The sequence below is a fragment of the Brevibacillus sp. AG genome, assembly GCF_028369215.1.
GTDB classification, from domain to species: Bacteria; Bacillota; Bacilli; order Brevibacillales; family Brevibacillaceae; genus Brevibacillus; species Brevibacillus porteri.
The window spans coordinates 1-55891 of record NZ_JAQMYO010000013.1; the positions used below are offsets into that span (position 1 = coordinate 1).

Here is a 55891-nt window from a genome sequence, read left to right on the forward strand (position 1 = left end):
AATCCTCATGCATCTGAGAAGCTTGAAAAAAACCAAAAAAGACGTATCCTTGCACGACCCAATCGGAACGGACAAAGAAGGCAACGAAATCACTTTGATCGACGTCCTTGGCACAGAAACCGACGAAGTGGTCGACGCTGTGCAGCTCAAGCTGGAGTCCAATAAAATTTACCAGCACATACACATCCTCGATGAGCGCGAAAAAGAAGTGATAATCGGCAGGTTTGGGCTGGATCAGGACAAAGAAAAGACACAGCGCGAAATTGCGCGTGAGCTGGGCATTTCTCGTTCGTATGTATCCCGTATCGAAAAGCGAGCGTTAATGAAGTTGTTTAATGAGTTTTATCGGACGAAACAGCCGCAGAATCGGTAGTTTTTTCGCAGCGGAGGACGCTATTTTGATGGAGGCATTTCGTAGTTCGTTCTCTGCAAAGAAATGACATTTCATTACAAAAGTTTATTCCAGTAAAATACAGACAAGTGAATGGGATGAAGCCACTCGGATGCCGGGTGGCTTTTCTATTTGTTTGCTGTATCGTTTCGGCGAGTATACGGCAGAAGATGTCACCCGTTTTGTAGAGCTAGGAAAATTAACACCCGAACAATATGAAGGGATTACCGGTGAAAAATATGATGCATCGGTAGTAGAACAGCAGGAAAAGGTGCAATTAGCGTCTTGTAGTGACTTTGGCAGCGGGCGGTGGGGTATGTATCTTGTTCCTGTGCAGTATGAATGGAAACGTCTCACACGAGCAGAAGCGGAGGCGATCACGGTGGCTGGGATGCAAATTGTCTCCGTCTTTCAGCGGGGAACAAACGATGCTGCTGGTGGAGCAATCAATGGCAGAAGGGACGGAAAAGCAGCAGCTTTCCAAATCCTTTAGTTACTTTCTATGAGGTCGTTTAATCCGAGACAAAGAAACTACACTTTTGAGTACTCCAAATAAAGCAAAGAAAACGATTGATAATGAAAGGATTAAATTACCAAAAAGGATGGTTGTCGGATATTCAAACGGATTCTTGATATAAACTTTGTAATCGATCAAATCCCAAAGAACAATACTTGAAACATCTTGCTGAATAAAAGGAAATGGCGCTCCAATAAGCACATGATTCAGTTGCTTAACATCAGTAATGGTAACTGGAAAAATAAGCGGAGTGAAAGCGACTAAAAGGAAACTTGTAATGAACGTGTATAAGACAAACTTTTTACTCATTTTTATCATCCTCATAATGTTGAATACCAGTAATTTATAATGAAATCATTGTGAATAGTTACTTTGTTACGGCCACAAAAATCATCTCTGCTAACACGAAAACTTGAAAAGCGGCCACACCAAATAGAATAAAGGCCATCTTACGGTTTTTCTTCCGTTCAAATGTTCCTAAAGAAGCCATGAAAACGGCAAGGCATAGCATCGTTACTATTCGTAACAAAGCCACATGTGTAAAAAAGTTCACTACTGCCATGGAAAGGGCAACTACTGAAAAGATATTGAACCAAAGAGGTCTATTTTTCATGAAGGATCACCAGTATTTTCCTTTTTGCAACAATTTTAACAGATGATTTGATTGTATGCACTACATCGAATGCCATCAGTCTGTTGTTTGATAGTCAATGTTTACTAAACACAAGATTATTAAAATGGTACCAGAAATTGTAACAAGAAAAACTCCCTAATAATCAGGGAGTGGTGATAACGCAACCAATGTGTTTAGTATGATGGTTCTTGGAGAAGGTCACATTACATAACGGGTTCTGGGCACCACCAACCGCACCCATGACGCATGCAAATCCAGATACAGCCTCCAGCTTGAGCTGGATAATAAGATGAATGTTGTACCAACTGACCTTTTACTTTCTTGTATTTCTTAGAATTAGATTTCTTCTTTTTCATGGGATATTTCCTCCTTTATGATGATCTAAAATAAGGTATTAACATAATTTTCCTTTTGACTGTACGAGTGTTCTCAAGTGACGAAAATGGACGCAAAAACAGGTATTAGGAAGGTCGCCACAGATAATATCGACAGTATAGATATCAACACGATGAGACACCATCCTGTTTTATAGGAGGTGCCTCATTGTATTATTTGGTATATTCCATGACCTCAAAGGATTGGATTTTACTGAATACTACATAATCTTTTCTAGCGGTAAATGGCCCCTTGTTAAAGTCCTTATCGAACATATAAGTTTCTTTTCCACGTCCGTCTGCACGGCCATTATACCAGTCGATAAAGTCTTGAACTTCGGATGTAGTTAATTCAAACTCTTTCTCGAGTCCACTGATCATCTTGATAACAAGAAGTGCGTTATCACCGGATGGCTGAGGATCTGGATCTGGCATCTCAGCATCTCAGCATCTCAGCATTTCCTTGCATGAATTCAACTTCACTAATTACGGTATGAGTATTGCCATGCTCATTATTGGCAGTAATATTGAAGCGATACGCTTTATAGGGCTTGGAGTTATCAAATGTAAATTCTCTTTTCTCACCAAGTTTCCATCCTGTTATATTCGTTTTTATGTCAAGGGTAATCCAGTTCGTACCATTCCATCCTTCAAACGTCCAAGTGGTAGGAGCTTCTAAATGTCTATATGTCATGTCAGAGGCTAATTTTATCGTATACTTTCCAACTACTGTTTCAGTTGGAAACTCATACCCCAAATAATATGGGAAATGACTAATATTGGCCGGATGCCAAGCGGTTTTTTCATCATCGTCGAAGGCTTTATATGCATCATTTTCTGCATTCCAAATGTTATTCGCACTTGCGATGCCTGTAGGTGATGTGTTACTCGTCATCGTGGGAATTAAATCAACTGAGTTTTGATCTTCTGCATGACCAATGCTTTGACCAGAAAATAGAATAGAAAACATGAGTGCCAAACTAAAAATTTGCTTACGATACCTTTTTACTAAAAACATCAAGAACCTCCCTGAATTGTATTTAGTTCGTTCAAGAAATACAAAACCCGTCCCTGTTTTTATAGGAGACGGGTTATTCTTATTTCTGATAGCTACTTTGTGTGTGTAAGGGATACCTCAAAGGCATCTAAAATCTCTAGAAAATGCGAGGCTTCTCTAAACACATGGTCAGCGAGCAATGGGGGGATTATGCTCTTAATTTTGCATTCCTCAATCAGATCACGAGCTGTTTTTTTGAAGTCACGCAATTGACGGACGGATACGCGATTTTGATCGACAAATTGATTCAGTAGCGGTTTCGTTTGAGACTGGGGGCGCATGGAATCTAGATCCTGAGCTTGGAACAATAATTGATCAAAATCATGACTAAACTCTCTAGCCTGATCCACTAGCTTTCTTTCGGAAGGATCGAGCAAATGGTTAATAAATTTGGCATGGTCAGCCATGATTCGGAGGAAGAAGACATTTTCATTAATCACCGCATCTGGTAAGGGATCAAGGTTTCCTGTATTCAGTTGTTCTAATCGATTCCGAAAATAGGCAGCCTCCCTACTTGTGTGATCGACCAACAGCGGAAAGTTGTTACCACCAATTTTGCAACGAATAATGAGTCCGAGTACTTTGCGTTTAAAAGCCCAAATATACGAAACGGCATTGTGAACCATCTGATTAAAGTCATAGATTCGTTGGGGGTCTACGTCAGAAGAAAAGGCCAGGGCTTGGCTTTCAATTTCTTCAAAAATGCTGTAAAAGCGATTCGCTTCTTCAATCAATTTTGTGTCTTCGCAGTTAAAGCCTAATTTGAGAAACAGGGAGTGTTCTTTCATGATGCGAGACCAAAAACGTATTTCCTCTAACGAGCGTTCAACAAAAACATCTGTCATATCGTACCTCCGCATAAGGATGTGGGTGGATCATAGCCCATTTTCCACTTTTGATCACACATGATGTATGTCTATGCGTTTACCCAGTTTCGTGAATGGGCATGAGCACAGAATCCACATCCGAACCAAGCCCATTTCTCCATACGATTGTTTCGGGCGTTTTCTCGCTTGTCCCATAAAAAAAACTCCCAATAACGGGAGTTTTCCAAGTTAATAACGACGCATCGAATGCATTTGCGTTCTGTGGTGATGGGCCCGCATGCGATGGAAGTGTTCTCTTTCTCTAAAGGTATGATGACGCATGCGATCATGGCGATGTTCAAAAGCTAAAGAGCGATAACGTTCTGCTTGCCTCATGTGGTGATGCATTCGCTGTCTATGATGCTCAATCGGATCCATGACACTTCCCCCTTAACGGTTGGTACTTTATAGGATATGAGGACAGCTTCCTGCTTGCTTATGCATGAGTGGATATCGCAAAGAAGGAATGAAAAAGAGGCGTAAAGCCTTTAGCTTTCGCCCTGTTCTGAAAAAGGTTAATCTTCTACTCGATGTATACGGCTCTTTCAATCGCCTGCTCTTCATTCGGAGCGAGTGATTGAAAAATAAAGCGGGCATGATCGCCCAGAAGTGTGTGACGGATTGACCTTGACTCGCAAATAAACATTAATGGTAAAATACTTGTAGGAGGAGCAGCAGTAAGGGGGGAGAATATGAAGAGACCAATCATAGATATACCAAAGACAGGCAGCGAATGGTTATGGGATGTAGTTGGTTGTTTATTTTTCGTGGGATCACTACTCTTTTTAGTCTTTGTCTGGAATCAGCTTCCTGACGAGGTGCCTGCCCATTACAATGCTCTGGGGGAAGTAGATCGCTGGGGCTCAAAATGGGAACTGCTTCTTTTACCTGGGATTGGCGTCTTTATCATTTTCCTCATGCAGGTACTCGAAAAACATCCGGAGCTCCATAACTATCCAGCACGCTTCACTGAATCGAATGCCGATCAGTTTTATTTGCACAGTCGAAAAATCGTGAACCAAATAAAAAATAGCTGCTTAATTATTTTTTCCGTAATCTTGTTGGAGTCGGTTTCCATTGCTCTAGGATGGGGAGGCGGCTTTGGGAAGTGGTTTCTGCCGATCACCATCATTGGGATGATCGTTCTGCTTGTGATAGGAATCGTGAAACAAAAGAAGATTCAATGAGAAGAATGAGCGAGAGGTCCTTCTAACGGGAAGGTCCTCTCCTTTGTTTTTTGCAACGAAAATCATGAGGACATATGTCCTTCCCTATCCACCTTGCGATCCTTTTTAATTAGGAACAGATCAGTGTGAGGTGAGAGGATGAAAGGAATTATTTTTGCTATATTGGGCGGTGTTTTCATTACCTTGCAAGGTGTAGCGAATTCAAGAATCAGTCAAGATATTGGTACTTGGCAAACCGCGACACTTACGCAGTTAACGGGCTTCCTCACGGCTTTTTTACTCCTGTTGATTTTTCGAGATGGAAAATGGCAGGCATACAGGCGAGTGAAACCGTTATATTTGACAGGTGGGGCATTCGCCGCGTTTATCATTTTTAGCAACGTTACGGCTATCCACCATATCGGGGTAACCATGACGATTTCAGCCCTCTTGATTGCGCAGCTTAGCCTGACTTTTCTCATTGACAGTAATGGGTGGTTCGGTGTTGATAAACAAAAGATGAGGCTACCGCATTTTATCGGGATCGGGATGATGATTCTGGGGGTACTGATACTGAGGGCCTGATGACGAGAGGGTGAAACAGAGGAATGAAGGAAATCGAAAATCGTGAGCTTTTGCAAGATTATCTCCATGCCCATCAGTTAGCGTCTGTTTTTCATGAGCCTTTTCTGCCGCATTTGTCCTTGTATCAATTTGATCAAGGGGAGCTCATTTGTGCTCAAGGCGAATCAGCCTGTCATCTGTACGTTTTGGTGCAGGGAAAAGTAAAGATTTTTACGACTTCCCCCGAAGGGAAAACCCTGATCCTTTCCTTTAAAAAACCGCTTGAAGTGATCGGAGATATTGAGTATGTAAGGGGAATTCCTTATCTAAATTCGGTGGAAGCGGCCTCGACTGTTCTGATGATCGGAATTCAATATCGCTGGTTGAAAAAATACGGAACAGACTACGCTCCACTCCTGCAATTTTTACTGCAAATCATTACGCATAAATTTTGTGTAAAGTCCAACTCATTAAGTATCAACCTTCTGTACCCAGTAGAAGTACGTTTCGCTCGTTATTTGTTGTCCGTTTCGATAGAAGAGTGGAATCCTGCCAACAAAGAACAGATCAGTACGAGCAATCTCTTGGATGCAGCGAATATGATTGGAACGAGCTACAGACATTTGAATCGGGTCATCCAGCAGTTCTGCAAGGAGGGACTGATTGAGCGTGCCAATGGATTCCTTCTGATCAAGGATCGGGAAGGTTTAGCTAAACTGGCGAGCGAGACTCCGAACGAATAATGAGACAGGAGTGTCAAAATCATGGTAGTCGGGCTATTCTTCGCGTTACTGGCTGGCTTGTTGGTCAGCCTGCAAAATATTTTCAACAGGAAAGTAAGTGAACAGGCAGGAACATGGTCTACGACGACACTTGTGCTTGGGATGGGATTTCTGTCTTCTTTGACGATGGGTCTCCTTTTCGAAGGAACTCAGTTGTTTTCACTTCCATCTATGCAGCCGTGGTACTGGTTCAGTGGCATGATCGGCGTTGGGGTGGTCTTTTGTCTGGTGCAAGGGATGAGACTGCTTGGCCCAACGTATGCCATCTCCATCGTTCTCACTGCCCAGCTTGGCTTCGCTTTATGGTCGGATTCAATCGGCTGGTTAGGGCTGGTTCAAGTGCCGATTACTTTTACGCAATTGTTAGGGGTTCTGGTCATTGTCGGAGGTGTGATCGTATTTAAACTAGGCGGCGAATGGCAACAGAATTGCTCAATTAGTAAGAAGTAATTTTTTTGTTGACTTAATTTTAAACGTCATGATAAAATAAAAAATTTTAAATTCAATATTTGTGCTATAATGGATTTAGATTGCTTTGAAGGAGGTGGACGTATGTTTCAAGTTGGAGACAAGGTTTTTTATCCGATGCACGGGGCAGGCGTAATCGAGGCGATGGAGGAGAAAGAATTTCTGGGTGAAAAACACCTCTATTATGTGCTCAACATGCTGCTGAAAGAGTTAAACATCATGGTCCCGGTTGAAAAGATGTCCGCTCTTGGTATTCGAAAGGTGGTCGAAGCCGACATTCTGAAGAATGTTTTGGCCGCCATGCGAGAGGGGCAACGCGACACCACCTTGAATGCAGCGCAGCGCTACAAGCTTCATACAGAGAAAATGAAGAGTGGCGATATTTACGAGCAATCTGAGGTCATTCGTGATTTGGTTGGTATGAGTAAAGAAAAAGTATTGGGAACGAGTGACAAAGTGATGCTGGATAATGCGCAGCAGCTCCTCATTAGTGAGATTGAACTGGTAAAAGACGTAAATACGGATCAGGCAACAGAGATGCTAAAGCAAGCTGTATGCCCAGAAGAAATGTCTGAGATTGTGCCATAAATTTTGTTCATATGAGGTAAGCAAGGGGAGTGATTGTTACTACAATCGCCCCCTTTTTTGTATGTCCATTACAGCAACAAGCCAGAATCTAGAGAAAATTCTTGGCGACTGGCAAACTGGTGGTATCCAGCCCGTAAAAAGGCTTTAGCCATTGGCGTGTTTTTGACATCGGTATCTGCGCGGATGTATGTTTCTCCTGCTTGTACAAGAACGTCAGTGGTCTGCTTCAGCAATCGATCAATATAGCCGTGTCCTCTCTGCTCGGGGACAACACCGATGTATCCAATTGTAGCAAAGGTGGGGCTAACCGTAGGCATCAAGAAACCAATGAGCTCATTTTTTTCTGTATAGGCGAGCTGCCACCATTCCGGTTCGTATTTCATTTGTTGCAAATCTTGGAACATTTCCTGTGCTTGGGCTTGAGGGCCTTTTTCCAAGCGCTCCTCTGTAATTTGTTGATCATGGGTGAATTGCGAGACGCGCATGATGGCATCCACAAATGCAGCCTCACCAACCTCAGGAAGACTGCGGTACACGATCAGATCATGCGTTCCTTCTGACGGTAAAGCAGTTGTCTCAATCGGTGCATGCCATTCGAAGCGGTTTGTTTCCCGGCTAATTCGAAAACCGAGTGCTTCCAGAACATTTCTTCGCTCTTGGTGATCCGTTTGCCATTGGGGAGAGGAGGAAGGTGAATCCAGAATATAGCCAATTTTCTCCGAAAGATTCCCTGCCATGAGTGTGAAGACTTCGCGTAAGAAATGAGCTCCGAGCGAAGGACATTCTGCTTCTTTCCATGGAAGCTCCCACAATACCAAATCGGTTGCTTGTTTACTGCCAGGCAATGTCCAGAAGGCAAGACGACCAGCGATCTTACCCTGTACCTCCAGAACGAAGCACCAGTCCTGACGCATGGCTCCTTGTGTGAACATTTTGTCGAGGTAAAGAGCGATATCATCCCGAACGGACGCAGGGTGATCCGGGAAGGCAAGAAATGCAGGTAAATCTTCTGGGTGGATACGGCGAACAGTGATCATGCAAGTCATCTCTCCTTTGTAACTACCTAAAGTAAGTTCGTTAGTTACAAAAGAATTTTACCAAAATGTTCTGTGAATCGTCAATCGTGGTCTATGTAGGAAAAGAGGAAGGGTAGGGAGCAAACTGCCCGCTCCCTCGTTTGCTCCCATGTTATTCAATCAATACGCCCCGCGACCTGCCTATGATGCGGATGGCGCGATTCCATAGCAAGTGGAGCTTTTTTCTCTGCAGGGGTCGTACATACAGATCAGGGCTTTTCAAATAGGAACGCATGGGGATAACACGAAAGCATATACGCCCTTGACTTACATACCGTTGTGAAAACGTTGGGATGACTGAAATTTGCTCGAGTGAAATCTGATTCCTCTCATCCTTTTCGACAGTAAATCGCAGGATTGCTCCGCACAGAGATTGATCAAACGAGAGCATTTTCTCTGATGTGAAATTTCCCAAAGAATACGCGACTAGCGTTTGTCTCTTTGTTCCGTGAGCAGTCGTGATACTCGGGGTGACAACAGGCTGTAGAACATGTGGATGAGCCCCGAGGATGACATCAGCACCGTTGTCGAGCAGGCTTTGTACGAGCTGTCGCTGGCGAGTCGTCGGTGTATAGCGGAATTCAATCCCAAAGTGAAGGGAGATGATCACAACATCGACGAGAGGACGGACTTTTCTCAGGTCGGATAATATCGTGTCAAGATGAAGTAGTCGGACAATCCATGGCGTATGAGCGGGGATCACCTGCTTGTTTGTCCCGTAGGTGTAAGCAAGCATAGCAATGCGAATGCCGTTTACCTCCTTGATCAGGTAGGTATTTGCCTCCTCAGGGCTTCGATAGGTTCCGGTATGAGCAAGCTTGTATCGATCCAAAACATCAAGGGTTCGGCATAGTCCGGTTACTCCGCCATCCAGACAGTGGTTATTCACTGTAGTCAATACGTCAAAGCCAGATGATTTCAAGTCCCGCGCCAATTCATCTGGACAGTTGAAGCGAGGGTAACCGGTTCGTGCCGAACCGATTTGATAGGGCTGTGTTTTCCCGGAAAAGGTGGTTTCTAAATTGCCAATCGTGAGATCTGCCGCTGAGAGAATCGGTGTCACGGAATGAAACATATCCGTAAAAGAGAATTGATCTGTACCAGGCAGTCTGGCAGTTGCCACCTGCTCTTTCCACATTAGGATGTCGCCTACAGCGGCGATGGTGGCCTTCTTTTTCATGCGCTTCACCTCCCCTCCCACTCTATTCCAGAAGTCGTCCGTCTGATTTGGATAGTAGCGGAACGTTTTCATAGATAATGGTCTATACAGGCTGTCTATGCCGTTCATACAATAGGTAAGCTGATCGAGAGAAGAACGAGGCAAAGGGGTGATACCCGTGAAAAAGAAGAGAAGAGCTGCTGTACCGGTAAAGACACTGATTCTCGACAAGCCGGTTATCGCTGTGACGGGAAGTGCAGGAAAGACCACGACAAAGGAAATGATCTATACCATCCTGAATCTTCGCATGCCCACATATAAATCGATGCACAACAAGAACTTCCTGGGAAATACAAGAGCGCATACCAAAAGAATTCGGGACGAGCACAAGGCCGCAGTGCTTGAGTATGGTATTTATCGAAGTGGTCATTTGCGACAGCATTGCAAAATCATACAGCCGTCGATGGGAGTCATTACGAATATTGGCACGGCTCATATCGGAAATTTTGGCGGTGATGCCAGGCAGCTGGCATTAGCAAAAACGGAGTTAATTCGTCATATGAAACCCACAGGAACCATTTTTCTGAATGGGGACTGTCCCTATTCTCGCCAGTTTATTCAACAGCCTTATCTGGGTTCGTTCACGGGAAAAATCATAACATTTGGCAAGGAGCAGGAGGCGGACTATAAGGCGGGGCGAACGAAAATAGAGGGCAATGGGTTTCGATTCGAATGTTCATTGCGTGGAGAAAAGGAGTCATTTTTTGTCCCTATTCCTGGCGAGCATAATTTATACAATGCATTGGCTGCTATCGCAGTCGCCCATACGATGGGGATTCCCGTCGATGATATTCGTCGCGGATTAAGTCAGTTTCGCGGACAGCGAAAACGCCTAACCAGCTATCGACTTGCGAATAACATTCAGGTGCTGGATGATACCTACAGCTCGAATCCAGATGCGGCAAAGGCAGCGATTGATGTGTTAAGCCAGGTAGGGCATACCACAAAGATCGCGGTGCTCGCCAGTATGCTGGAAATGGGCAAATACGACGTGAAAGGTCATGAGGATGTCGGGAAATATTTGAGTCAAAAAAATGTAGACTACTTATATACGCTGGGAAGAAGTGCTAGGAATATTGCCAGAGCAGCGATTCTATCCGGTTTTCCGGCAAATCGGGTCAGGCATTGCTTGAGTAAGGCAGGATTGCATCGTTGTCTATCAAAACAACTGAAGCCAAATACAGCCTTCCTCGTAAAAGGATCGAATCGGTTGAAAATGGGAGAGACTGTACAATTTTTGTGCAGAGTAACAGCCAATCGGAGCAATCAGCAAGGATGAAAGAGTGAGGACGTCAGCGGGGGGCTGACAAGGGATTACTATACAGGCTATTGCGGAAAAAATAGGTGAATGACGGCGGGCAAACGCACATACCATCTGTGCGTTTGATGCATTTCCTATAGGGAGACTAGTAGGAGGTGACACGTCATGTCATATCAATTTCCCCCTGGCGGACGAGAAGGTTCCCCAGGCTCTCCAGGCTCCCCCGGTTCACCGGGAGGTTTCCCCCCTCCGCCATCAGGTCCTCCACCGAGCAGGACGCCAAGTGCACCGGGAGCAAGAGGCTATGGGGGAACACGCCGGATTGATGCTGGCGGATTCTATCCCTGTTTATATCGTTACACATACGTTTGGCTGCGAAATGGTCGCTCTTTCTGGTTTTACCCCGTCCATGTCAGTCGTCACTCTGTAACTGGATACCGCTGGACAGGATATCGATGGGAGTATTACGGGACAGACTTGAATCGAATCGCTTATTTTACCTGCTAACTTCATTTACGAGCAAAAAGGCCAATCCCTAGGAGGATGGCCTTTTTATTTTGAAGGACTTATTTTATGGAGAGTGAGAAATCCTTGTGATCATGAATATCTCCTTTTTCCACATGGACCTTCACTGTATAATCTCCGGCTGTCGGGAACTGTACGTTGCCTTCATACTGGCCAGCCGCAGTTTCCGTTGCATCGACGAAGCTGTGCTTCTCGTCATTTCCCAGCCAGAACTCGAATTTGACTGTCGCTTTGTCCAAAGCTTTGTTGTCCTTCATCAGATGAACAGTGAGAGCAGCAGGTGATGCTACTTGAATATTGTCGGCTGGGGAGAAATGATAATCAACTGTTTCACCATTCGCGTGACCTGCCGCCCCATGATCGTGTGCCTGACCTGCGTCAGCTTGCGGCGCAGATGGCGTCACCCCAGGCGTCTCACCAGCCTTGCTGTTTACGGTAAATGGGGTCTTCTGCATATTGTGGAAATCACGTGCCGTTACATGGTAGTAGACAAAATAAGAACCTGGCTCGCTAATGGTTTGTTGGGCCGTGTAAACACCGTCTCCTTGCAGCGAAGCTGGGATCGTTTCATGCTTTTCTTGCCCATCTTTCCACCATTCGAACTTCACTTCCTTGGCATCATCCACGGGTTGGCCATCTTGTGTAACTGTAACGGAGAAGGTAACGGTGTCGCTCGCTACTAGCTCCTTTGGTTCCAATGTAAAGGCAGCCTCGACGGGAGATCCGGGTAGCAAGGCTTGTTGCTCGTTCTCTTTTCCACAAGCGGCTAAAAGGAGCATGAGCATGGATAAGAGCAGAATCGTTGTACGTTTCATGTTGGATTACCCTTCCTTCTTCAATTTCAACAGTTCCTGATAAATTTGTTCGGGATCGAAATCGTCACCCATGCCGAATTTTTGAATAACGGCATTGTTATCATCCACGAGATACGTACTCGATGTATGAGAGATGAATCCATCATCCATCTTACTGGCAAAAAAGCCAAGCGAATTTGTAACCGTTTTGATCGTTTCGTCATCACCCCGAAGCAGGGTCCAGCCTTGGTCTTGAATGCCCAACTGCTTGGCATAGTAGCGCATGACCTCAGGGGTGTCGTTTTGCGGATCAATCGTGATGGTCAAAAATTCAACGTCTTGCCCCATCAAATTTGCTTCTAGCAAGCGCTTTTGCAGCTGAACCATTTTTACCGTTGTCGTGGGACAAATATCCGGGCAACGGGTATAAATCAACTCCACCAAGCGAAACGTTTTCTTTTGTGGTGCTAGCGAATAGGATTGTCCATCGATGGTTTGCAGAGTCACATCAGGTAATTTCGCCTGGGCGTTTTTGGGCCCAAACCAAACCCAAGAAGCGACAAGAGCCACAAGGACAAGGACGGGTAACAACAAGAGCAACCGTCGGATTCGGATAGCGGTAGCAGGGGCGATATTCACGTGTGGGTGGCGCCTCCTTTCTGATTCTTTTTGGCTATGGCGTCATGAGGCCGTCCTCTTCCTGATTCTTTTCTTTTCGATACCAGGTAGAGAAGATGTAAGCCAGGACGACTCCGTACGTCAGCTCCTGCATGAGCTTCATCACAATTCCGCCCAGCCGTTGATCCTCCAGAGGGAGCAGTGGAACGGCAAACATCGATTTGTCGATCGGCGTGGAAAAGAATGGCGCGCAGAGCATGGAAGGACCGTCTACATATGTCGCATACAACGGTGTGGCTGAAAAAATAATCAGTGCACATGCAGGCGTAATCAAAACACCGTTAGCAAAGATGTAAGCAAGCTTTTGCAGTTCCGACAGGCGGTGAATTTCCGGTATCGGTGCGACAACAGGCATCCACATCAATATCGCAGTCACCAGCAGCAGTAAATGAATCAAATTATGTAGGGCTAGGTTGTTCATTGCCAAGTCTAAAATAACAGGCATATGGTAAAACGAGAACAGGGCATTGAACATGAGAATAGCAGGTATCGGGAGACTCGCTATTCGCATGAAAAGCTTGAGCCCCCGGCGATAGAACAGGCCGCGGATCAACCATGACGGGGTCCCTGCCAAGAGCAGCAAGGGCATTACGAGATAGAGTAACGATTGCTGCAGCATGTGGGCGCTAAATAAAAAATGCCCAGCTACGTTCAAAGGACTCCCCATACTAAAGTAAAAACCAAGTAAGCCGAGAGTGAAAAAAGTCTGTTGCTTTCGTGTAACAGGTGTGGAATCTTGAAAAGTTTGGCGTAGTGGTCCGGTCAGTGAAAAATAAGCCAGACCGATCAAAAAGGTCAGAAGAATCAGCTCTGGATTCCATGTAGCCCGAAAGCCAAAGGTTTCAGTGAAATAAGTGAGGGTCATTCGATTACCTCCGTTTTCAAGGATTATCCCCAGTACTCATTATAGGCAAATAACTGGAAAAGCCTAATGACTCGTTCGGGCTATTTCTTCCAAGGGAACAGAAATCTTCACATATTTGTCACGTATGTCCAATATGAAAAGAGCCTCCCGCAAAGAATCGAGGGAGGCTACCAAATGTTATGATTTTTTCTGTTCTTCCAACCATGTTTTCCATTCGCTTGCTTCGCGACCACCGACGAGTCGAGCTACTTCCTTGCCGCCTTTGTAATGAACGAGGGTCGGGGTGAATTCGATGTTGTATTCACCATAGCTGGCGTTAAACTCTAGCAAATTGAGCTTTTTCATATCGATGTCCAAGCTTTTCACGATCGGTACAAGGACGGGGGTAGTTGCTTTACAATGCTCACAAACCGGGCTGTAAAAGTAAACAAACGCGTCCTCCTGATTATTGAGCTTACCTTTGAGCTCATTAGGCATAATGAGATTATCGTACAGCGGGTCACTCAATTGTTCGAGAGTAGCGGGGTGCAAATTGGCTTTACCGTAAGGGTTTCCTTCCGCAAGCTGACGGTTCGAAATGTCAGCATACACGATCGCACCGATCAGGAGCGCAGCCACAAGGATGGATAGAAAGATGACTTTCTTCATGAATCATTTCTCCTTTGCATTTTTCATAACGATGACAAGCAGGATGCTGATCAAGGTGAAGGCAATGAGAGCAAGGAACGGAATAGTGATAAAGCCTAGCCAGTTAATATAGTCCGTGTTGCATGGCACAATGCCGCAAGCGCTACCCAGATCTTGCAGGGCAGGTATTTTTTGAATCGAGTAATGAAACAGCGATGTGAGTCCTCCTATGATGGAGAGAATCAAGGCGTACGAAGCGATCTTGTCATCTTTCTTCGCGGAGGCTACCCCGAGTAAGATGACGAGCGGGTACATCAAGATTCGCTGGTACCAGCACAGGTCACATGGTATGTACTTTAATACCTCTGAAAAAAACAAACTACCTCCTGTTGCGATCAGGGACACTCCCCAAGCGGCAAACATGGCTTGTTCCACGATTTGCTGACGTTTCATATAAACACCTCGTCCATATCTTAACATATTACAAATCGAAAGTAGATTATAAAAAGTAATAATTTGTTGAACGAATGGGCTTGTCTCTCGAATCATACTGGATGCACTACCCGATGCGCTTGCAGCAGGTAGGAGCACCAGTGCGAAAGCTCCCAGTTTTCCCTAGCACGATCAGTAGACCCGTACTTGTGGAGAGGATTGCCTATCCCGAATCGGTACGAAAATGGATTGAAGAGAAGGCCATTCGACGAGCATGACGCCTCGCCAATATCCTGCGCCACCATCAATGCCGACCATATTGTCTCTGCGCCAAGGACCGCTGCCTGAGTATTGAGGTAATCCTGGAACAGGGGTATGGCCAAAGACGATAGGGAGTTCTCCATCATAATAAAGGTAAAAAGGCTCGCGAATCCATAGTAAATCTTGTGGGTTTTGTTCCTGCAAGGGGATGCCGGGTCGAATGCCTGCGTGTACCAAAAGTGCGGCTGGAGTTCCGGTTCGCGGATCGGCTGGCAGCTCTATATACAAAGGAAGAGACGACAAGGCTGGCAAAATTGTTGGATAGTGAGAAAGAATAAATTGCCGCGCTTCTTCTTGTTCCTGCAAAGAAGGCATCCGGTTAAGAAAAGCTCGCCGCAGCGGGTGATTCCCTAAGAAAGAACGTATGGTGGCATCGCCGCCATTGTAGCGCAGGTATAGCTCCGGATTGCCGTTGCCGGACAGCCAATCCTCGAGCATTTGCTCGTGGTTCCCTTTTATGAGATAGATTTGGTTCGGATACGCCTGCCGAAGAGCGAGTAGATCGAGCAATACTTCCTTTGATTCAGGTCCTCGATCGACCATGTCCCCCAATACGTATAGACGATCACCAGCTTGGGGAGAGAAGGAAACGTCCCGCAGCGCCTTTTGAAAAGCTTGATTCTGACCATGTATGTCCGAGACCAAATAAGTAGCCAAACAAGATCACCCTCCTCGAGTACCCGTTATGCCTTTTAGTAGGATATGTTTGTGTAAAGGGGAGGGTGAAAGGTGTGTCTCTTTCTCGATGGAACAGATGGGTGCACATATTTTGTGAACGGGAATAGAGATACAGAATGAGTCAAATACCCATACGGTGGGAGGATCAAACGACGATGGCTACTTCCTATCGCGACTATACATCGCCAAATACTCAGTTTACGTACGATATGAGAAATAATCTGTTTTTTAAAAAGGACGATCAGAACTTCATCGATTCCCTGGGAATCGCACAGTTAAATACATTAGGTAACAGTTCGTTGCTGGATATTTTCCTGACAACCGGAAATGTTGTCGAGCCACACATCCATCAAAATGCATCGGAGCTGGTGTATTGCATCGCTGGTGAGGCCATTGTGTCCCTAATCAATCCTTTTACCAATCAATTGCTCAACTATAATATTAAACCGAGACAAGTTGCCAATATCCCGCTGGGCTGGTGGCACTATGAAATGGCCTTGACTGACGATACGCACTTACTGGCTATTTTTGATGCGCCAACTCCTGAGGTGATCTTTGGCTCCGATATTTTGCGGTTGACTCCAGCAAGTGTGTGGGCACATACGTATTGTTTAGATGAAGCAAAGGTAAAAGAAACATTTGCGCCTCTTACCAAAATAGTCGTGATTGGCCCGCCGGTAGGATGTCAGCAGCAGGGGCAGTTGCCAGATAGAGCTGCCTCAAGCCAGTACCCGTACTATGGCTACTCGAGTCAGTTGCCAGACAGTTACGGTTATTACGATGCCAACTATGTGCAGCAGGGTGGGTATGGACAGCACCCAGTCTATCAACAGCCGACCGGTTATCCACAATATGGCACGAATCCCTACCATACCGGATATACGCCACAACCCGTTTATCCATCCTATTGAATGGTAAGACAGATAGTGCCTTGATGGGCAGGTCTCCCAAATTCGGCATTCTTCTATTACAATCAGGAGAAGAACATTTTCAAAGATGAAGGGGAGAACCATGATGGATCATCTGGCACATTGGTTGCGGACATCTTCCTTTACCGTTGTATACACCGGAGCAGGCATGTCGACAGAGAGTGGCTTGCCTGATTTTCGTTCACAGTCTGGGCTGTGGCGCGGCAAAGATCCGATGCAACTCGCGAGTACACGCGCAATGATGGAGAATCGGGAAGCGTTTGTGGAATTTTATCAGATGCGCATTCAAGGTCTACTGTCTTGCAAGCCACACACCGGACACGAGTGCTTAGCTGAATGGGAGCGGCGTGGATTGGTTCATGGGGTCATTACACAAAATGTAGATGGCTTTCATCAAGAGGCGGGAAGCTTGGCTGTAGCCGAACTCCATGGCTCCCTTGCGAAAATCCGCTGTCTTGCCTGCGGGACCGAGTATGCCAATACACGTTATCTGGAGGATCAAGGGACGATTTGCGCATGCGGAGGATTTTTGCGTCCGGGTGTTGTCCTGTTTGGCGAATCTTTGCCGCAATCACAAGTCGATCAGGCCATCTCGTGGACGGAACAAGCCGATTTGTTCATCGTATTAGGTTCTTCGCTTACGGTGAGTCCTGCCAATTGGTTTCCGCAGCATGCAAAAGAAAGAGGAGCCAAGCTGGTCATTGTCAATCAGGAACCAACCCCATTGGATGCGTGGGCAGATGAGGTCATCCAAAATGAACGGATTGGCAGCGTGCTGCAAAGAGTAGGACAGTCGTTAGGAGAGTAAAAGCAGGTGTGCTCAATGAAAAGAGTACGCCTCTTCTGTTTGGGCTCGTTGACATGCCTGATTGCTGGTGACGCTTCCTATTTTATTTTTGTACATGTGTCATTATTACTTTATATTCAATATTTTACCATTAATGAGATGGTATTCCAATATTTGTGCAATCCATTGAATCACCCTAGAGCTTGCGCGAAAAACATGATACCATCGAGTGTAAGATTCATATGGCTTCTCGATACGCAAATAGAAAAGTACAGGTGACGTTCATGCAAATATTATCAGTAGAAAACCTCTCCAAAGGCTATGGAGAAAAAGTATTGTTTGATAACATTTCCTTTCATATTGCCGAGCAAGAGCGCATTGGTCTGATCGGTGTAAATGGTACGGGAAAATCCTCGCTCTTGAAAATCGTGGCGGGCTTGGATACAGCGGATAGCGGGAAAATTATTCATGCGAATCATTTCCATGTGGAGTATTTGCCGCAAAATCCCGATTTCGACGAAAACTCCTCCGTACTGGAACAAGTATTTTACGGCGATTCTCCACTCATTCAGCTTTTGCGTGATTATGAAACAGCGCTAGAGGCTGTTCAAGAGTCGCCTGACGACGAGAAAAAGCAGGCGCGATTGTTTGCTGTTCAAAACGGGATGGATGCGGCTGATGCGTGGGAGAGCAATACACAAGCCAAAATGATCCTGACCAAGCTTGGCCTGCACAATTTCTCGCAAAAGGTAGGAGAGCTCTCTGGTGGACAAAAAAAGCGGGTAGCAATGGCACGAGCTTTGATCCAACCAGCAGACCTGCTCATTTTGGATGAGCCTACGAACCATATTGACAATGAGACAGTCGAGTGGCTGGAAGAGTATTTGTCACGCTACAAGGGTGCTTTGCTGCTCGTCACCCATGATCGCTACTTCTTGGATCGCGTGACGAACCGCACGTTTGAACTGGATCGCGGCAAGCTGTACAGCTATGAAGGCAACTACGCGATGTTCTTAGAGAAAAAGGCAGAGCGTGAAGAAAATGAAGCGGCCGTAGAAAGCAAGCGGCAAAATCTGCTTCGCCGCGAGCTGGCATGGCTGCGTCGTGGAGCAAAAGCGCGAACGACCAAACAAAAGGCGCGTGTGCAACGGGCTGAGGAGTTACGAGATAAAGCCGTAGATGGACCTGCCGCCAAGATGGAAATGGCACTCGGGGCCAGTCGTCTCGGCAAAAAGGTGATCGAGCTTACAAATATCAATAAAGCGTACGGTGAGCGAAAACTGATCAACGATTTCAGCTATATTGTCCTGCCGGGTGATCGTGTGGGAATTATCGGGCCAAACGGAAGTGGAAAAACGACACTTTTGAACATGCTCGCAGGAAGAATTCAACCGGATAGTGGTTCATTGGAAATCGGGACGACCGTTAAAATCGCCTACTACACGCAGGATAGCGTCGAGATGGACGAAAAGCTGCGCGTCATCGAATATGTAAAGGAAGCAGCAGAGGTCATTCAGACGAGCAATGGCGAGTCGATCACGGCTTCGCAAATGCTGGAGCGATTCCTGTTTTCGCCGCATATGCAATGGACACCGATTTCCCGCCTGTCTGGTGGAGAACGTCGTCGTCTCTACCTGCTCCGTACACTGATGGGAGAGCCGAATGTGCTATTTTTAGATGAGCCTACGAATGATTTGGATATTCAAACGCTCAGTATTTTGGAGGACTATCTCGAGCAATTCCCAGGCGCAGTCATTACGGTATCGCATGACCGCTATTTCCTCGATCGTACAGTTGACCATTTGTTTGCTTTTGAGGGGCAAGGAAACATTCGTCAGTACTACGGCAACTATTCCGAGTACCTGGAAGATAGACGTCAGGAAAAAGCAACACAGGTGCAAGAAGCGGATCAGCAGGCAGAAAAGGCGCAAAGCAACAGCGGGGCTAATCGCGGCAACAACCGCACGCGCAAGCTGTCCTACAAGGATCAGAAGGAATGGGATGCGATTGAAGGAAAGATCGCGGCTTTGGAAGAGCGCAGCGTCAAGCTAAAACAAGAGATTGCAGCGTCTGGCAGCGATTACGGCAAAATCGAAAAGCTCTATGCTGAAGAACAGCAAGTGGCGGCAGAGCTGGAAGCAACCATTGAGCGTTGGGCGGAATTATCTGCATTGGTAGAGGAATTGGAGCAAGGGAAATAATTAGTGGCGTAGCCAGTAATTGAGGGCTGGGAATGCGACGCTTCCACCTGTAGACTAGAGTAGATTACTAGAGTAGAGGAGTCGCTGTCGTTGCCTGCCTATAAGTTAGACCCGGAATGGGTGATGTCTTACCTAGAGCTACAAGAACAACAGCTCTCTTCCGAAGTGCATCCAGAGGATAAAGAAGTGATCATGAACAAGATCAGGGAAATGACGTTATCGATCATGTACAAGCAAGCAAGAAGATATCTTATATTCTTGGAAGCGGATGAAACGGAAGCAGAAAGAACGAAAAAGACTCATCTTATGTAAAGAAGACCCGCCCTTGGTTTAAGAGAGGCGGGTCTTTGCATGTTTATTTATTGCTGTCTGATTCGAACGGGCGTACCAATGGGCACGATTTTTGCCAGAGCATTCACGTCCTCATTGTACATGCGAATACAGCCGTGAGATACATACTTGCCGATTGAGGAAGGATCGTTCGTGCCGTGAATGCCGTAGTGTGGCTTACTTAGTCCCATCCAGATGGTTCCGAATACACTCAGAGGACCTCCCGGATAGGAATTCGGATAGGGGACTTTGTTGATGATGGTAAAATCCCCTCGTGGCGTCGATGTGGCAATTTTGCCCAAGGCAACAGGATAAGAACGGATGAGTCGGTTCCCATCGAACAGATCGAGACGTAGCCTCGCAATCGAGATACGGATGTTGTAGGACGGCAGCTTCTTCACCTCCCCCATAAACGATACGAAATGCCGCTCTTACTATGTTATGAAAACCGACGATACCGGTCCCTTTCCTCTCATGATTAATGTAGTTTGAAATCTAACGAAAACGTATCCGGATAGCGAAGGCCGTCACGATAGAACAAGGTTCGCACCCAGACGTACATCCGTAAAGGAATGGAAGGAAAGACGATGGCCAGCTTACCTTCTTCCAAGACAGGCAAATCGAGCGGGGATTGAATTTCATAAGGGACTCCTTCTTGATCAAGCAACGTTTTGTAATGTTGGGCCTCGCTCCAGCTAACAGGATAATAAAATGATTTTTCCATCCAATTCCAACACCTTTCCAGGTTTCACTGCTTTCCATTGTATGTAAAACATTTGAGATAAAAAAAGAAACAAACGCCACAGACATTGAAAAATAGGCAGTCCAATTGAGGTTTCAAAAGTGTCGTCTGGGCAAAAAACGTCATGATTTTCCCAGGAAATGCGTGTAAAGTGGAAGTAGCACAAACTGGAGGGACTTGGGAATGAAGCAGACGCACTTGCACTTTAACATGCAAATAGGCAGAAAAAAGCCAGTGAGTGTAAACAACACAGAAACGGCCTGTCCTTTTTGTGATCGAAACAGTCTCACAGACGTTTTGGAGCAGCGGGGCTCCATGATTTGGCTCATGAACAAATTCCCTGTTCTGGAGGAGACACATCAGACTGTTTTGATTGAGACGGATGAATGCCAAGGGGATTGGTCTGTCTATTCCAAAGAGCATGTACGAGCATTGCTGGCATTCGGGGTAGAGAAGTGGCTGGAAATGGAGCAAAGCAACTCTTATCGTTCCGTTCTGTTTTTCAAAAACCACGGCCCGTATTCCGGAGGGAGCATCCGTCATCCGCACATGCAGATCGTCGGATTAAATGACTATAACTATCTGGATCAGGTAAAAGACAGTGATTTTAATGGCATGACAATCGATCAAGAGGCAGGGATTGAATGCAATCTGTCTACGCATCCCCGTGCAGGTTTTTTTGAATACAACGTCATTCTATCGGACTTTGATCGATTGCCGAAAATGGCAGACTACTTACAAATTTTAGCACATTGGATACTGACTCATGTCAATCCGCGCAACCAAAGCTACAATTTTTTCTTCTACCATTGGGGAGAAAAGCTGATCGCCAAAGTGGTTCCCCGGTTTGTTACCTCGCCTCTTTACGTAGGCTATTCTATTCCGCAGGTCGCCAATAATTTGGAAGAAACCATTGCTGAAATACAGAGACGTTACTTCTAACAGTAGAAAGGGTGCTTCGCTTTGACGTATACGATCACGGCAAGAAAAACACTCACCATAGAGGAACTGGCACACATTAAAGAACTGGTTGCCATATGTAACGAGCAGGATGGCATTGATCTCAAAGTGAACCCGAGTATGCTAGAAAAGCGTTCGGGGGAGCATGAAGAAGATTTCCTTTGTTATGTGAACGAAAAGCTGGTCGGGTTTCTCGGACTCTATGTGTTTCACAGTGGCGAGGCAGAAGTGAGCGGAATGGTCCATCCAGCTTATAGAAGAAATGGCATTTTTACAGCACTGCAAGCAAAAGCCTCAGACGAATGCAGAAGAAGAGGCATCCCCGCGCATTTATATATCGTTCAGCGGGATTCGGAGAGCGGCAAGTCATACATGGAGCGAATCGGTGGGGATTATCAATTCTCGGAATATCGGATGGAATTGGGCGAAAAGCAAACAGGAAACCTCTTGGGAAATGTACACCTCCGCCCCGAGACTGCCAATGATCTCGAAACATTGATCTGGCTGAATGTCCATGGCTTTCAATTAGAGGAAGAACGCGCCAGAGAGATGTCAGAGAATATGGCAGGAGATCCGAAATCCTGTACATATCTGATGGTAGTTGACGAACAGGCGATTGGCAAAATAAGTGCCAGGAAAAATGAAGGCAAGGCATTCATTTATGGATTTTGTGTCCACCCGGATCATCAGGGGAAAGGCTACGGACGTCAGGCTTTGGCCCAAACAATCCAACTCCTGGAGGAGGAAGGGTATCCACACGTGTCACTGGAGGTAGCCTGCGAAAACAGCAAGGCTCTGGGCTTGTATGAATCATGCGGTTTTTCTGTGAAATCAGCGAACGATTACTATAAGCTGGAGCTGTAATTATCAAACTGCATTTGTACAGCTCGCGGGTTGGAAAACGAATCGGGTTCCATGCTACGATAGAAGGGAAAGCAAGTCCGCTGTACAAAAGGTTGTTCAAAAAGGACGTCTTTTTTGCATAAAAAGGAGTGACTCAATATATGAAACTGTTGTCCATCGAACCGACGCCGAGTCCAAACGTCATGAAGCTGAATGTAGACGAGCGTTTGCCGGATGGGGTCCAACATGTCTATACAAAGAAAGATGCGAGTAAAGCACCAGAACTCATGAACAAGCTCTTGGAGATCGAAGGGGTTACCTCCATTTTTCATACGGCAGATTTTCTTGCGCTGGAGCGAAAATCTAATGCAGATTGGCAGCGTATTTTGACTGTCGCCCGCGAGGTTTTGCAAGCAGGTGGAGGAGCGGCTGTTCCTGACCTGTCTGCGGAGGAAGCGGGGGCATTTGGAGAGGCGCAAGTGTTCGTTCAAATGTTCCGCGGTGTACCGATGCAGGTCAAGGTGACCATGGGAACAGAACAGATTCGTGCAGCCCTGCCAGAGCGTTTTGGACAGGCAGCCGTGCGTGCAGGCTCTGCGTCGCCCAACCTTATCATGGAGCGAAAATGGGTCGAGCATGGCGTGCGTTACGGCGATTTGCGTGAGATTGGTGAAGAGGTCGCATTGGAAGTTGATGCCTCCTATCCGGAGAGTCGTGTAGAAGAAATCGTGGAACAGGCCATGGCGCTTGGTCCCGGGGAAACCCCAGAGTCAGTCGTGCGTGAGAAGAAAGTCGTTACGCTGGAGATGCTCGATGATCCGGATTGGCAAAAAAGATATGAAGTGCTGGATCGAATGGAGCCTACCGAAGAGGATTTGCCTGTTTTGGAAAAAGCGCTTCGTGATGGCAAACCGTCGATTCGCAGGCTGGCGGTTGTATATCTGGGCATGATCGGCGGCGATGATGTTTTCCCGCTGTTGTTTGAAGCGCTCCGGGATGATTCCGTCTCTGTACGACGCACAGCGGGCGATACCTTGTCTGACTTAGGAGACACGCGCGCGATTCTACCGATGTGTGAAGCGTTGAAGGATAAAAACAAGCTGGTACGCTGGCGCGCTGCTCGCTACTTGTTTGAGGTGGGTGATGAAACCGCCTTGGACGCTTTGCGTGCCGCACAGAATGATCCCGAGTTCGAGGTCAGCTTGCAAGTCCAAATGGCCGTGCAGCGCATTGAAAGCGGCGAGGCGGCTAGCGGTACCGTTTGGCAGCAAATGACTCGCCGAAACGATTAATTCGCTGCTTGCAATGACGCAAGAGCCCTCTATCAAGCAGATAACTGCTATAGAGGGCTTTTTTGTCGTGTCTTCATTGGCTGGATATACGGCGAATAGCGGGGCATACTGCTTCAAGAAGAGCGGTAAACAAGTTGGTTCATTAGGTAAATATTGGTATAAGTCAGTATAAAAATAGACACAGTCCAATAATAGTTGACTTCCACCTTATCCATCCCTTAGACTAGGATAGGGTTTAGCTTATGTATTCAACATCGCTAGTGCGTAGGGGAGATTGTGTATGACAACCAATCACTATGACGTTGTTATTGTAGGTGGGGGACTTGCTGGTCTTTCCAGTGCCGCCTACCTGTCGTCGAAAGGCAAAAAAGTTGCAGTTTTGGAACGCGGTCAATTGGGTGGACGTGCCGTTACACTGAAGATCAAAGGATTTAACTTCAACTTCGGTGCCCACGCTATTTATGCTCGCGACAGCTCCGTTTTGAGAACGTTTGAAAAAGAATTGGGTCTGAACATCGATTGGCAGGATTTCAATCCGACGAAAGCCAAGTACGATATTGGTAGCGATCTGACTGCAGTTCCGGCGAATGTACAAGGACTTTTCCAAACGAAGCTCTTAAAAGGCATGGACAAAGTATTGTTCACGTTTGAGATTTTGAAAACGATGCTAAAAATGGAGAAAGGCCATCCACATATGTCGATTCAAAAGTGGATGGAGAAAAAGCAAGTCAACGAAGAAGTGCGAGAAATGATGTTGACGCTTGCATCTTCTAACTTCTTCACACGTGAGCCTGAAAAGATTCCTTCTGACGTATTCTTTGCGTACTACAGTCGTTTGTTTACAACGAATAAACCGGTAGCGTATATCGGTGGTGGTTGGCAAGCGTTGATCAATGAATTCGTACGCATCATTGAAGCAAATCAAGGTACGATTCTGATCAAAACCAAAGTAGAGAAGTTCCAAGTAGAGAATGATCGTGTGGTTGGAGTGGTGACACCGGAGGGCGAATTTACGGCGGATGAATTTATTTGCTGTATTCCGCCGAAGGAGATGGCGAAGGTCTTTGCGGAGACGCGCCTGGAGCATGCGGTTGCACAGCATGCTGAATACGAGCCAACGGTTGTTATGGTGTATGACATTGGCTTGAAAGAGCGAATTGACGTACCGTACTCTTACATCTACGAAAAAGCAAACAATATTTTCATTACCGATATTTCGTATTATGACCGTACTTGTGTACCTGAAGGCGGACAGCTGCTGCAGGCGACTGCTTACATGCGTCAGGATGAAGTAGGGAACAAGGAAGCGGCCGAAATCCGCAAACAAGAGATTGAAAACCTGTATGACAAGCATTTCCCTGGCTGGCGTGAGCAATTGGTTGTGCCGCGCGTTTCTGCTCGTGCAGTCGTACAGGAGATCAAGTGGACCATGAATCAGAAGCCAATGCCGATTTTCATGCCGGATTACCGCAACCTGTTCTTCGCGGGTGACTGGTGTGAAGGACAAGGTCAGCTGTCTGAGCTGTCTTTCTCTAGTGCGATGAACGTTGCCAAGCTGATTTTGGAAAAAGAATAAGTCGATGACGAGCGGGTGTTCCTTGAAGACAGGAATGCCTGCTTGTTTTTTCTCATGCAAAGTTACATAGAAAAAAGCCCGCCAATGGAGATGGCAGGCCACATGGATTATGCTTTCTGACTATATACGTGATAAACAAGATTGCCGATTTGCGCCATGACGTCGGCAGCATCCTTTTGCTCGAGTCCCTTGTTTAAAATGGACAAGGTGACAGCATGAGAACCGATGTAGAGGATGCCGACATCATGCGTGATTTTGGTCACAGAGCCAGTCTTGTTGGCGAATTCCCATTTCGGAATCATCCCGATCACATCACCGTCTGGGTCAGGCAAAAGGAAGGGGATGCGGTCACGGTGCTGCTGAGTCTTCAAGATGGCGACCATTTTCAAACAGCTGTCGTAGGAGATCACTTTTCCTGTTGCCAAGTATCGGAGGTGGCTTCCCATGTCTTTTGCCGTCACCTCATTGTATCCTTCTAATTCGGCTGGGATGACCATGAGCTTATTGTAGAAGTGACTGTTTGTCATTTCTGTTTTTTGCATCGCGTTGCGAATGCTCTCTGTTCCGACGAGATCAATCATTATGTTCGTTGCTGTATTGTCGCTTTGGATGATCATCAGGGTAACCAGATCGCGAATCGTAAATTCAGTGCCGGGAGTCATATGCTGAAGAACACCTGCACCGCCAACGAGATCCTCTGCACGCAGCTGGATTTTGTCCTCTAAGGCAAACTTGCCTGCGTACGCCTCTGCAAAAACAGCTGTCATGATCGGGACTTTGATCACACTGGCTGCATAAAAGCGTTGATCTTCGTTGATGGATAAGGTTTCACCGGTTCGCAAATCTTCGAAAAAGATTCCCCATTCCCCTCCAGCGTCCTTGATCAGGCTGGATATTTGGGCAAAAAGACTGGATAACATGTAGACCCATCTCCTTTTGTTTCGATGTAGACAAAATTTTCTCAAGATAATATTATTTAGTCATGCTCCTAACAATCAAGAAGAATTATTCCTAAGATGGGGGTTTTGCTGTTGCAAAAGTGGAAGAAACTATCATTTTGTGCTGTTCTATTAACCAGTTTAGCGTTCGCTGGTTGTGGAACACCGCAAGCAAGCACCACGGGGGAGACGACAGGTGCAAAGCAGGAGCAGAGTAGCGCCCCTCAAACGATGCAGGTCAACCTGAATTCTGGTGAGCCAAGCACGATCGACCCTGGACTGGCAGAAGATATCCCTTCGATGTCTGTTGCCCGTGCAGCATTTGATGGCCTCCTGCGCTTGAATGAAAAAGGCGAGCTGAAAGAGGCGGTCGCAGAGAAGTACGAGGTTTCCGCTGATGGTCTCACGTACACCTTCCATCTGCGGGACTCCAAATGGACCAATGGAGATCCGGTTACCGCTCATGACTTCGAGTACGCATGGAAACGGGTTCTTGACCCGAAAACCGCATCCGGTTACGCGTACCAGATGTACTATTTGAAAAATGGGCAAGCCTTTAACGCCAACAAGGCAAAAGCCGAAGATGTCGGTGTGAAGGCAACCGACGACAAGACATTGGCTGTTACACTGGAAAACCCTGCGCCGTTTTTCCCGGAACTGGTTGCATCTGTCACCTATTTCCCGGTTAACAAAAAAGCGGTTGAGGGCAACAAAGAGTGGGCTTCTAAGCCAGAGACGTACATGACAAACGGGCCATTCACCTTGAAAAATTGGGAGCACAAATCAAAGATCGAATTCGAGAAGAGCGATTCTTACTGGGATAAGGACGCTGTCAAATTGTCCACGCTGACCTTGAACATGATCGAGGATGCCAATACGGAGCTGTCGATGTTTGAAAAAGGTGACCTGGATTGGGCAGGCTCACCACTGGGCGATTTGCCACTGGATGCGCTGGATGCTCTGAAAGAATCTGGAAAGATGCAAGCTCAAGCGACAGCCGGTACGTACTGGTACATTTTCAATACGACGCAAAAGCCGTTTGACAACAAAAAGATTCGTCAGGCGTTTGCTACGGCAGTCAATCGTCAGGAAATCTCCGATAATGTCGTACCATACAAGAGCACGCCAGCGACGGGGATTCTCCCGCCAACCATGGCACTCACACCAGAGGGATACATCAAAGACGGCGATGTAGAGACCGCGAAGAAGCTCTTGGCAGAAGGCATGCAAGAAGCGGGGATCAAAGAGTTGCCACCGATCACGATTGCATACAATACGTCAGAGGTCAATTCACGTATTGCGACAGTCATTCAGGATCAATGGCGCAAAGCATTTGGCATCGAAGTCAAACTGGTTAACAAAGAGAACAAGGTTCACCGCGAGGACATGAAGCAAGGAAACTTCACAATCGGTCGTGGTAGCTGGATTGGCGATTTCAACGATCCGATTAACTTCCTGGAAGTCTTCAAGGGTGGACTGAATACATCCAAATGGGAAAACAAGGAGTTCCTCGATTTGCTCGCGCAATCTGCCAAAGAAGGGGATGTAGCGAAGCGTAAGGAAATCCTCAAGAAAGCTGAACAAATCGTCATGGATGAAATGCCTGCGTTGCCAATCTACTATTTCACTTATGCGTGGGTGAAGCAGGATAGCGTAAAAGATGTGGTGGTAGATGCACTCGGGTTCATCGACTTCAAGTACGCTTCCAATCAAAAGTAATCATGAGTCTATGAAGGAGTGACTGGCGTGCGTCCGATCATTGGTGTGGCATGTACGAAAATGTATTTTCCGAAGAACGATCTCGACCAGTTTTTCTATGTAGGTTCAGGCTATGTGAACGGAATTGCGCGCAGTGGCGGTACTCCACTGATCTTGCCACTGCTGACGATTCAGGAAGCTCCGTTTCGTGAGATGATCGAATCCCTGGACGGCTTGATTTTGTCCGGTGGTGAAGATCCGTCGCCGCATTTGTACGGCGAAGACCCGCTGCAAGGGCTGGGCGATATCAATTACGAGAGAGACATCACAGAGCTTGAGATTATCAAGATTGCGCTGGAGCTGAAAAAGCCAATCCTGGGCATTTGTCGCGGGATGCAAATTTTGAATGTGGCGTGTGGCGGCACCCTCATTCAAGATATCCCGAGTCAAGTACCAGGAGCATTACAGCATGCGCAGAAGGGTTCACGGCAATACGGGGCGCATAAGATTACGCTGCAACCTGGCTTTGTCGCGGATGCCCTCGGAAAGACAGAGGTGCTCGTGAACACCTCTCACCACCAAGCAGTCAAAGACATAGCACGGGGCTTCAAAGTCACAGGATGCGCGGCTGATGGTGTGATTGAGGCGATGGAAAGCCTCGACGGGCTACATGTAGGTGTACAGTGGCATCCAGAACGGATGTGGGCACACGACGACGACATGTTGAAGATTGCCGAGGCATTTGTTGCCCGGGTAAAGCAGTTGAAGCTGCAAGCGACTAAATAGAATAGAAATGAGAGAAACCGTTCTGGGGTTGCCCAGAGCGGTTTTTTGCATGCAGGAGGGCTTTCTAATCTAGTGAAAAGGGCGTTTCAACCAGACTGGTGCAGTACTGTAACCAAACTAAGAGGGCAATATAGGGCGATCAAAAGCAGGCGTAAAACATGAAGGTGATGGTAGAGCCTCGCGTATCGCAGCGGATACGTGGTTTTTTTCAGTGTTAGCGTGGTGAAACAAGGATAAATGACAGGCAGAATCGAACTTCACGTAAGAGAATTGATTCCGTGAGGTGAGTTTTTGAAGAAAATAATTGTTGTTATTTTGCTTTTTCTACTCGTTTTTCCACGGTTCCTCTTCACGGAGTATTTTGCAGAACGCGAAATGAAAATGATAACCACAAACTATTATCAAGCGCTTATCGATGAAGACTATGAAAAAGCATTCAACACCCTTTATCTTTATGATTTTGCGGAGGATAAGCATCCAGTTGATGGCACGACGTTAAGTGAACAAGAAGCGAAAGAATTTTACATGAAAAAGATCGCCTTCTTAAAAGCTCATCAGTACAAACTGAAAGATTATGAGATCAAAAAGATTAGATACGAAGATGGGCATACCGCCTTTCTTGAAATGAAGCTTGAAGTTGAGCATGATGGACAAAAATTTCAATATGCTGAAACCGTACATATTTGGGAAGGAAAGGTATGGATTATGGGAGAGGAAGAAGATCCGTTCACAAAGTATCGGGATGGGAAAATGAATTTTCCCCTGTAAACTGAGCATAGAGGTGAGAGAAATGTTAAAGGTTGGAGACTCGGCTCCCGTCTTTACGGCGACGAGCACAAAAGGAACCATTGATCTTACAGCGCACATCGGCAAAGAGAATATCGTCCTCATCTTCTATCCGGGAGATGATACCCCGATTTGTACGAAACAGTTATGTGCAGTTCAGGAGCATTACACGACAATCGAGCGAGCAAACACCGTTGTTTTTGGCGTGAATCCAGGTGGCATGAACAAGAAACGCTCGTTTGCTGATAAGTTCCGCTATGAATTTCCATTAATCGTGGATGAAGACGAATCGATTCGAAAAGCATATGATGTCGGAAAGGTTCTTGGATTGTTTTTCCAGCAACGCATCGTGTACATCATAGGCAAAAACGGAAATATCATCTACGCCAAAAAAGGCAATCCGCCGGTGTCTGAGCTGCTACAGGTAATCGAAAGCCAAGCCTAGAACGTTCTCGCTTGCGTCAATGGAGCAAAACAGGGATAATAGAAATGAGAATGTATGTTTGGTGGGTATCCCTATGAAAAAAATTCTTCACTTGGATATTGACGCATTTTTCGCGAGTGTAGAGCAATTAGATCGCCCCGAATTGCGGGGCAAGCCAGTCATTGTCGGGGGAACTGGCAATCGCGGTGTCGTATCGACTTGCAGCTACGAAGCTCGAAAGTTCGGTGTTCGCTCCGCAATGCCTGTCGCCATGGCGAGGAAAAAATGTCCGCAAGGCTTTTATTTGCCTGTCCGCTATAGCCGTTATATCGAAAAATCTGCTGAAGTCAGACAGATATTTACTTCTTATACAGAGCGTTATCAAACAGTGGGTCTAGACGAGGCTTATTTAGATGTGTCCCACTATGAGAATGCGGTGCCCATCGCCCGCGATATCAAGAGGCGAATTAAACGGGAGACCGGACTTACTTGCAGCATTGGACTTTCCTACAATATGTCGTTGGCTAAGATTGCCAGTGACTTGAAAAAGCCGGATGCCTTTGTAATCATTCGACCTGAGCAGGCTTTGGATGTACTGCGGTCGTTGCCAATTGGCACCTTGCATGGAGTCGGCAAAAAGTCGCAGGAGCTGCTCGCGAAAAAGGGGATTGAGACGGTAGAGGATTTTTGGCGGCTTACGCTCGATGAGGCTACTACCTTATTTGGGAAATTCGGTCGTTCCCTCTATTACCGGGCGAGAGGAGAAGACAATCGCGAAATCGAAATGGACCGCGCTCCGAAATCATCGAGCCGCGAAACGACACTGCCCTTTGATTTGTTTGACAGGGATGCGATTGCTCCGATTGCCACCTCCCTTTTGCGTGAGGTCGAAGAGGACATCCGCGAGGAAGGGGTTGAGCCTCAGACGATTACGCTCAAAATTAAGTACGCGGACTTTACCCAGCGGACCAAGCAGCTCAAGGCTGTAGCCGGGGCCAATTGGCAGGATCTGTTGGACGATCTACTCGACGCCTTTGACTATACAGCGGGCGTTCGATTGGTGGGCGTTGGCTTTTCGAATTTTGCCGAGCAGCAAGGGGAGCGGTACGAACAGCTCTCAATGTTTTCGTGGAAGCTGGGGAAGTAAGGGAGGGAGAGCCGTGGAGACAGAGAATGCCTTTCATTGCTGTGCGACCTGTATTCATTTTCGCGTGGAGAAAGGGACGGGAGGAGTCAGCTATCGATGTTCTCGTCTAACCTACGAGACACGTCCGGACTATCGATTCCAGTGCTGGACTCCGACAGAGAAGGTCAAGCGACTGATGGAAGCGCGTAAAAGTCAACGATAGCGACAAAAAGAGGCACCTCCTTCGTCAGTATCGACAGAGGGGGTGCCTTTTCTATTCATGTGTCAGGTCGAGTTCCATCACTTCCTCCGGACCATCCATTTCGCCATTTGAGGTAAAGCCGATCGCCTCATACAGCTTGCGAGCGAACTCGTTTTCAGGATGAATACTCAAGTAAATGCGCGTACAGCTGTAGCGTCTGCACATTTCTTCAACGAGCATGCGCAGGAACCTTTTGGCGTACCCCTTACCCTGATGGCTACCATCAATCATAAAGCGATCCAGCCAAATTCGGCCATTCTCTACTTCGATTCCATGCATGGCATAACCGATAGCGATGTCCTTGTCATACAGACCGCATGATATCCATTCCGGTTCAAAACCTGATTGGGCGATGGAAAAAGCGTTGCTCTCGATAAAGGAGTGTTGACCTTCCGCTACAGTCAAGCAGGCAACTTGGCGCCAATTTTCTTTCGTAATTTCACGAATAGACAAGCTCAAAATTTCATCTCGCTTTCATTGGTGATGAGACGGGCGGATTTGCTTGCTTTTAATTGGACAAAAAGTAAAATGCCGAAGCCAAGGATGGACGCTGCCACGATCAGGAGGGCAGAGGATACTGGCAGTAAATCCGTCAAAATTCCCCCTGCCAGTGGGCCTGCAACCATTCCAATTCCGTGAAACATATTAAATAGAGAGTATGCCGTGCCGTATGCGCCGCTTCCCCCTTGGTCAATGATGGCCCCCAGCGTAGCCAAGGTAGGCGATAAGGTAAAGCCAATACTAGCCCCGACCAATGCCATTGCGAGCATTGCCTGCCAGAGGGAGTTCGCCCACGCCAAAAATGGCAGAAACACAGCCAGCGTAATGATTCCGACAAACATGAGCTTATACGGATTCATGCGGCTGGAAAGAGAGCCGGCAACTGGGGCGATCAGTCCGTATGCGAGTGTCATGACCCCAAACAAAAGACCAATCGTTGTCGGCGTCATGCTGAGTTTCTCTGTAAAAAATACGGGCAACGTCGGTTCAAGCAAACAAAGGGAAATCTCAGCCAACAGGACGATTCCAGCAATAAAGATGACTTGCGGATTGCGAATGAATCCACCGACATGAAGCTTTTCACTGACAGTTCTCGTCGTGTCTTCTTTCAAGAACAAGTAGACCAGCACAATGTTGATCACGGTAAAGGCTGCTGCTGCCAAGAAAGGCATGCGATGGTCACTGATTTCAAATAACCATCCGCCAATCGGCGCTCCAAGCAATGTACCGGTCGAAATCGCCGTCAATGCAATTCCCATTACAGTTCCGCGCATTTTGGATGGGAACAAATCCGCCAAGAGGGCAAGGGCAGTTGGCCATGTAGCCGCAGCAGCTATACCTTGAACAAAACGAGCGGTAATCAACATGGACATTGTCTCAGAGAAAGCAAACAATAACGTGGAAGCGGCGAGACCGAGCAAGCCGATCAAAAGCATGGTCCGTCTGCCAATCCGATCAGATATCGGCCCGAAAATAGGAGTGGCAATGAGCATCGCGACGGCATAGCTGCTAAACAGCACGCCCATCATGGTGGAGGAGGGCTGAAGCTTTTCCGTAAAATATGGAACAATCGGAATCAACAAGCTGTACAACAGCATGTCGATGAAAAGGATCAGGATGACAAACAAAAGTCCTATTCGTTGTTGTTTGGTCATTTTTGTAAAGATGGACATGATGGAACACCTCTTAACTATAAAAACTATTTTTGTTTTATTGGTTTTCTTGCGAAAAACGATATCGTGGCCTACCAAAGTTAGTGGAATGACCACGAGCCATTTGTTACCTTTTATTCGCTGGTACCAATCCAAACAAGAGGACATCTACAATAGCGGAAAGCGCCTCTGTAACTGTAATCTGGTTTTTCATGTAAAAACGTTGGTCGAGTGTAGAATTCAGGGCATCGACAATGACCTTCAGCATGAGCGTGACGTCCATATTGACGATGAGTCCTTCTCGAATCGCTTGCTCGAGAAGGACTCGAAGCGTCTGCCAATCCTCGGATAGAGAAGCCTCGACTTGGGTATATTGCTCAGGATAATATCGCTTCATCTGTTCGAGGATGCGCAAATCATAAAATTCATAGTGTGTCGGTAAAACCATCATGACGCCTTTGATTTTATGGATAAGAGAGAGACTGTCATCTGCGAGAATTTGCTGTGTTTTTTCATCGCCCTCTTCAAAGGACTGCTGAATGATTGTTTCCAGAATTTCTACCTTAGATGAGAAGTGCTCGTATAACGTGCGTTTGCTGATCCCGAGCCGCTTCGCCAAATCATCCATGGAAAATTTCATGCCTTTATCGCGAATCTCTTCAATAAAACCTTTCATGATCCGGTTTTTAATTGCAATCGACCCCCAGTCAAAACAACCTAACAGAAAACCAAAAAAACAAAAACAGTTTCCTTAGTAACGTCATTTTACACAGGATGACAGAGCAATGCAAGCAGTGATCATGCTTTTTGTTTTGCAACCAAGTGGTCGATTATGGTATAGTAGGTGCCGAAATCGCGGTTGATTGCTTCACATCATTTGGAGGTGCCCCGTGTTTTTAGAGAAGCTGATGCCTAGTCAGTTCGTCGAATCAATCCATCACATTGACATAGATCAATTGAAACGAAATAACATCCGTGCGGTGATTACAGACTTGGATAATACCTTGGTGGAATGGGACAGGCCACATGCAACCGAGGAGGTCATCAACTGGCTTGCTCGCATGCATGAGGCAGGCATACAGGTCACTGTTGTCTCCAACAACAACAAGGAGCGTGTAGACCGCTTCTGTGCCCCATTAGATCTCGGGTTTATTTATGCGGCCAAAAAGCCGACAAACCGTGCCTTTTTGCAGGCAGTGCGGCAGATGAATGTAACCATCGCTGAGACTGTTGTCATTGGCGATCAATTGTTTACCGATGTGCTGGGAGGGAATCGATTAGGATTTCATACGATCCTGGTTGTTCCTGTGGCCCAGACGGATGGTTTTTGGACGCGCTTTAATCGTCAGATGGAGCGTGTGGCCCTTATTTGGATGGAGAGGAAAGGAATGGTTTCGTGGAGGAGAAAAGCATGACGGAACAAATGCATGGCTCTTGTGCTGGATGTGGGATTGCCATTCAGACAGCAGATGCAAAAAAGCCTGGCTATGCACCTGAATCCGCGCTTGGCAGAAAGGTAGTCATTTGCCAGCGTTGTTATCGCATCAAGCATTATAATGAAGTAGCTCCCGTAGGAATGGGCGATGACGATTTCCTCAAGATTTTGGATGGCATCGGTTCTACGGAGTCTCTTGTCGTAATGGTAGTCGATATTTTTGACTTCCAAGGCTCCTGGCTCAAGGGTTTACCGCGCTTTGTCGGGAAAAATCCGATTTTGCTCGTGGGTAACAAGGTCGATCTGCTGCCGAGAAACATCAACCTGAACCGCGTGCGCAACTGGATGCAGCACGAAGCAAAAGAACGCGGACTGCGCCCAGAGGATGTCGTACTTATCAGCGCGCAAAAAGGGCTTCATATCGATGAACTGTTGAATCGCATTGGAGAGCTGCGCAAAGGTCGAGATGTTTACATCGTCGGTGTAACCAACGTAGGAAAGTCGACCATGATCAACCGCATCTTGCATGACTACGGTGCGGCTGAGCTGGAGATTACGACTTCGCCGTTCCCAGGTACGACGCTGGACAAAATCGAGATTCCGCTCGAGGATGGCCGTTCCATTTTTGATACACCGGGAATCATTAATCGCGACCAGATTGGACATATGGTATCCCCGACTGATCTGCGAAAGATTACCCCGACCAGCCGGATTAACTCCAAGGTGTATCAGCTCGATGCTGGACAATCACTCTTTTTGGGTGGTCTAGCCCGTATCGACTTCGCACGTGGAGAGAGACAGCCGTTGATCGTCTATGTCGACAACGACCTGTACATCCACCGGACGAAGCTGGAGAAAGCAGACGAGGTGATGCAAAAGCACCATGGAACCCTGCTGGTACCGCCAACAGGGGAGGAAGCTGCGAAAGCACTTCCACCATTTGTGAAGCACACCTTTAAAATCAACAAGTCCACCACGACGACCGACATCGTAATTTCCGGTTTGGGCTGGGTCAGCATCCAAGGAAAACACGAAGCGAGTGTTGTCGTGCATGCACCTAAAGGCGTAAGTGTTGGGATGCGCAAAGGGCTGATCTAGCTTAAGCAAGAAAAGTCGAGTTAGCCTTGCCCCTTGCCATATGCTATAGAGAGACGTCCGGGGAGGAAAAGCTCCATGATTACAAGCAAAACACAACTGGTTGGCCTGTTTGGACATCCAGTTTCCCACTCGCAATCACCGATGATGCACAATACAGCTTTTTCAGAGACCGGGTTGGGGTTTGCCTATGCTGCGTTCGATGTTGAACCGGAAAATCTGGAAGATGCAGTCGCGGGTATTCGCGCGTTAGGCTTGAAAGGGATTAACGTCACGATCCCCCACAAGGTTGCTATCATGCCGATGCTGGATGAAATCGATCCGCTCGCCAAACGAATCGGAGCCGTCAATACCGTCGTTTCTCGTGATGGACGCTTGATTGGCTACAACACAGATGGTATGGGCTATGTTCGTTCGCTTGTGGAAGAGACGGGAATCGTTCTTGAAAAGCAAGTGGTAACCATGGTAGGGGCTGGAGGCGCAGCGCGTGCAGTGGCGTTTACCTTGGCTGAACAAGGAGTCAAGGAAATTCGCATCATCAATCGTTCCCGGGAAAGAGCCGCGGTATTGGCTGAGCATGTCGGGACGATTGTACCTACGAAAATCGTAGAACAGGGCGAAGGGGCAGCTGCCATCGCAGACTCTTCGCTGTTGATCAATACGACATCGATCGGAATGCTGCCAAACGTACAGGAGACACCTGTGCCAGCAGAATGGCTTCATTCTGGTTTAACCGTTAGCGATCTGATTTATAACCCCCTCGAAACGCGTCTGCTCAAAGAAGCGCGTGCCATCGGTGCCACTGTACATTCCGGAATCGGCATGTTCGTGAACCAAGGTGCACTGGCTTTTGAGCTGTGGACGGGCGAACGAGCACCAACTGGGGTTATGCGTGAGGTCGTCTTGCAACAATTAAAGAAAACAACCTGATTTTGCAGGATGAAAAAGGAGGCATTGCCGATGTTGACCGGCAAGCAAAAGCGTTTTTTGCGCGCAGAAGCACATCATCTCACCCCGATTTTCCAAGTAGGAAAAGGCGGCGTAAACGAGAATATGATCACTCAGATCAAAGAAGCGTTGGAAGTACGTGAATTGATCAAGGTAGCGATTTTGCAAAACAATAACGACGATAAACATCAAGTGGCAGAAGATCTGGCAGCAGGTGCTGGAGCAGAGCTCGTGCAGTTGATCGGCCATACGGTTGTCTTGTACAAAGAGTCCCGGGAGAACAAGACGATCAAGCTGCCATAAGTGATCTGCATGCAATGAGACAGCCAATCAAGCAAGTAGGGATCATGGGAGGAACGTTTGACCCGATTCATTGCGGGCACTTGCTGGCGGCTGAACAAGCCAGAGAGCAAGCGGGCCTGGATGAAGTCTGGTTTATGCCTACACACGTTCCACCGCACAAAAAGAGAGAGAGTCTGACGCTGGCGAATCACCGCTTGCAAATGGTTCAGCTCGCCGTGTCTGATCACGAGGTGTTTCGTGTAACAGATGTGGAGTTCGCAAGAGAAGGTCCATCGTACACCTATGACACGATGATTCAGCTCATCAGGCAGTTCCCAGATTGCCGTTTTTCTTTTATCATGGGAGGAGATATGGTAAAAATCTTGCCCAAATGGTACCAGTACCAAGAGCTGATTCATATGGTACGCTTTATAGGTCTAGCGAGGCCTGGAACCGAACTAGATCAAGAGTCGAGCGAGGATGTCACATTTGTGGAGATGCCTGTTTGGGACATTTCCTCCACGATGATTCGCGAGAAGGCAGCTGCCAGGAAAAGCATCCGTTATCTTGTACCTGATGCCGTGGAGCGCTATATTAAGGAGAACCGAATCTATGAGACTTTTGGATAATCGGGAAGAGCTTCTCGTTCGCGTACGGCAACAAATGCATGAAAAACGCTACAAGCACACGCTTGGGGTGGCTGCGTCAGCTCGCGAGCTGGCAGAGAGATTCGGGGCTGATCCTGACAAAGCCGAGCTTGCTGGACTGTTGCACGATTACTGTAAGTGCTGGCCTGTGGAAAAAATGTTCGAGATTCTCGTTCGCCACGATATGCCTACAGAGCTTTTGGAAGGGGAAAAAGAGCTGTGGCATGCCTTTGCAGCAGCTATTGTGATCCAGACTGATCTAGGTGTGACGGATGCAGATATTTTACAAGCTGTTCGCTACCATACAACGGGTCGGGCTGGCATGTCCCTGTTAGAAAAAGTCGTCTGTGTGGCAGACTATATAGAACCAAACCGGGTTTACCCGGGTGTCGATTTTATTCGCGGCAAAGCCATGCATGATTTGGATGCCGCCCTGGCACTCGCCTTGGGAGGCACGATTCAATTTTTGATAGAGAAGCAAAAGACGGTTTTCCCGTTGACATTGACCGCATATAACGATTTGGTTTCCCGCAAAGGGAGAGAAGGAGGGTTTTGATGGTTAAAACAGTAGAAGATTTGGCACAGTTGGTAGTGAAGGCAGCAGAGGACAAGAAAGCAGAGAACTTGAAGGTGCTCGATATTAGAAAGCTGTCCGTGATCGCAGACTATTTCATGATTTGCCACGGAAACAACGAGCGTCAAGTACAGGCAATTGTTCGGGAAATCCGTGATCAAGCCCACAAAAACGGCTTTGACGTCCGCGGTATCGAGGGAGCAGATGAAGGTCGCTGGGTACTGGTTGATCTGGGCGATATCGTTATTCACGTTTTCCATCGCGAAGATCGCGAGTTTTACAATCTGGAGCGCCTGTGGAAGGACGCAGAGGAAGTTTCCTTTAGCGTGCAAGGATAAGGACAGATGGCATACGCACATATGGCCGCTGTATATGACAGGCTGATGGCGGATACTCCGTATGACCAGTGGCTCGATTGGGTCGAGCGTCATTGGACAAAGGGAGAGAAGCCTGTGCGGGTCATTGATCTTGGCTGTGGGACTGGCACGATTGCGATCCCACTCGCCAAGCGGGGATACCGTGTTACGGGCGTGGATCTCTCTACAGAAATGCTTGCGATCGCCTATGACAAAATGAGGCAGGAACAAGTGGATGTAGCGTGGGTGGAGCAGGATATGCGCGAGCTGTCCTTGCCCGAAGCGGATGCGGTCATCTCCTTATGTGATTCATTGAGCTACCTTACAGAGGAAGCGGATGTGCAGGAAACGTTCAAGCGCGTTTTCGCTCATCTCGCGCCCGGTGGGAGCTTTCTGTTTGATGTGCACAGTCCGTACAAGATGCTGCACATTTTCGGAGACGAGACGTTCACACATGTAGAAGATGAAGTTTCGTACATTTGGCAATGTTTTTGCGACCCGCTGCGACTGGAGGTAGAGCATCAGTTAACGTTTTTCATTCGTCAGCCAAACGGATTGTACGAGCGGATGGAAGAAGAGCATTGGCAACGGGCTTACCAGCCTGTCCAACTGATGCGCTGGCTGACAGATGCCGGCTTCACAGACATTGTCATCACCGCTGATTACTCGAATATGCCGCCACAAGAAGCGAGTGAGCGCCTATTTTTTTCAGCCCGCAAGCCGAAAAGTTTGACATGATTGGTTCGGATTGACTATAATGGCGTTATAACTACAGATTTCGACGCGTTTAAGAGGAATAGTAGGCATAGGATTCGAGCAATCACAGAGAGTTGACGGATGGTGCAAGTCAACCCGAATCTATCTGAACTCACCTCCCAGCACTTGCCCCCAAGGTCATTCAAGCAATGACTGCGTAAGGGTGAGCGGCTTATCCCCGTTACGGATGAAACAAGTGGGTGAATGCTTGTCATTTGCCAATCTGGGTGGTACCGCGGGAATGTTAAATAACCTCTCGTCCCTTTCGCAACAGCGATTTGGGATGTGAGGTTTTCTTTATTATTTTCACCTATTTTAAGATGGGAGTGCTTTACCATGGTATTCAGTCATCAAAATGTCGAAAAGAAGTGGCAGCAATATTGGGAGCAGAACAAGACCTTCAAAACCTCCGAGGATGAGGGCAAGAAAAAGTTTTACGCACTCGACATGTTCCCATATCCATCTGGAGCTGGCCTGCACGTGGGACATCCGGAAGGCTATACGGCTACTGATATTTTATCCCGCATGAAGCGGATGCAAGGATATAACGTTCTCCATCCAATGGGCTGGGATGCGTTTGGTTTGCCAGCGGAGCAATACGCTCTCGATACAGGAAACGATCCGGCGGAATTCACCGAGCACAATATCAACACCTTCCGTCGCCAAATTAAGTCACTCGGATTTTCCTACGACTGGGATCGCGAAATCAATACGACCGATCCGAATTACTACAAGTGGACACAATGGATTTTTACGAAGCTGTATGAGCACGGATTGGCTTATATTGACGAGGTAGCTGTAAACTGGTGCCCTGCTTTGGGAACGGTTTTGGCGAACGAAGAAGTCATTGACGGAAAAAGTGAGCGTGGCGGACACCCAGTAGAACGCCGCCCAATGAAGCAATGGGTCTTGAAAATTACTGCGTATGCGGAAAGACTCTTGGCTGATCTGGATGAACTGGATTGGCCAGAGAGCATCAAGGAAATGCAACGCAACTGGATCGGTCGTTCTGAAGGGGCAGAAGTAACCTTTGGTATCGAAGGTCATGACGAATCCTTTACCGTCTTTACAACTCGTCCAGACACTCTCTACGGAGCAACTTACGCGGTATTGGCTCCTGAGCACAAGCTGGTTGAGCAAATTACCGTACCATCTCAAAAAGAAGCAGTGGAAGCGTACCTGGATCAAGCGAAGCACAAGAGCGATCTGGAGCGTACTGATCTGGCGAAAGAAAAGACAGGAGTATTTACCGGAGCATATGCGATCAACCCGGTTAACGGCGAACGTCTGCCAATCTGGATTGCAGATTACGTGCTGATCAGCTACGGAACAGGCTCCATCATGGCGGTTCCAGCGCATGATGAACGCGACTATGAGTTCGCAAAAACATTCGATCTGCCAATCAAACAAGTAATCGCTGGCGGAGATATCTCCAAAGAAGCGTATGCAGGCGACGGAGAGCACATCAACTCCGGTATGCTCGATGGATTGAACAAAGAACAGGCGATCACCAAAATGATCGAGTGGCTGGAAGCGGAAGGCAAAGGAAATCGCAAAGTAACATTCCGTCTGCGCGACTGGCTGTTCAGCCGTCAACGCTACTGGGGTGAGCCAATTCCGATTCTCCATCTGGAAGACGGCACGATGAAAGTCGTTCCAGAATCCGAACTGCCAATCGTATTGCCAAAAACAAAAGAAATCAAACCATCCGGTACAGGTGAATCGCCATTGGCAAACATCTCGGAGTGGGTAAACACCGTCGATCCGGAAACAGGTATGAAAGCACGCCGTGAGACAAACACGATGCCACAATGGGCGGGTAGCTGCTGGTACTTCCTGCGCTTCATCGATCCGCACAACGATAAGGCAATGGCTGATCCAGACAAACTGAAGGAATGGCTGCCAATCGACATTTACATTGGTGGTGCCGAGCATGCGGTGCTGCACTTGCTCTACGCTCGCTTCTGGCACAAGTTCCTGTATGATATCGGTGTTGTACCAACCAAGGAACCATTCCAAAAGTTGTTTAATCAAGGAATGATCCTGGGTGAAAACAACGAGAAAATGAGTAAGTCCAAAGGTAACGTCGTAAACCCAGACGATATCATCGACAGCCATGGTGCCGACACACTGCGCATGTACGAAATGTTCATGGGACCACTGGATGCTTCGATCGCTTGGTCGACAAAAGGCTTGGATGGCGCACGCCGCTTCCTAGATCGCGTATATCGTCTGTTTGTAGGTGACAACGGTGAGCTGAACGGAAAAATCGTGGAAACCTCCAACGTGGCTGGCATGGAGCGCGTGTACCACCAAACGGTGAAAAAAGTAACAGAAGACTACGAAGGCCTGCGTTTCAATACGGGTATCTCTCAGTTGATGGTATTCGTTAACGAAGCGTATAAAGCAGAAGTTCTGCCGAAGAAATTCATGGAGGACTTGGTAAAAATGCTGTCTCCAATCGCTCCGCACTTGGGTGAAGAGCTGTGGGAAAAACTGGGCCACAGCGAGAGCCTGGCATACGAAGCATGGCCTACGTATGACGAAGCGAAGCTGGTTGAAGACGAGGTAGAAATCGTCCTGCAAATTAACGGCAAAAACAAAGAGAAGCTGCTCATCGCTTCTGATTCGACGCAAGAACAGATGGAAGAGATGGCGAAAAACAATGAGATGATTAAAGAACTGATCGAAGGAAAAACGATCGTCAAAGTCATCGCTGTTCCAGGCAAACTGGTGAATATCGTCGTTCGTTAAGAAAAGGACGGCAAGAAATAAGAAGAGGAGTGGAGCCTGTGAGTGACAGGTATCCACTCCTTTTTTCGTAAATCAACGCTTCTTCGTCTTGCGCTAATGTGGCTGATTGCTCAAATTTCGTGCAACCAGTTCCTGGTCCTCGGCAAACTTTGCTTGTGTACGACGAAATACTTGGGCGAAAAGACCGGGAATACCGTTTTGCAAAGGAATCAGACCTTCCCCAGTAATTCCACCGGGCACGCAGACCCTCTTTTGCAGAGTAGGAAGGGTGAACGCTTCTTCTCGTAAAAGATCTGCGATCCCAATTAGCATTTGCGTGGTCATGTAGGTAGCAGCTTCTTCGGAAATGCCAGTTTCTTCAACAGCTTCTTGAATCATTTGCTGCAAAATATAGCTGATAAAAGCTGGCCCACAACTCACAATGTCAGAAGTAATTCGTAAAAAAGGCTCCGAAATCTCAATAGGGGAGCTAATGTGGGCAAACAGACTTCGTATAAAATGACGTTGTTCCTCTTGGATTCGTGATCCAAATTCACATAAGCTGACACCACTCATTACGGCATTTGTAATAGAAGGAACGACTCTGGCAACCGCACATGGAACTTGAGTCTCCAAATCCGCAAGCTTGATCGGACTGGTGATCGTAATCAATAGGTGGTCTGGCGTTAAGGCAGGAGCAATTTGTTCGAGCATCACGCTATATTCCAGTGGCTTGACGCACAGCACAATCGTTGTAGCTTCTTTGACCAAATCGGCATTGCTGTGCGCCACAATGAGCCCGGGATGTTTTTCTGCCAGTTGCTGCGCCTTCGAAAGGGTTCTGTTGCTGATAATGACATGACCAGGAGTCAGCGCCTTGGCTGACAGCAATGATTCAATCAAGATACTGCCCATGCTGCCCGTACCAATGAATCCAATTCTATTCATGGGCATACCTCCCTCCGATATTCTTTTCCCATTCTATGTAGGAGTGCCTATGATCATGACCGGATGCTGAGCACTCATTTTACCACCAGCCGATCTTTTATCCGTGCAAACATCTTCTCGCCAATTCCCTCAATCTGTTTCAGGTCATCCGCTGAACGAAATGGCCCTTGTTTTGTCCGGTACTCCACGATTGCCTTGGCACGAGCTTTTCCAATCCCGGGGAGACTCATGAGCTCTTCGACAGTTGCCATGTTGAGATTAATGGCTGAGGAGGCACCAGTGGTGGATACGCTGGCAGCAGATTGTACAAGGCCAATGGATGCGGAGACTGGCGCGGTGGCCCCTTTAGCCGGGATGACAAGAGCAGCTCCATCTGTGAGCGGCGCTGCCAAGTTGATCTGGACAAGGTCAGCATCAGGAAGTGCTCCTCCTGCTTTCTCGATGGCATTTGCGACACGCGTACCTGGTTCGAATTGGTATAATCCAGGATTTTTCACTTGTCCTTTCACATCGACATAGAGAGGAGAGAGGAGTGGCTCCTTATCCTTATCTTTTTCCGGTGTCGCTTTTACAGATTTGGCAGGTTGAGCAGCTGCTGAATCATCTGTCAGTTCTTTTGTTTCAAGATTCGATGCTGCATAAGCAGGAGAATGCAACGGTAGTTCGTCAGTCTTATGTGATTGGTCGCGTTGATAGATCCAATAGCTACAACCGACAAACAGAACAGCCGCAGTCAGCAAGATGATACGACGATAACGCTCCCACCACTCCAGCACCATAACAAAAACCCTCCCGTCCTTCACATAGCGATACGTTCATAGAGTGAACTTGTTCTCTATCAACGATGCTACGAAAAGTAAGAGAGGGTCTGCAAATCTATTTATTGCGTTGCCGCTGTTAGCCGATATGCAGCAGCGAATTTTTTTTGCGGCGAAGGTCTACATTTGGGCTGACAAAAGGCTCAAAATTGTGCTTTTGCTCAATGAAGATTTGATGCCACAACATGAAGACCAGGATCGTCCAGATTTTGCGACTGTAATCCGCATTTCCTTCGCGGTGTTCATCGAGCAAGTACAGCACATAGGCCTTATTGATCAAATTATCCACCTTGGATTCAAAAATGATCTCTTTTGCCCATTTGTAAAATTCGTTTTTGAGCCAGTGACGAGTCGGAACAGGGAAGCCCAGCTTCTTTCTCGTTTGGATCTCAGGTGGCAGGAAGTCTTTCATCGCTTCTCGAAGCACGTGCTTGGTCGTGCCGTTGGCAATTTTGTACTTCGTTGGAATGGTAGCGGCGAATTCAAATACCTTAAGATCAATGAAAGGTACTCGTAACTCCAAAGAATTGGCCATCGTCATCTTGTCGGCCTTCATCAAAATGTTGCCTCTGAGCCAAGTGTGAATGTCCAAGTATTGCATCTTGGTCACATCGTCATATTCGGAAGCGCGTTTGTAAATCTCTTCTGTGATGGTGAAAGGAGATACATACGATTCCGAACGGGTGATATCTTCCATGACGACACGCTTTTTCATCTCTTCGCTGAAAATCAGTGCGTTTCCGAAGAAGCGTTGCTCAACTGTTTTCGATCCGCGGATGAGGAAGTTTTTCCCTTTTACCTGATCAGGGAGGCGTTCTGCCATATATCCGATGGAATGGCGCATCCAGCCAGGCATCCCGGAAAACATTTTGAGAGAATGAGGCTCTCTGTAAATATTGTATCCGCCAAAAAATTCATCTGCACCTTCACCGGACAATACGACGGTTACGTGTTCACTCGCCATCTGCGCTACAAAATAGAGCAGGATGGCAGAGGGGTCCGCTACTGGTTCGTCCTGATGCCAGATAAGTCGCGGCAATTCATCCATGTACTGCTTGGCGTTTATCACGCGCTCGAAATGCTCCGATCCCAAATATGCGGCGGTTCGCTTCGCATAATCGAGCTCGCTGTAACCAGGAATATCTGAGCCGACAGAAAAAGATTTGACTGGCTCGAATGTACGTAACATCCCAACGATACTGCTAGAGTCAACACCACTAGACAAGAAGGCTCCACGAGAAACTTCGCTAATCCGGTGTTTGTCGACAGATTCGAGCATGACACTGCGCGTACCCTCAACAAAATAAGAGAACGGCTTGCTTTCATCTGGCTTGAATTCTACATCCCAGTACCTTTCCAGCTTGATCTGGTCGTTTTCAATCACAAACGAGTGCGCAGGCGGTATACGGTAAATGCCAGCAAACATCGTGTCAGGATCGGGTACATATTGGAACGTCAAATAGTGATAAAAAGCGGTTGGATTCACTTCGCGGTTGAATCCTGGCAGCTCCAGCAAGCTTTTAATCTCGCTGGCAACCCCGATCGAATCATTTGTCTCGACATAGTAGAGAGGCTTGATTCCAAAATGGTCGCGTGCCCCAAACAGACGTTTTTTACGGGAGTCGTAGATCGTAAAGCCAAACATCCCGCGCAAATGCTTAGGTGCATCTGTTCCTACCTCTTCATAAAGGTGGAGGATGGTTTCAATATCAGAATCGGTATGGAAAACGTGACCGATGTCCTTTAACCATTGTTGTAACTCTTTGTAATTGTAGACTTCACCGTTACCAATAATCCAGATGTCACGTGTTTCGTTAAACAGCGGTTGATGTCCGCCTTCCACGTCAATGATGCTTAAACGACGAAAGCCCAGGGCGATGTTGTCTTCAAGGTGAAAACCATCGTCATCTGGACCACGGTGCAGGATGACACCCGTCATTGCACTAATCGCTTCTTGTTGAACAGGCTTTTGCCGCTTGTTATAGAGTGATACGATTCCGCACATAAGAAATGACTCTTCCTCTCACTGGATTGCTCCTGCTAACTCTATCATGTATCGACCATCAGCGCAATCTCTTATGAGTGCCAGTAATTGACCTCGAAAACGCTGATTCTACAAGGGAATTAGCCTTTCGTCTTTTCTATTTTTGTCCCCATTCGGTTAGATATACTCCCTTAGGAGACCATGATTCGTTCGACAAAACGGTTCATGAAAGAACAGGACGGGGGAATTGCATTGTCAGTATGGATAGCAAGCCTAGCGATGATGATCGGCCTCATTTTGTCCGCCTATTTACATCCTGCTTGGCTGCTGTTGGCTGCAGGCGTATCATGGGCAATCGTTGCATGTATCCCGTTACCATACCGCAAATTCGTTGCATGCTACTCACTGATTATTATTCTAGCAGGTCTCTTTTTTTGTGGGTACGAGATTCTCCACAGCTCTGAAGTGAAACCATTGGCAGAAAGGGAGCAGAGCATCTGGATAGAAGGCGTCATTGATTCACCTGTGAGACGGGACGGGGATGTAGCACGATTTTTTGTCACGATAACATCCTGGGGTGAAAATCAACCTGATCAGAACGTGCATCGGTCTCTCGAAAAAATCGCGCTTCGTGTTAAACTTGCTTCTTTCCAGGAAGCAACACAAATAGAGCAGTGGAGACGTGGCAGTGTTATCGTGGCTCCAATCCGATTATCCTTACCAGCTCCTACGCGTAATCCTCATGCCTTCGACTACGCCAGCTACTTGTATTGGCAAGGCGTCCATGTTACAGGAGAAACAAGCTATCAAGCGATTGATGTGATACCTGCTTTTTCCGTGTCGGCAAGCTTTCAAGAGTGGCAGGACTCGGGTGCAAAGAGAATTGAATCATTATTTACTGATCCAGAAACAGCGGGTTACATGAAGTCGCTGCTGCTTGGTCTTGGACAAGAGGTGAACCTTGAGCTTGCGGCGATGTATTCGAATTTGGGCTTAAGTCATATCCTCGCGATTTCCGGTTTGCATGTGACGTTGGTTAGCTCCATGTTTATGTGGTGCTTGGAACGGATTGGAATCAGACGCAGACTCGCATTTGTCGTAACGATTTTGTTTTTGATCGGGTATGTGCTTCTGGTGGGAGCCAGCGCGTCCGCGATCCGATCTGGACTGATGGGGAGTGTGGGTCTTCTCTGTCAAGTATTTGGAAAGAGGTTGGACGGCAAGGACGTCTGGGCAGGTGCACTCATTCTTATGCTGGTGTTGAATCCGTATCAGCTGTGGCATGTAGGTTTTCAGCTTTCCTTTGCGGTGACACTTGGTCTGATTATTTTTGTGCCATACAGCTTGCATGTGTTTGTGCGGGTACCCGTCTGGATTCGTACACTTGTGTCGGTTACTTTGTCAGCCCAGCTCGTTTCTTTCCCGTTTCTCATCTATCATTTTCATTTGTTTTCACCAGTGTCTTGGCTGGTCAATTTGGTAGTGACACCGATTCTCTCGGCTATAGCGCTACCGTTCGGGTATATCGCGGTTGTCCTCGATTTCGTCCATCCGTTTTTGGCCGTGATCCCTGTTTGGGTATCAACGGCTATGCTGAAATGGATTCATCTCCCGCTGTTTGCTATCGAAAAAATGAGGCTCCCTTTCACATATTGGCCGCATCCTTCGTGGTGCTGGCTTGTTTTGTATACCTGCTTTTTGGGTGTTCTGCCCATTTCATGGAAGTTGGGCTATCATCGAAAGCGTGATATAATGCTTACTTTCGTTATATTTCTCATGTTTATTGTAGCAGCTAGACAGCCGTTTTCAGGAGTCGAAGAAGTGCGAATTACCTTCCTTGATGTCGGACAAGGGGATTCCATCGTTGTCGAAATTGGTGATCAGAAGGTATACTTAATGGATGCAGGTGGGACAATGCGGTTCCCAGCTGCTGAACCATGGATGGAAAAGCGTGACCCATTTGAGGTGGGGAAAGACGTCGTTCTGCCGTTTCTGATGGCCAGAGGAATCGAGAAAATCGACCGCGTCGTCATGACGCATGGTGACCTGGATCACATCGGGGGAGTAAAGTCGCTTATTCCTCATTTTTCTTTTGGAGAGGTATTGGTGAATGGGACAGCACCTTCCAAATTGGAGGGCGAGATTGTCCAGCTTTTTCAACAAGAAGGGGTTCCGATTGTAACTGGGCTCCCGGGTCAATCTTGGTCAGATGGGCCGGGAATCGAGTGGAAGTGGCTGCACCCGGGGGAATCGACCTTCTCAGGAAATGATGCATCCGTAGTACTCCAGCTGACTGCTTATAACAAGACTGTATTGTTTACGGGTGACATTGAAAAGGATGGGGAAAGCCAGCTTGTTCAAAACGGTTTGACTTCTGTGGATGTTTTGAAAGTAGCCCACCATGGAAGCAATACCTCGAGCACCGAAGAGCTCCTTGCAGTCACAGCACCAAAAGTTGCTGTAATCTCTGCCGGGGTGAAAAATCGGTACGGGCATCCATCGTCCGAAGTACTGCATCGCTTAAAAAAATCGGGTTCCGCCGTGTACAGGACTGATGCTCATGGAGCGATTACGCTGGTTATTACACCTACGGGATTATATTGGCAGACCCAAATATTGGATACATAAACTGTTTGCAACTTTTTCAATGAGCGAACCGTCTGTAGGGGGGAGAAGAGAATATGCATGAAGCAGAGTTGATCAGGATGGCGCAATCCGGGGATCATGACGCGCTAGTCGAACTGCTTCGATCTATTGAGACCTCCGTTTACCGAAGCGCTTATTACATTCTAGGGAACGAACAAGACGCGCTAGATGCCTCCCAGGAAGTCCTCATTCGTATTTATCGAAAGTTGGACACCTATCAGGAAAAAGCAAAGTTCTCAACCTGGGTACAACGCATTGTCAGCAACGTCTGTATGGATAAATTTCGCGCGAAGAAGGAAACGGTCTCAATTGACGAGCACGAGTTGATCATTCCTGATCGTAACAACGTAGAAGAAGAAATCCTTCTCACCGGGCTGTCGAATGACATCCAGGAAGCCATCGGAAGATTGCCAAAGCAATACCGGATGGTTGTAGTACTCCGCTATCTAGAGGATTTGTCCTATCAAGAAATAGCGGAGGCACTAGATTTGCCGCTTAACACGGTAAAGTCGTATTTATTTCGGGCTAGGCAACAGTTACAGGAGCTGTTGTACGACTACCAGAAAGGGGGGATCGGTTGATGACCAACGAAGAGATTTTTGAACTCATGCAGCGGGATCTGGATCGAGATCTGGTGGAGTCAGAGCAGCAATTGCTCCATCGTTTGATTCAGAATGATGTTGATCTGCAGCTTATGTACAACCGTTTGAAAGATGTGTCACAACAATTGGAACATCTGCCCCCTGTCGTACCTCCGTTCAGCATCGTAGATTCTATCCTGCCCAAGCTGGAATCAGCCGCTGCAAAGCCTGCTGCGGTGACATCTACGATGAACGAGGAAATCCTGCCCACTCTGGAAGTTAAGCGTGAGTCGTCTTCGCTGCCGGAATCAAAAAAGTGGAAGCGGATGAAAGTGTGGATGGCCAGTCTTGGTAGTACGGCCGTCGCTGCTAGCTTATTGGTTGGCATGCTGTTTTCGGGCGGTGATGGTAAGAAGCAAGAAGTCGATTCGTTCCAGAACGGAACGGACATGACGCCAGCGGTCGTGGAACAACCCAAAACCCCTGGGCCAGATGATCCGACTCCTCCAAGCAATAATCCAATACCATCGAATTCAAAAGAGGAAACGGACAAGGCAAAAAAGTCAAGTGGAGCAACTACTCAGACGAAGAGTAAAAGGCCACCGGCAAAGACCGAGAAAAAGCAAACATCGCCACCGAAGAAAACGAAAACGCCGCCACCACCACAAAAGAAGCCTGTACCTCCAACGCCAGTAATAACAGATGATAAGCCACCGGTATGGCCGATCGGACTGGAGGAGAATCCGGACAGAGAAGACAAAGAACCTGCTAATGACGATAAGGACGACGGTGGGGACAAGCAAGAGGAGAAAAACAAGGGAAAAAATAAAGAGAAGAAAAAAGATAAAGATGATAATGACTAACTTTTTTCCACGTATGGACCGGCACCGCTTGCGAGGATTTTGCGTATAGTACATTATCAAGCACCCCCTGCTTACCGTTTGGGGAGGAGGAATCCCGGGGCTTTTCCCTAAACGTTTACATAGAGGTGCCAACGGATGAAAAAACCGCTACCGATTCACTGGTGGCGGTTTTTTTTCGCTTTGTTCTGAGCAACATGTGCTATAATAACGCAGGTAAGAAGAAGGAAAGGGGAGAAAACGTATGCCACTCCTATCGGCTATTCGCGAAATACGGCAAAAACAATTCTCGCCGATCTACGTCTTATACGGGCCGGAGTCTTTTCTGGCCGAAGATTTTTTGGCGTTGGCTCGTAAAGAAATGATTGATCCAGAATTTACGGATTTGAATATGAGTGTGTATGATTGTACTGAAATAGGATTGAGTGAAATTCTACAGGATGCGGAAACCTTGCCGTTTATGGGCGAGCATCGATTGGTGATTGCCAGACAAGCCTACTTTTTAACAGGAAGTAAGCCTTCGACTAAGGTAGAAAGCGACCCGGATGCTTTGCTCGATTATTTGCAAAATCCGCCTCCCTACACCACACTTATTTTACATACAGAAGCTGACAAGCTCGATGAACGAAAAAAGCTGGTCAAAACGCTGCAGCAGAAAGCGAAAGTGATCCCTTTTCCGTTGTTAAAAGACGGAGATTTGTATGGCTGGGTAGAGCGGCATGCGGGTAAATACCAGGCGAAAATCGATCGTCAGCAAGCCATGAGGCTTGTGGAGCGAGTAGGAGCCGAGCTGCGTCTTCTGGACAAGGAAATCGAAAAGATGGCTCTGTTTGTCGGGGTGGGTGAAAGCATCACGGACGACGTCATCGAGCTGCTTGGAGCACGTACGCTGGAGCAGGATGTATTTGCGCTAATTGAACAGGTCGCTTCGGGGAGATTGGACAAGGCACTCAGGATGATGTACGACTGCATGAAAACAGGAGAGGAGCCGATTAAGCTGCTGGCTCTCTTGGCGAGGCAGTTCCGCATGCTGTTGCATGTCAAGCAATTGGCGCCGCGTGGTTATTCGCAGCAACAGATGGCAGGTATGATTAAGATGCATCCTTACGCGGTGAAAAAAGCAATGGAGCAAGCGCGTCATTTTTCTGAGGAGTCGTTGAAAAAACTGCTGGGCATTCTGGCGGAAGAAGATTTTCGGATGAAGTCAGGGCAGGTAGACAAACGTCTCGCCCTCGAATTATTCATTGCACGTGCACATGACGAACGAACAAAACGGTCATGACGTTTATTACAGTAAAAAAACCCCTAGAACAAGATGTTCACGGGGTTTTTTTGCGCTTGGTCTCTTACGCTACAGGAGCGCTCAGAACGTTAAGCTTTTTCATCAAACGAGACTTTTGACGGTTTGCTGCGTTTTTATGAATGAGACCTTTCGAAGCGGCCTTGTCCAGCTTTTTCACAGCCACCAGAAGAGTAGATTTCGCCAATGCTACATCGGAAGCAGCGACAGCTTTCTCAAAGCTCTTGATGGAAGTACGCAGATCAGACTTTTGAGAAGCACGGTGTGCGCGACGCTTTTCGATTGTTTTGGTGCGTTTAATCGCGGATTTAATATTTGGCATGTGTGTCACCTCCTTAGACGACCATAGACATACAGTCATACAACAAAGTAATTCTAGCATGGGGCGAACCCATTTGCAAGAAAGGATTCGGAATAAAAATGAAGGATTCAAGCAAGCTAGTAGCAGGAACAAAATGGTCAGTACTTTTTTCACTTTGGATCAAAGGAGCTGATGAACATGGCACATAACATTGATTTGTCTGGTTATTCCATTCGTACGGATCTTGCAGTGGAGGCCCACGAGCTTGCCCAGCAACAAAACCAGAGCGATATTGAGGGCGTTTGGCTGCAAGCTGACGACAGCGAGCCCAATGTGAAAGTAACGAGATTACATGTGGAAACAGAGGGAGCGGGGAAGGAAATCGGCAAGCTTCCGGGGCATTACCTTACGATTGAAGTGCCAAAACTGCGGGATAATGATACCTCGATCGAAGAGCAGGTGGCCAAGCGATTCTCCGTCGAATTTGCCAAGTTTCTCAAACAACTGGGAATCACTGAAGACAAAAAGGCTCTCGTCGTTGGTCTCGGCAACTGGAATGTGACCCCGGATGCGTTGGGGCCGATGGTTGTGGAAAATTTGTTGATTACACGTCATCTGTACACGCTGGCGCCTGAAACCGTTGGAGAAGGCTATCGGGAAGTCAGTGCGCTATCACCGGGTGTCCTTGGGATTACGGGTATAGAAACGAGTGAGATTATTTTTGGTGTCGTGGAAAAAAGCAAACCCGATTTTGTCATCTGTATCGATGCTCTTGCGTCCCGCGCTCTGCACCGGGTCAACACGACGATTCAAATATCGGATACAGGGATTCATCCCGGTTCAGGGGTCGGAAACAAGCGCAAAGCGATTGATCAGGCGACGCTTGGTGTGCCTGTGATTGCGATAGGAGTTCCTACGGTCGTTTTTGCCTCTACGATTGTAAATGATGCAATTACGTACTTGATGGGGCATTTTGGACAATCGATGGTGGAGAGCAAGCGGGCGTTTAACAAACTGGCAATGAGCACGCTGCCGGAGCGTAAGGAACCGTATACGGAAGAGGACTTGCCCGACATGGAATCCCGCAAGACATTCATGGGATTGGTAGGTTCACTGCCGGAAGAAGAGAAACGACAACTGATTCATGAAGTCCTCCGACCGCTGGGACAGGATCTGGTCGTCACCCCAAAAGAAGTGGACGATTTTATAGAAGGCGTGGCGAATGTGATCGCAACAGGTCTGAATCGCGCCTTGCACAGTGCAGTGAATGAAGAAAATAGCGGCTCGTATACCCACTAAGTCGTAAAAAGCTAGAGTGAGAGAGAAAAGCTAGAAAAGGGTTCTATCGTCTCTATGAGCCTCATAAGCTAAAGCATAGACAAGCGCGAGGGGAAGTTCTCCCGACGTGCAAACATGCTACAGCTAGAGGAGTGAGACAGATGGCGACCCTCATTCAACGCCAATTCGTTGTTCTTTCATTTATAACCGCCTTCCTGTTTGTCATGACAGGAGTGCTTTCGCTCGGCGGGAACCGAATCGCAATTTCTTCCTCCGCCATTCAACAGGCCGCTTCTCATATTTCCAGTCTGGCGATTTTGGGGTGGATGGGGCAGGAAATTCCGGTTTTGTCCGAAACGGTGCAAGCACAGGCTGATGATCGCACGAATAGCGTAACGGGTTTTCTCTTTCGCTTGGCAACCAATATACAGCCAGGAGACTTGCGTAGCTTACTAGGCAGGGAGCTCCCTGGGATGGTAACGACAGAGGATGCCAGGTTTGTCGTACAGGGAAAAGGAGCTTCTCTCGCAGATTTTTATTTGGAGTACCCCGCTCATCCGAGACAGGTAGAGGATCAATCGCAAGTAGTTCCGATCGTAGAGCCAAAGCCGGAGGATACCACGAAGTCAGGCGAAACGAAGCCAGTTCCTGTACCCAATTCGATCACGAACGGCAAAAAAATCGTTTACGTCTACAACTCGCACAATCGGGAATCGTGGTTCAGTGAAACGAAGCCAGTGGGAACCTCCGTCGATCATCCTACGAGAAATATATCGTTAATCAGCAAGTATTTATCAGAAGCGTTGAATGACAGAGGAATTGGTTCGGACGTGAGCACCGACGACATCTATCAGCAGCTGTTGAACAAAAAAATGCACTACTCCTTCTCCTACGCGGAATCTTTGCAAGTAGTCAAATCAGCAACGGTGAAAAACAAGGAGCTGTACTACTTTTTCGATCTGCATCGAGACACAGCGCCACGAGAGCGTACAACGGTCACGATCAAAGGAAAAACGTATGGAAGAGTATTGTTCGTCATCGGGAAAAGAAACAAAAGCTACGAGAAAAATGAGGCGTTTGCAACGGAGCTTCATGAGTTGATGGAAAAAATGTACCCAGAGCTTTCGCGTGGCGTGATGGAAAAAGGCGCAAAAACGGATCATGGCGAGTATAATCAGTCCCTCTCCCCGGGAAGTCTGTTAATAGAAATAGGTGGTACGGAAAACAGCGTGCAGGAAAGCATGAATACGGCAGAAGCATTGGCTGATGTTTTCGCAGCCTATTATCAGCAAGCTGAAAAAGTAGGCAAAACAGTTTCTGACGAGCCTGCAAAGAGGTGACGGGCATGAACGTGACGATGAAGCTGACTGGACTGTTAATCATCTTGCTGGTCGGGGTAGTTTTGGGATTGCAAACGGCTGAGCGTGGAATATCCAAGGTAAGTGGAGTGCCTGAGGGGCAGGCTCAAACCTTTTCCATCAAAAAAGTGGATCAAGGGCAAGTGGAGATCGCGGTAATGGGCAAGCAGGTTCAGACCGCCAACCCGAAGGAAATGGTCAACTACGTCAGTCGGATCGGTTTGACTTTGGGTGGAAGCATTAAAAGTGGGGCGCAGAGTTTTGTCGATTGGGTAGGGAGTTTTTTTGAACCGTGAAAATGGTTTATGCGCAAAAAGAAGGGGTGCAGAAAGCCCCAGTGACAAAAGACCCGTACAGGCGGGTCTTTTGCATGCGACCACAGATGCTTCATTCGATCTGCTAAAACAGTGCAAGTGAGGCTACATCAACAATGAAAGGGCTATCATAAAATTCTTTTACATAATTTTAAAACGCAAGTAAAATATTCTTTTTAATCAGTAAAGAGATAATAGTTTGAATTTATTGTGTTGCGAAAAAATTGAATAAATGGCATAATGTCTACTGATAGGTCTATTTTGGAAGTATATATCGGTGAGAGAGGTGAGCCACGTGTCACATCCTGTCCTACAAATCGAAAACCTGCAAACGCACTTTTTCACGGACCGCGGCCAAATCCCTGCCGTTGATGGCGTGACGATCACGGTACAAAAAGGAGAAGTAGTCGGTATCGTAGGCGAATCCGGCTGCGGAAAGAGCGTTACCTCCCTTTCCGTTATGAAGCTAGTACCCAATCCCCCAGGGAGAATCGTGGGAGGCTCGATTAAATTCAAGGGGGAGGACCTCGTATCTGTCGACGAAAAGCGAATGAGAGACATCCGCGGAAATGAAATTGCGATGATCTTTCAGGAGCCGATGACGTCGTTAAATCCGGTGTTTACGATTGGAGACCAGATAGGAGAATCAGTCCGATTACATACGAAGGCGAGCAAAAAGGACGCAAGAGCACGTGCCATTGAGATGTTGAAAAAAGTCGGAATTCCTCGAGCGGAAGCCATCGTCGATGAATACCCGCACCAGCTTTCTGGGGGCATGCGGCAGCGTGTCATGATTGCGATGGCAATGGCTTGCAATCCTGAGCTTTTGATTGCAGACGAGCCTACTACCGCGCTTGACGTGACGATTCAAGCGCAGATTTTGGACCTGATGCGCCAACTCAACCGGGAAGCAGACACAGCCATTCTCCTCATTACCCACGATCTTGGGGTCGTTGCCGAAATGTGTCACCGCGTCGTGGTGATGTACGCAGGAAACGTGATTGAACAAGGCGATGTTCGTACGATCTTAAAAAATCCGAAGCATCCTTATACGATCGGCTTGTTGAATTCGTTGCCGAAGCTAGAAGGATCACAGGAGCGTCTCTATTCGATTCCAGGCAACGTCCCGATTCCGGGTTCGCTTACTGTCGGATGCCGTTTTGCACCTAGATGCGATAAAGTATCAGACCGATGCCGCAGTGAGATGCCAGAATTAAAAGTGGTAGGGGACAATCACCTTTCCCGCTGCTGGCTGACCGAATAACCCGAGAGGAGCATGCAGGTGGCAGAAGATCTTCTGATTGTAAAAAATTTGAAAAAATACTACCCAATCACAGGCGGTGTTCTTGGAGGGGAAGTAGGTGTAGTAAAGGCGGTAGATGATGTATCGTTTACCGTTAAGAGTGGAGAAACCTTGGGGCTGGTAGGTGAGAGCGGCTGTGGAAAGTCCACGACGGGACGT

General features: G+C 47.3%; 66 protein-coding genes and 1 other annotated feature (1 of these 67 cut by a window edge). Of the genes, 41 read left to right on the forward strand and 25 right to left on the reverse strand.

Features of this window, described 5'->3' with window-relative positions; translation table 11 throughout:
* Both POF51_RS26560 and POF51_RS32130 read left to right on the forward strand, forming a co-directional pair.
* Positions 1-373: sigma-70 family RNA polymerase sigma factor (locus POF51_RS26560; protein WP_271756470.1), on the forward strand; the 373-nt coding region annotated here is incomplete at its 5' end.
* A 130-nt stretch (positions 374-503) separates the two neighbouring features.
* Positions 504-884: an XkdX family protein gene (locus tag POF51_RS32130; RefSeq protein WP_334312683.1), complete on the forward strand. Its 381-nt coding sequence runs from the start codon at positions 504-506 to the stop codon at positions 882-884.
* Here the strand turns inward: POF51_RS32130 and POF51_RS26570 are convergent, their stop codons facing one another.
* The 7 genes from POF51_RS26570 to POF51_RS26600 all read right to left on the reverse strand — a co-directional run bounded on the left by POF51_RS26570 (position 885) and on the right by POF51_RS26600 (position 4217).
* Positions 885-1217 carry a hypothetical protein gene (locus POF51_RS26570; protein WP_069850413.1) on the reverse strand — a complete coding sequence of 111 codons (333 nt, stop codon included), beginning with the start codon at positions 1215-1217 and terminating at the stop codon, positions 885-887.
* Positions 1218-1275: 58 nt separating this feature from the next.
* Positions 1276-1521, reverse strand: a complete 246-nt coding sequence (locus POF51_RS26575; protein WP_069850411.1) for a hypothetical protein — start codon at positions 1519-1521, stop codon at positions 1276-1278.
* A 224-nt stretch (positions 1522-1745) separates the two neighbouring features.
* The gene (locus POF51_RS26580; RefSeq protein WP_170831622.1) at positions 1746-1898 is read right to left on the reverse strand and encodes a hypothetical protein; all 153 of its coding nucleotides are present in this window, start codon (positions 1896-1898) and stop codon (positions 1746-1748) included.
* A gap of 192 nt (positions 1899-2090) precedes the next feature.
* Entirely contained in the window at positions 2091-2351 is a 261-nt protein-coding gene (locus POF51_RS26585) for a hypothetical protein (protein ID WP_106836782.1), read from the reverse strand.
* A gap of 1 nt (position 2352) precedes the next feature.
* Complete coding sequence (locus tag POF51_RS26590; RefSeq protein WP_271756471.1) at positions 2353-2934, reverse strand: discoidin domain-containing protein; 582 nt, start codon at positions 2932-2934, stop codon at positions 2353-2355.
* A gap of 92 nt (positions 2935-3026) precedes the next feature.
* A complete protein-coding gene (locus tag POF51_RS26595) occupies positions 3027-3818 on the reverse strand; it encodes a DUF2935 domain-containing protein (protein ID WP_069850409.1) in 792 nt (263 codons plus the stop codon).
* A 210-nt stretch (positions 3819-4028) separates the two neighbouring features.
* The gene (locus POF51_RS26600) at positions 4029-4217 is read right to left on the reverse strand and encodes a hypothetical protein (RefSeq protein WP_017247634.1); all 189 of its coding nucleotides are present in this window, start codon (positions 4215-4217) and stop codon (positions 4029-4031) included.
* A gap of 314 nt (positions 4218-4531) precedes the next feature.
* On the opposite strand from POF51_RS26600, the gene POF51_RS26605 reads away from it, so the two are divergent.
* From POF51_RS26605 to POF51_RS26625, 5 genes are all read left to right on the forward strand, one after another.
* On the forward strand, positions 4532-5026 hold the full coding sequence (locus POF51_RS26605) for a DUF1648 domain-containing protein (protein ID WP_017247635.1): 495 nt from the start codon (positions 4532-4534) through the stop codon (positions 5024-5026).
* Between the two features lie 138 nt (positions 5027-5164).
* The gene (locus POF51_RS26610; RefSeq protein WP_069850407.1) at positions 5165-5590 is read left to right on the forward strand and encodes a DMT family transporter; all 426 of its coding nucleotides are present in this window, start codon (positions 5165-5167) and stop codon (positions 5588-5590) included.
* Positions 5591-5613: 23 nt separating this feature from the next.
* A complete protein-coding gene (locus POF51_RS26615; protein WP_069850405.1) occupies positions 5614-6312 on the forward strand; it encodes a Crp/Fnr family transcriptional regulator in 699 nt (232 codons plus the stop codon).
* A 21-nt stretch (positions 6313-6333) separates the two neighbouring features.
* A complete protein-coding gene (locus tag POF51_RS26620; RefSeq protein ID WP_069850402.1) occupies positions 6334-6801 on the forward strand; it encodes a DMT family transporter in 468 nt (155 codons plus the stop codon).
* Positions 6802-6903: 102 nt separating this feature from the next.
* On the forward strand, positions 6904-7407 hold the full coding sequence (locus POF51_RS26625; RefSeq protein WP_069850400.1) for a CarD family transcriptional regulator: 504 nt from the start codon (positions 6904-6906) through the stop codon (positions 7405-7407).
* Between the two features lie 68 nt (positions 7408-7475).
* Here POF51_RS26625 and POF51_RS26630 read toward each other — a convergent pair whose 3' ends face one another.
* Entirely contained in the window at positions 7476-8444 is a 969-nt protein-coding gene (locus POF51_RS26630; protein ID WP_069850398.1) for a GNAT family N-acetyltransferase, read from the reverse strand.
* Positions 8445-8595: 151 nt separating this feature from the next.
* The gene (locus tag POF51_RS26635) at positions 8596-9663 is read right to left on the reverse strand and encodes a CapA family protein (RefSeq protein WP_069850396.1); all 1068 of its coding nucleotides are present in this window, start codon (positions 9661-9663) and stop codon (positions 8596-8598) included.
* Between the two features lie 151 nt (positions 9664-9814).
* Here POF51_RS26635 and POF51_RS26640 point away from each other — a divergent pair, with 151 nt between their 5' ends.
* On the forward strand, positions 9815-10981 hold the full coding sequence (locus POF51_RS26640; RefSeq protein WP_069850739.1) for a UDP-N-acetylmuramoyl-tripeptide--D-alanyl-D-alanine ligase: 1167 nt from the start codon (positions 9815-9817) through the stop codon (positions 10979-10981).
* A 147-nt stretch (positions 10982-11128) separates the two neighbouring features.
* A complete protein-coding gene (locus tag POF51_RS26645; RefSeq protein ID WP_083261697.1) occupies positions 11129-11470 on the forward strand; it encodes a transporter in 342 nt (113 codons plus the stop codon).
* A gap of 59 nt (positions 11471-11529) precedes the next feature.
* On the opposite strand, the gene POF51_RS26650 is transcribed toward POF51_RS26645, so the two are convergent.
* The 6 genes from POF51_RS26650 to POF51_RS26675 all read right to left on the reverse strand — a co-directional run bounded on the left by POF51_RS26650 (position 11530) and on the right by POF51_RS26675 (position 15862).
* Positions 11530-12303, reverse strand: a complete 774-nt coding sequence (locus POF51_RS26650) for a FixH family protein (protein ID WP_069850394.1) — start codon at positions 12301-12303, stop codon at positions 11530-11532.
* 6 nt (positions 12304-12309) lie between these two features.
* Positions 12310-12921, reverse strand: coding sequence for an SCO family protein (locus POF51_RS26655; protein WP_069850392.1), 612 nt, complete (start codon positions 12919-12921; stop codon positions 12310-12312).
* Positions 12922-12955: 34 nt separating this feature from the next.
* Complete coding sequence (gene ctaG, locus POF51_RS26660; protein WP_069850390.1) at positions 12956-13825, reverse strand: cytochrome c oxidase assembly factor CtaG; 870 nt, start codon at positions 13823-13825, stop codon at positions 12956-12958.
* Between the two features lie 177 nt (positions 13826-14002).
* Entirely contained in the window at positions 14003-14473 is a 471-nt protein-coding gene (locus POF51_RS26665; RefSeq protein WP_017247647.1) for a thioredoxin family protein, read from the reverse strand.
* Positions 14474-14476: 3 nt separating this feature from the next.
* Positions 14477-14905 (reverse strand): disulfide oxidoreductase, encoded by a 429-nt coding sequence (locus tag POF51_RS26670; protein ID WP_069850388.1) that lies wholly within the window; start codon positions 14903-14905, stop codon positions 14477-14479.
* 171 nt (positions 14906-15076) lie between these two features.
* Positions 15077-15862 (reverse strand): metallophosphoesterase family protein, encoded by a 786-nt coding sequence (locus tag POF51_RS26675; protein ID WP_069850386.1) that lies wholly within the window; start codon positions 15860-15862, stop codon positions 15077-15079.
* 176 nt (positions 15863-16038) lie between these two features.
* Here POF51_RS26675 and POF51_RS26680 point away from each other — a divergent pair, with 176 nt between their 5' ends.
* The 4 genes from POF51_RS26680 (at position 16039) to POF51_RS26695 (ending at position 20112) form a co-directional block, all read left to right on the forward strand.
* A complete protein-coding gene (locus tag POF51_RS26680) occupies positions 16039-16794 on the forward strand; it encodes a cupin domain-containing protein (RefSeq protein ID WP_271756472.1) in 756 nt (251 codons plus the stop codon).
* Positions 16795-16897: 103 nt separating this feature from the next.
* Positions 16898-17620 (forward strand): NAD-dependent deacylase, encoded by a 723-nt coding sequence (locus tag POF51_RS26685; protein WP_069850382.1) that lies wholly within the window; start codon positions 16898-16900, stop codon positions 17618-17620.
* A 263-nt stretch (positions 17621-17883) separates the two neighbouring features.
* Positions 17884-19800 (forward strand): ABC transporter ATP-binding protein, encoded by a 1917-nt coding sequence (locus POF51_RS26690; RefSeq protein ID WP_271756473.1) that lies wholly within the window; start codon positions 17884-17886, stop codon positions 19798-19800.
* 90 nt (positions 19801-19890) lie between these two features.
* Positions 19891-20112 carry a hypothetical protein gene (locus POF51_RS26695; RefSeq protein WP_069850378.1) on the forward strand — a complete coding sequence of 74 codons (222 nt, stop codon included), beginning with the start codon at positions 19891-19893 and terminating at the stop codon, positions 20110-20112.
* Positions 20113-20159: 47 nt separating this feature from the next.
* On the opposite strand, the gene POF51_RS26700 is transcribed toward POF51_RS26695, so the two are convergent.
* Together POF51_RS26700 and POF51_RS26705 are read right to left on the reverse strand one after the other, a co-directional pair.
* A complete protein-coding gene (locus POF51_RS26700; RefSeq protein WP_170831621.1) occupies positions 20160-20540 on the reverse strand; it encodes a L,D-transpeptidase in 381 nt (126 codons plus the stop codon).
* 68 nt (positions 20541-20608) lie between these two features.
* Positions 20609-20854: a hypothetical protein gene (locus POF51_RS26705; RefSeq protein WP_007727802.1), complete on the reverse strand. Its 246-nt coding sequence runs from the start codon at positions 20852-20854 to the stop codon at positions 20609-20611.
* A gap of 201 nt (positions 20855-21055) precedes the next feature.
* Between POF51_RS26705 and POF51_RS26710 the strand changes: the two genes are divergently transcribed.
* The 4 genes from POF51_RS26710 (at position 21056) to POF51_RS26725 (ending at position 25543) form a co-directional block, all read left to right on the forward strand.
* Complete coding sequence (locus POF51_RS26710) at positions 21056-21814, forward strand: DUF4931 domain-containing protein (RefSeq protein ID WP_069850376.1); 759 nt, start codon at positions 21056-21058, stop codon at positions 21812-21814.
* 21 nt (positions 21815-21835) lie between these two features.
* A complete protein-coding gene (locus POF51_RS26715) occupies positions 21836-22696 on the forward strand; it encodes a GNAT family N-acetyltransferase (RefSeq protein WP_271756474.1) in 861 nt (286 codons plus the stop codon).
* Positions 22697-22836: 140 nt separating this feature from the next.
* On the forward strand, positions 22837-23967 hold the full coding sequence (locus POF51_RS26720; protein WP_069850372.1) for a virulence factor: 1131 nt from the start codon (positions 22837-22839) through the stop codon (positions 23965-23967).
* A gap of 280 nt (positions 23968-24247) precedes the next feature.
* Positions 24248-25543: a phytoene desaturase family protein gene (locus tag POF51_RS26725; protein ID WP_017247658.1), complete on the forward strand. Its 1296-nt coding sequence runs from the start codon at positions 24248-24250 to the stop codon at positions 25541-25543.
* 107 nt (positions 25544-25650) lie between these two features.
* Here the strand turns inward: POF51_RS26725 and POF51_RS26730 are convergent, their stop codons facing one another.
* Complete coding sequence (locus tag POF51_RS26730) at positions 25651-26463, reverse strand: serine hydrolase (protein ID WP_069850370.1); 813 nt, start codon at positions 26461-26463, stop codon at positions 25651-25653.
* Positions 26464-26574: 111 nt separating this feature from the next.
* Between POF51_RS26730 and POF51_RS26735 the strand changes: the two genes are divergently transcribed.
* From POF51_RS26735 to POF51_RS26760, 6 genes are all read left to right on the forward strand, one after another.
* On the forward strand, positions 26575-28200 hold the full coding sequence (locus POF51_RS26735) for a peptide ABC transporter substrate-binding protein (RefSeq protein WP_069850735.1): 1626 nt from the start codon (positions 26575-26577) through the stop codon (positions 28198-28200).
* 27 nt (positions 28201-28227) lie between these two features.
* Positions 28228-28965: a gamma-glutamyl-gamma-aminobutyrate hydrolase family protein gene (locus tag POF51_RS26740; protein ID WP_069850368.1), complete on the forward strand. Its 738-nt coding sequence runs from the start codon at positions 28228-28230 to the stop codon at positions 28963-28965.
* A 291-nt stretch (positions 28966-29256) separates the two neighbouring features.
* A complete protein-coding gene (locus POF51_RS26745) occupies positions 29257-29733 on the forward strand; it encodes a hypothetical protein (protein ID WP_271756475.1) in 477 nt (158 codons plus the stop codon).
* A 22-nt stretch (positions 29734-29755) separates the two neighbouring features.
* Positions 29756-30196 (forward strand): peroxiredoxin, encoded by a 441-nt coding sequence (locus POF51_RS26750; RefSeq protein WP_069850362.1) that lies wholly within the window; start codon positions 29756-29758, stop codon positions 30194-30196.
* Between the two features lie 73 nt (positions 30197-30269).
* A complete protein-coding gene (locus tag POF51_RS26755; RefSeq protein ID WP_017247664.1) occupies positions 30270-31322 on the forward strand; it encodes a DNA polymerase IV in 1053 nt (350 codons plus the stop codon).
* Positions 31323-31335: 13 nt separating this feature from the next.
* Positions 31336-31524: a hypothetical protein gene (locus POF51_RS26760; RefSeq protein WP_048032230.1), complete on the forward strand. Its 189-nt coding sequence runs from the start codon at positions 31336-31338 to the stop codon at positions 31522-31524.
* A 51-nt stretch (positions 31525-31575) separates the two neighbouring features.
* Here the strand turns inward: POF51_RS26760 and POF51_RS26765 are convergent, their stop codons facing one another.
* The 3 genes from POF51_RS26765 to POF51_RS26775 all read right to left on the reverse strand — a co-directional run bounded on the left by POF51_RS26765 (position 31576) and on the right by POF51_RS26775 (position 33891).
* A complete protein-coding gene (locus POF51_RS26765) occupies positions 31576-32022 on the reverse strand; it encodes a GNAT family N-acetyltransferase (protein WP_069850360.1) in 447 nt (148 codons plus the stop codon).
* Positions 32019-33236, reverse strand: a complete 1218-nt coding sequence (locus POF51_RS26770) for an MFS transporter (protein ID WP_069850358.1) — start codon at positions 33234-33236, stop codon at positions 32019-32021. The genes POF51_RS26765 and POF51_RS26770 overlap by 4 nt, the downstream gene beginning before the upstream one ends.
* Before the next feature lie 106 nt (positions 33237-33342).
* Positions 33343-33891, reverse strand: coding sequence for a TetR/AcrR family transcriptional regulator (locus tag POF51_RS26775; protein WP_170831620.1), 549 nt, complete (start codon positions 33889-33891; stop codon positions 33343-33345).
* A 214-nt stretch (positions 33892-34105) separates the two neighbouring features.
* Between POF51_RS26775 and POF51_RS26780 the strand changes: the two genes are divergently transcribed.
* The 9 genes from POF51_RS26780 (at position 34106) to leuS (ending at position 42062) form a co-directional block, all read left to right on the forward strand.
* On the forward strand, positions 34106-34630 hold the full coding sequence (locus POF51_RS26780) for a YqeG family HAD IIIA-type phosphatase (RefSeq protein ID WP_017247669.1): 525 nt from the start codon (positions 34106-34108) through the stop codon (positions 34628-34630).
* On the forward strand, positions 34627-35748 hold the full coding sequence (gene yqeH / locus POF51_RS26785; RefSeq protein WP_017247670.1) for a ribosome biogenesis GTPase YqeH: 1122 nt from the start codon (positions 34627-34629) through the stop codon (positions 35746-35748). The genes POF51_RS26780 and yqeH overlap by 4 nt, the downstream gene beginning before the upstream one ends.
* Before the next feature lie 75 nt (positions 35749-35823).
* Positions 35824-36675, forward strand: coding sequence for a shikimate dehydrogenase (locus POF51_RS26790; protein ID WP_069850353.1), 852 nt, complete (start codon positions 35824-35826; stop codon positions 36673-36675).
* Positions 36676-36705: 30 nt separating this feature from the next.
* A complete protein-coding gene (gene yhbY / locus POF51_RS26795) occupies positions 36706-36996 on the forward strand; it encodes a ribosome assembly RNA-binding protein YhbY (protein ID WP_007727776.1) in 291 nt (96 codons plus the stop codon).
* A gap of 14 nt (positions 36997-37010) precedes the next feature.
* Complete coding sequence (locus POF51_RS26800) at positions 37011-37604, forward strand: nicotinate-nucleotide adenylyltransferase (RefSeq protein ID WP_017247672.1); 594 nt, start codon at positions 37011-37013, stop codon at positions 37602-37604.
* Positions 37588-38178 carry a bis(5'-nucleosyl)-tetraphosphatase (symmetrical) YqeK gene (gene yqeK / locus POF51_RS26805; RefSeq protein WP_069850351.1) on the forward strand — a complete coding sequence of 197 codons (591 nt, stop codon included), beginning with the start codon at positions 37588-37590 and terminating at the stop codon, positions 38176-38178. The genes POF51_RS26800 and yqeK overlap by 17 nt, the downstream gene beginning before the upstream one ends.
* Positions 38178-38534, forward strand: coding sequence for a ribosome silencing factor (rsfS, locus tag POF51_RS26810; protein WP_017247674.1), 357 nt, complete (start codon positions 38178-38180; stop codon positions 38532-38534). Before yqeK ends, rsfS begins: the two co-directional genes overlap by 1 nt.
* 6 nt (positions 38535-38540) lie before the next feature.
* Complete coding sequence (locus POF51_RS26815) at positions 38541-39290, forward strand: class I SAM-dependent DNA methyltransferase (RefSeq protein ID WP_069850349.1); 750 nt, start codon at positions 38541-38543, stop codon at positions 39288-39290.
* Between the two features lie 39 nt (positions 39291-39329).
* Positions 39330-39575 (forward strand) — a binding site (T-box leader).
* 69 nt (positions 39576-39644) lie between these two features.
* Positions 39645-42062, forward strand: a complete 2418-nt coding sequence (gene leuS / locus POF51_RS26820) for a leucine--tRNA ligase (RefSeq protein WP_069850347.1) — start codon at positions 39645-39647, stop codon at positions 42060-42062.
* Positions 42063-42155: 93 nt separating this feature from the next.
* Here leuS and comER read toward each other — a convergent pair whose 3' ends face one another.
* The 3 genes from comER to asnB all read right to left on the reverse strand — a co-directional run bounded on the left by comER (position 42156) and on the right by asnB (position 45812).
* Entirely contained in the window at positions 42156-42989 is an 834-nt protein-coding gene (gene comER, locus POF51_RS26825; RefSeq protein ID WP_017247677.1) for a late competence protein ComER, read from the reverse strand.
* A gap of 74 nt (positions 42990-43063) precedes the next feature.
* On the reverse strand, positions 43064-43768 hold the full coding sequence (locus POF51_RS26830) for a helix-hairpin-helix domain-containing protein (protein WP_069850345.1): 705 nt from the start codon (positions 43766-43768) through the stop codon (positions 43064-43066).
* Between the two features lie 118 nt (positions 43769-43886).
* On the reverse strand, positions 43887-45812 hold the full coding sequence (gene asnB / locus POF51_RS26835) for an asparagine synthase (glutamine-hydrolyzing) (RefSeq protein WP_017247679.1): 1926 nt from the start codon (positions 45810-45812) through the stop codon (positions 43887-43889).
* A gap of 204 nt (positions 45813-46016) precedes the next feature.
* Between asnB and POF51_RS26840 the strand changes: the two genes are divergently transcribed.
* The 4 genes from POF51_RS26840 to holA all read left to right on the forward strand — a co-directional run bounded on the left by POF51_RS26840 (position 46017) and on the right by holA (position 51160).
* Positions 46017-48419, forward strand: coding sequence for a DNA internalization-related competence protein ComEC/Rec2 (locus POF51_RS26840; RefSeq protein WP_069850343.1), 2403 nt, complete (start codon positions 46017-46019; stop codon positions 48417-48419).
* A 53-nt stretch (positions 48420-48472) separates the two neighbouring features.
* A complete protein-coding gene (locus tag POF51_RS26845; protein WP_012685711.1) occupies positions 48473-49018 on the forward strand; it encodes an RNA polymerase sigma factor in 546 nt (181 codons plus the stop codon).
* The gene (locus POF51_RS26850) at positions 49018-49881 is read left to right on the forward strand and encodes a hypothetical protein (protein ID WP_069850341.1); all 864 of its coding nucleotides are present in this window, start codon (positions 49018-49020) and stop codon (positions 49879-49881) included. Before POF51_RS26845 ends, POF51_RS26850 begins: the two co-directional genes overlap by 1 nt.
* 241 nt (positions 49882-50122) lie before the next feature.
* Positions 50123-51160, forward strand: a complete 1038-nt coding sequence (gene holA, locus POF51_RS26855) for a DNA polymerase III subunit delta (protein WP_017247682.1) — start codon at positions 50123-50125, stop codon at positions 51158-51160.
* A 64-nt stretch (positions 51161-51224) separates the two neighbouring features.
* Here holA and rpsT read toward each other — a convergent pair whose 3' ends face one another.
* Entirely contained in the window at positions 51225-51500 is a 276-nt protein-coding gene (rpsT, locus tag POF51_RS26860; RefSeq protein WP_005833151.1) for a 30S ribosomal protein S20, read from the reverse strand.
* A gap of 177 nt (positions 51501-51677) precedes the next feature.
* On the opposite strand from rpsT, the gene gpr reads away from it, so the two are divergent.
* The 5 genes from gpr to POF51_RS26885 all read left to right on the forward strand — a co-directional run.
* A complete protein-coding gene (gene gpr, locus POF51_RS26865) occupies positions 51678-52778 on the forward strand; it encodes a GPR endopeptidase (RefSeq protein WP_069850339.1) in 1101 nt (366 codons plus the stop codon).
* A gap of 140 nt (positions 52779-52918) precedes the next feature.
* A complete protein-coding gene (gene spoIIP / locus POF51_RS26870) occupies positions 52919-54097 on the forward strand; it encodes a stage II sporulation protein P (RefSeq protein ID WP_017247684.1) in 1179 nt (392 codons plus the stop codon).
* Positions 54098-54102: 5 nt separating this feature from the next.
* Complete coding sequence (locus POF51_RS26875) at positions 54103-54411, forward strand: YqxA family protein (RefSeq protein WP_007727739.1); 309 nt, start codon at positions 54103-54105, stop codon at positions 54409-54411.
* Between the two features lie 313 nt (positions 54412-54724).
* The gene (locus tag POF51_RS26880) at positions 54725-55693 is read left to right on the forward strand and encodes an ABC transporter ATP-binding protein (RefSeq protein WP_017247685.1); all 969 of its coding nucleotides are present in this window, start codon (positions 54725-54727) and stop codon (positions 55691-55693) included.
* Between the two features lie 18 nt (positions 55694-55711).
* A protein-coding gene (locus POF51_RS26885) for an ABC transporter ATP-binding protein (RefSeq protein WP_069850335.1) crosses the window boundary here: on the forward strand, positions 55712-55891 show its 5' end (the start). It continues 792 nt past the right edge of the window; only the first 180 of its 972 coding nucleotides appear in the window; its start codon is at positions 55712-55714; its stop codon lies beyond the right edge, outside the window.

Excerpts from the sequence above, each read along its gene's own strand:
- POF51_RS32130 (WP_334312683.1), top strand. The coding sequence starts at position 504 with ATGCCGGGTGGCTTTTCTATTTGTTTGCTGTATCGTTTCGGCGAGTAT.
- POF51_RS26570 (WP_069850413.1), bottom strand. The coding sequence starts at position 1,217 with ATGAGTAAAAAGTTTGTCTTATACACGTTCATTACAAGTTTCCTTTTA.
- POF51_RS26575 (WP_069850411.1), bottom strand. The coding sequence starts at position 1,521 with ATGAAAAATAGACCTCTTTGGTTCAATATCTTTTCAGTAGTTGCCCTT.
- POF51_RS26580 (WP_170831622.1), bottom strand. The coding sequence starts at position 1,898 with ATGAAAAAGAAGAAATCTAATTCTAAGAAATACAAGAAAGTAAAAGGT.
- POF51_RS26585 (WP_106836782.1), bottom strand. The coding sequence starts at position 2,351 with ATGCCAGATCCAGATCCTCAGCCATCCGGTGATAACGCACTTCTTGTT.
- POF51_RS26590 (WP_271756471.1), bottom strand. The coding sequence starts at position 2,934 with ATGTTTTTAGTAAAAAGGTATCGTAAGCAAATTTTTAGTTTGGCACTC.
- POF51_RS26595 (WP_069850409.1), bottom strand. The coding sequence starts at position 3,818 with ATGACAGATGTTTTTGTTGAACGCTCGTTAGAGGAAATACGTTTTTGG.
- POF51_RS26600 (WP_017247634.1), bottom strand. The coding sequence starts at position 4,217 with ATGGATCCGATTGAGCATCATAGACAGCGAATGCATCACCACATGAGG.
- POF51_RS26605 (WP_017247635.1), top strand. The coding sequence starts at position 4,532 with ATGAAGAGACCAATCATAGATATACCAAAGACAGGCAGCGAATGGTTA.
- POF51_RS26610 (WP_069850407.1), top strand. The coding sequence starts at position 5,165 with ATGAAAGGAATTATTTTTGCTATATTGGGCGGTGTTTTCATTACCTTG.
- POF51_RS26615 (WP_069850405.1), top strand. The coding sequence starts at position 5,614 with ATGAAGGAAATCGAAAATCGTGAGCTTTTGCAAGATTATCTCCATGCC.
- POF51_RS26620 (WP_069850402.1), top strand. The coding sequence starts at position 6,334 with ATGGTAGTCGGGCTATTCTTCGCGTTACTGGCTGGCTTGTTGGTCAGC.
- POF51_RS26625 (WP_069850400.1), top strand. The coding sequence starts at position 6,904 with ATGTTTCAAGTTGGAGACAAGGTTTTTTATCCGATGCACGGGGCAGGC.
- POF51_RS26630 (WP_069850398.1), bottom strand. The coding sequence starts at position 8,444 with ATGATCACTGTTCGCCGTATCCACCCAGAAGATTTACCTGCATTTCTT.
- POF51_RS26635 (WP_069850396.1), bottom strand. The coding sequence starts at position 9,663 with ATGAAAAAGAAGGCCACCATCGCCGCTGTAGGCGACATCCTAATGTGG.
- POF51_RS26645 (WP_083261697.1), top strand. The coding sequence starts at position 11,129 with ATGTCATATCAATTTCCCCCTGGCGGACGAGAAGGTTCCCCAGGCTCT.
- POF51_RS26650 (WP_069850394.1), bottom strand. The coding sequence starts at position 12,303 with ATGAAACGTACAACGATTCTGCTCTTATCCATGCTCATGCTCCTTTTA.
- ctaG (WP_069850390.1), bottom strand. The coding sequence starts at position 13,825 with ATGACCCTCACTTATTTCACTGAAACCTTTGGCTTTCGGGCTACATGG.
- POF51_RS26665 (WP_017247647.1), bottom strand. The coding sequence starts at position 14,473 with ATGAAGAAAGTCATCTTTCTATCCATCCTTGTGGCTGCGCTCCTGATC.
- POF51_RS26670 (WP_069850388.1), bottom strand. The coding sequence starts at position 14,905 with ATGAAACGTCAGCAAATCGTGGAACAAGCCATGTTTGCCGCTTGGGGA.
- POF51_RS26680 (WP_271756472.1), top strand. The coding sequence starts at position 16,039 with ATGGCTACTTCCTATCGCGACTATACATCGCCAAATACTCAGTTTACG.
- POF51_RS26685 (WP_069850382.1), top strand. The coding sequence starts at position 16,898 with ATGGATCATCTGGCACATTGGTTGCGGACATCTTCCTTTACCGTTGTA.
- POF51_RS26690 (WP_271756473.1), top strand. The coding sequence starts at position 17,884 with ATGCAAATATTATCAGTAGAAAACCTCTCCAAAGGCTATGGAGAAAAA.
- POF51_RS26700 (WP_170831621.1), bottom strand. The coding sequence starts at position 20,540 with ATGGGGGAGGTGAAGAAGCTGCCGTCCTACAACATCCGTATCTCGATT.
- POF51_RS26705 (WP_007727802.1), bottom strand. The coding sequence starts at position 20,854 with ATGGAAAAATCATTTTATTATCCTGTTAGCTGGAGCGAGGCCCAACAT.
- POF51_RS26710 (WP_069850376.1), top strand. The coding sequence starts at position 21,056 with ATGAAGCAGACGCACTTGCACTTTAACATGCAAATAGGCAGAAAAAAG.
- POF51_RS26720 (WP_069850372.1), top strand. The coding sequence starts at position 22,837 with ATGAAACTGTTGTCCATCGAACCGACGCCGAGTCCAAACGTCATGAAG.
- POF51_RS26725 (WP_017247658.1), top strand. The coding sequence starts at position 24,248 with ATGACAACCAATCACTATGACGTTGTTATTGTAGGTGGGGGACTTGCT.
- POF51_RS26730 (WP_069850370.1), bottom strand. The coding sequence starts at position 26,463 with ATGTTATCCAGTCTTTTTGCCCAAATATCCAGCCTGATCAAGGACGCT.
- POF51_RS26750 (WP_069850362.1), top strand. The coding sequence starts at position 29,756 with ATGTTAAAGGTTGGAGACTCGGCTCCCGTCTTTACGGCGACGAGCACA.
- POF51_RS26755 (WP_017247664.1), top strand. The coding sequence starts at position 30,270 with ATGAAAAAAATTCTTCACTTGGATATTGACGCATTTTTCGCGAGTGTA.
- POF51_RS26770 (WP_069850358.1), bottom strand. The coding sequence starts at position 33,236 with ATGTCCATCTTTACAAAAATGACCAAACAACAACGAATAGGACTTTTG.
- POF51_RS26775 (WP_170831620.1), bottom strand. The coding sequence starts at position 33,891 with ATGAAAGGTTTTATTGAAGAGATTCGCGATAAAGGCATGAAATTTTCC.
- yqeH (WP_017247670.1), top strand. The coding sequence starts at position 34,627 with ATGACGGAACAAATGCATGGCTCTTGTGCTGGATGTGGGATTGCCATT.
- POF51_RS26790 (WP_069850353.1), top strand. The coding sequence starts at position 35,824 with ATGATTACAAGCAAAACACAACTGGTTGGCCTGTTTGGACATCCAGTT.
- yhbY (WP_007727776.1), top strand. The coding sequence starts at position 36,706 with ATGTTGACCGGCAAGCAAAAGCGTTTTTTGCGCGCAGAAGCACATCAT.
- POF51_RS26800 (WP_017247672.1), top strand. The coding sequence starts at position 37,011 with ATGAGACAGCCAATCAAGCAAGTAGGGATCATGGGAGGAACGTTTGAC.
- yqeK (WP_069850351.1), top strand. The coding sequence starts at position 37,588 with ATGAGACTTTTGGATAATCGGGAAGAGCTTCTCGTTCGCGTACGGCAA.
- rsfS (WP_017247674.1), top strand. The coding sequence starts at position 38,178 with ATGGTTAAAACAGTAGAAGATTTGGCACAGTTGGTAGTGAAGGCAGCA.
- POF51_RS26815 (WP_069850349.1), top strand. The coding sequence starts at position 38,541 with ATGGCATACGCACATATGGCCGCTGTATATGACAGGCTGATGGCGGAT.
- leuS (WP_069850347.1), top strand. The coding sequence starts at position 39,645 with ATGGTATTCAGTCATCAAAATGTCGAAAAGAAGTGGCAGCAATATTGG.
- comER (WP_017247677.1), bottom strand. The coding sequence starts at position 42,989 with ATGAATAGAATTGGATTCATTGGTACGGGCAGCATGGGCAGTATCTTG.
- POF51_RS26830 (WP_069850345.1), bottom strand. The coding sequence starts at position 43,768 with ATGGTGCTGGAGTGGTGGGAGCGTTATCGTCGTATCATCTTGCTGACT.
- asnB (WP_017247679.1), bottom strand. The coding sequence starts at position 45,812 with ATGTGCGGAATCGTATCACTCTATAACAAGCGGCAAAAGCCTGTTCAA.
- POF51_RS26840 (WP_069850343.1), top strand. The coding sequence starts at position 46,017 with ATGAAAGAACAGGACGGGGGAATTGCATTGTCAGTATGGATAGCAAGC.
- POF51_RS26845 (WP_012685711.1), top strand. The coding sequence starts at position 48,473 with ATGCATGAAGCAGAGTTGATCAGGATGGCGCAATCCGGGGATCATGAC.
- POF51_RS26850 (WP_069850341.1), top strand. The coding sequence starts at position 49,018 with ATGACCAACGAAGAGATTTTTGAACTCATGCAGCGGGATCTGGATCGA.
- holA (WP_017247682.1), top strand. The coding sequence starts at position 50,123 with ATGCCACTCCTATCGGCTATTCGCGAAATACGGCAAAAACAATTCTCG.
- rpsT (WP_005833151.1), bottom strand. The coding sequence starts at position 51,500 with ATGCCAAATATTAAATCCGCGATTAAACGCACCAAAACAATCGAAAAG.
- gpr (WP_069850339.1), top strand. The coding sequence starts at position 51,678 with ATGGCACATAACATTGATTTGTCTGGTTATTCCATTCGTACGGATCTT.
- spoIIP (WP_017247684.1), top strand. The coding sequence starts at position 52,919 with ATGGCGACCCTCATTCAACGCCAATTCGTTGTTCTTTCATTTATAACC.
- POF51_RS26875 (WP_007727739.1), top strand. The coding sequence starts at position 54,103 with ATGAACGTGACGATGAAGCTGACTGGACTGTTAATCATCTTGCTGGTC.